We start from the raw sequence: 56,725 nt of genomic DNA, 5'->3' as shown, positions 1-56,725 counted from the left end.
GAGCGAGCCGGGCCGTGCGACGGTCGTCGTCCGCCTCGAGGGCGAGGACTCCTCGCGCCCTGGCCTCGCGGTCCACGGCCACCTCGACGTGGTGCCGGCGAACGCCGCGGACTGGCAGGTCGACCCCTTCGCCGCGGAGGAGCGCGACGGCTGCATCTGGGGCCGCGGAGCGGTCGACATGAAGGACATGGACGCGATGATCCTCGCGAACATCCGTCACTTCGCTCGCACCGGCACGAAGCCCGCCCGCGACACGACGTTCGCCTTCTTCGCCGACGAGGAGGCCGGTGGCACCTACGGCAGCCACTGGCTCGTGGACCACCACCCGCACTGGTTCGAGGGCGTGACCGAGGCGATCAGCGAGGTCGGCGGCTACAGCGTCACCGTGCCGACGCCGGGGGGCCAGCAGCGCGCATACCTCCTCCAGACCGCGGAGAAGGGCATCGCCTGGCTGCGGCTGCGCGCACACGGACGTGCCGGGCACGGGTCGGTCCCCAACGACGAGAACGCCATCGTCCGCCTCGCCGCCGCCATCGGCCGGATCGCCGCCCACGAGTGGCCGCGTGAGTACATCGCCTCGGTCCGTGAGCTGCTCGACACGCTCGGCAGCCTGACCGGGCTCTCGTCGACCGACGACGACCTCGGGCCGCTGCTCGCCACCCTCGGCGGGGCCCAGGGCTTCGTGCGGGGCACGCTGCGCGACACCGCCAACGTCACGATGCTCGAGTCCGGCTACAAGCACAACGTCATCCCGCAGACGGCGACGGCGGCCGTCGACTGCCGCTTCCTGCCCGGCCACGAGGACGCCCTCATGGCCACGATCCGCGAGCTGGCCGGCGAGCACGTCGAGGTCGAGGTCGTGCACCGTGACGTCGCCATCGAGGCACCGTTCTCCGGTGACCTCGTCGAGTCGATGAAGCAGGCGCTGCTGCGTGAGGACCCCGAGGCCGTCGTCCTGCCCTACTGCCTCTCGGGCGGCACCGACAACAAGGCGCTGGGCCGGCTCGGGATCAGCGGCTACGGCTTCGCGCCGCTGCGGCTGCCGGCAGACCTCGACTTCGCGCCGATGTTCCACGGCATCGACGAGCGGGTGCCCACGGCGTCGCTTCGCTTCGGGGCGCGGGTGCTCGGCGACTTCCTGCGCTCCTGCTGAGGGTCGCGGCGGACGCGTCGGTCAGGCCGTGCGCTCGACGCGCATGATCCGGCGGCGCAGCCACATCCGACGCACGCCACCTTCGTAGATGACGGTGCGCGACAGCTCCCAACGGCCGTACTCGGCGTGCTCACGCACCGCCTGTCTGGCCTGGGCCTTCGACGTGTGGCGGTCGAACGTGAGGACCCGGTACTCGTACTCCGTCATCGCCGTCCATTCTGACACCAACCGTGACCCCTCCGAGACCGTATGCGCGGCGTGGCGGTCACGCGACCGCGGTACCGTCGCTGGGTCATCCGGCCGCGAACCGGACCTGCGTGGTCCGCGCGGCGAGCAGGGGAACCGCCTGGCACAGCCCGGCGTCAAGGGCCCAGGAGGTCAACACACATGAAATGGAACACCCGCCGCATCGCGGCAGCAGCCATCGTCCTACCGGCCGTCCTCGGAGTGGCGGCCTGTGGCAAGAGCGAGACCCCGGCCCCCGCGACGGGGCAGACTCAGGCCAGCTCGGCCGCCGCGACGAGCGATGCGCCGGCCGCCGGTCAGCCGTACAAGGACAAGGCATCGTTCGTCGCCGCCATGAAGGCCGCGGGCAAGAACGCCACGACCGCCCACGTCACGATGGCGATGGACGCCGCCGGCCAGAAGATCGCCATCACCGGTGACACGAAGGTCGACGCGAGCAACCCGGCGATGAAGATGACGATGGACATGGGCCCCTCGATGAAGCTCGACATGGTCCTCGTCGACAAGAAGGTCTACATGAAGGGCTTCCCGGGCCTCGCCGCGGGCAAGTGGGCCGTCATCGACAGCAGCTCGACGCTCGGCAAGCAGCTCTCGCAGTCGCTCGACCAGGCCGACCCGACCAAGATGTACGACCAGTTCGGCGCGGCCGTGCAGGACGTCAAGTACGTCGGTGAGGACACCGTCGACGGCGAGAAGACGTGGAAGTACGACCTGACGCTCGACACCACGGCGATGCAGGCCCAGCTGCCCGCCGCCGAGAAGACGAAGATGCCGGCCACCATCACGTACACCGCGTGGCTCGACGAGAAGAACCAGCTGCGCAAGGTCACCTTCGACCTCTCCGGCGTCAAGGCCGAGATGACGATGAGCAAGTACGGCGAGCCGGTCGACATCACCGCCCCGCCGGCCTCTGACACCGTCAAGGCGCCCATGTGAGGCAGGCATGACAGGCCACGTCGGCGACGGGTGAACGGCCCGCCAACCACGCGTGAACGGTCCCGCAGCGAGCCCGGCTCGCTGCGGGATCGCTGTGTTTCCGGGCGTTTCCGGGCCCGGAATCGGTGCCTTCGGTCGTGCGGGTCGACTACGGTCGAGGCATGACCGTCGACCCCCGCTCCGCCCTCGAGCAGCTGATCGTCGCCCTCGAACGCCACCTCGAGGCCGCGAACGCGAGCCGAGACCCCGACCACCCCATGGTGATGGCAGCGGCGCAGGACCTCGCCGAGGCCTTCGACGACTACGACGAGGCGCTCTACGAGGCCACCGAGGTCGCGACGCCCCTCGCGATCTACGGCGACGACTTCGACGGGCACGAGGACGAGGACGGGACCGAGGGCCGCGTCTACGCCGGGCTCGACTCGGACGACTACGACGAGGACGACGACGACGACGACGACGACGACGACGACGATGACGACGACGACGACGACGACTACGAGGACGACGACGACGAGGGCCACGTCGACGGCGGCGTGACCGAGAGCTCCGACACGCGAGCCTGACCCGTCGCGACGCTGCGGCGAGAGCGGTCACCCCGCCTGATCGCGAGCAGGGTCCCGGCGTCAGGCCGAGACGTCCTCCAGGGCGGCGACGATCTCCGACGGCAGGGCAAGCTCGAGACTTCCGAGCGCGGAGCGCAGCTGAGCTGCCGTGCGGGCGCCGACGATGGGCGCCGCCACGCCGGGCCGGTCGCGCAGCCACGCCAGGGCAACCTCCCCGGGCTTGGCCCCGAGGCCTCGGGCGGCCATCGCCACCGCGTCGGCGACGCGCGTGGTCTGCTCGTCGATGAAGCGCTCGGCGAATCCCGGGAAGTCGCTCGACGCCGCGCGCGATCCCGACGGTATGCCGTTGCGGTACTTCCCGGTCAGCACGCCGCGTCCCAGCGGTGACCACGGGAGCAGCCCGAAGCCGAGCGACGTCGCGGCCGGCACGACCTCGTGCTCGGGCGTACGGCATACCAAGGAGTACTCGATCTCGTTGGCCACCAGAGGGATTCGGGCCGACTCGAGCAGGCTGAAAGCGCGCGCGGACTGCCAGCCGGAGTAGTTGGAGACGCCGACGTAGCGGGCCCGGCCCGACGCTGCCGCCCACTCGAGCGCGGAGAGCGTCTCGGCCAGCGGCACGTCGTCGGACCACGTGTGCGCGAGCCAGAGGTCGACGTGGTCGGTGCCGAGGCGGCGCAGCGACGTGTCGAGCTGGGCCATGAGCCCGCGCCGCGACACGTCGACCCGTCGCTCGCCACCCGCCCGGGAGATGCCCGCCTTGGTGCAGATGACGAGGTCGTCGCGAGGGACCGTGCCGTCCAGCAGGCCCCCGAGGATGGTCTCGGCGTCTCCGCCGCCATAGCCGTAGGCCGTGTCGACGAGGTTGCCGCCCGCCTCGACGAACGCACGCAGGTGGTCACCGGCCTCGTGGCGGTCGACGGCGTTGCCCCAGAGCATCGTCCCGAGGGCGAGAGGGGTGACCGTGAGACCGGACGAGCCGAGACGCCTGCGCATGCCTCGAACGGTAGTGGGCGACGCCGCACCCCGAGCGGCCGCCACGTCGGCGACCGCGCCGATAGCCTGCGATCCATGAGGATCGGTGTGAATCTCGGCTACTGGGGACGCGGCACGACGGGGCAGGACCAGGTGGCGGTGGCGCAGGCCGCCGACCGGCTCGGCTACGACAGCGTGTGGGTGGCCGAGGCGTACGGCTCGGACAGCCCGACCATGCTCGCGTGGATCGGGGCGCTGACCGAGCACGTCGACCTCGGCTCGGCCGTCATGCAGATCCCCGGACGGACCCCGGCGATGACGGCCATGACGGCGGCGACGATCGACACGATGTCCGGCGGCCGGTTCCGGCTGGGGCTCGGGGTGTCCGGTCCGCAGGTGAGCGAGGGCTGGCACGGCGTCCCGTTCCGCAGCCCGCTCGGCCGCACGCGCGACTACGTCGAGATCGTGCGCGCCGCGCTCCGCCGCGACACGGTGACCCACGCCGGCCCGCACTACCCGCTCCCGCTCCCGGGCGGACCGGGCAAGCCGCTCAAGCTCTCCACGCGGCCCGTGCGCCCCGACCTCCCGGTCTACCTCGCGGCGGTCGGCCCCAAGAACCTCGAGCTGACCGGCGAGATCGCCGACGGCTGGCTCGCGATCTTCTTCAGCCCCGAGCACGCCGCCGACCTGCTCGCCACCCTCGAGACGGGCCGGCGCCGGGGTGGACGAGGGCCTGTGGACGCACCGATGACGGGCTTCGACGTCGTGGCGACGACGCCTGTCGTCCTCGTCGACGACGTCGCGGAGGCGGCGGACCACGTGCGCGACTACTGCGCGCTCTACATCGGCGGCATGGGCTCGCGCGAGCAGAACTTCTACAACCAGCTCGCGTGCCGGATGGGCTTCGAGGAGGACGCGGCGCGCATCCAGGACCTCTACCTCGCCGGCCGCCACCGCGAGGCCGCCGCCGCCGTGCCGCTCGAGTTCATCGACGAGACGGCGCTGCTCGGGTCGCCGCAGCGAATCGCCCGACGACTCGGTCGCTACGAGGAGGCGGGAGTCACGACCCTCGCCGTCGCCGTCGGCGGGGGCATGACCCGCGACCAGGCCCTCGCGACGCTGCAGGTGGTCGCCGGGATCGCCGCCCTCGAGCCCGCCAGGGCGTCGGACGAGCCGGCCCCGGACGTTCCCTAGGGATTCGTCTCCGCGCCGCCCTCCTCGAGGCCTCCCAGCCGGCGTTGTCGATAGGGTGCGACATTGTGCCCAGCGGCCGTCGCACCCTTTCGGGTGGCGACCCGTCCCGTCCCTCCTGCGCAGAAGGCCCACCCTGACCCATGGCTGACCTCAGCTACCTCGACGCCATCATCCTCGGCGTCGTCGAAGGCCTCACCGAGTACCTTCCGATCTCCTCGACCGCCCACCTGACCATCACCGAGAAGCTCCTGGGGCTCGAGGTGAACGACCCCGCCGTGACGGCCTACACCGCCGTCATCCAGCTCGGCGCGATCGCGGCGACCCTCCTCTACTTCTTCCGCGACATCGTCCGCTTCGCGGTCGCCTGGTTCCGGGGCCTCACGTCCACGGGTGCGCGCAAGGATCCCGACTACGGCCTCGCGTGGGCCGTCGTCATCGGCTCGATCCCGGTCGGCATCGTCGGGTTCCTTGCGCGCGACCTCATCTCGGGCGCCCTGCGCAGCCTCTGGGTCGTGGCCGTCGCGCTGCTCCTGTGGAGCATCGCCATGGTCGTCGCGGAGCGGATCTACGCCGGCCACGAGGCCCGCGGCGAGATCCGGGGTGAGCACTCGGTGCGTCCCGTCGACGGCGTCGTCATCGGACTCGTCCAGTGCTTGTCGCTCATCCCCGGTGTCTCCCGCTCGGGCGCGACGATCTCCGCGGGTATCGCCCGCGGCATCGACCGCGTCACGGCCACCCGACTCAGCTTCTTCCTCGCGATCCCGGCACTGACGGCCGCGGGCCTCTTCCAGGCCGTGGAGGAGAAGGACGGCCTCTCGGCGCTGGGGGTCGGCCCCGTGGTCGTCGGGGTCGTCGTCGCCTTCGTCGTGGCCTACGCGACGATCGCCTGGCTGCTGCGCTTCGTCGCGAGCAACACCCTGCTGCCCTTCGTCTGGTACCGCATCGCGCTCGCCGTGGTGCTCGCCGGCGTCCTCGCGGGCGGTGTCATCACCGCGACCTGACGTCCCGCGCAGACCACGAACGGCCGACTTCCCCGCGGGGGAGCCGGCCGTTCGCCGTCGCTAGAGCCAGCCCGAGCGCTTGAACGCGCGGTAGAGGCCGATGCACGCGGCCGCCATGACCCCGAGCACGAGGAAGTAGCCGTACTGGAACTCCCCGTGGCCGAGATGGACGCTCGCGGTCAGCTCGGGCATGTGCTCGAAGTTCATGCCGTAGATGCCGGCGATCATCGTGGGCACGGCTGCGATCGCGACCCAGGCAGAGATCCGCCGCATGTCCTCGTTCTGCTTGACCGAGACGCTCGCGAGATGGGCCGACAGCACGTCGGTCAGGAGGCGGTCGTAGGACTCGACGTGGTCGTTGACGAGGCGCAGGTGGTCGGCGACGTCACGGAAGAAGGGCAGCATCTCCTCCGTGAGGCCACGGCCCCGCGCGCGTTCCATGAACTGCGTCAGGGTGTCGGCCAGCGGCTGGCTGGCCCGGCGGAACTCGAGGACCTCGCGCTTGAGGCGGTAGATCGTGTTGGCGTCACCGCCGAGGTGGGAGGCGAACACCTGCTCCTCGATCTGCTCGAGGTCCCGGCGCACCTCCCGGTCGACGACGAGGTAGTTGTCGACGACGGAGTCCATGACGGCGTGGAGCACGGTCATGGCGCCGTGGCCGAGGCGCTCGGGCTCGGTCTCGAGGCGCTGGCGCACGCCGGCCAGCGGGTTGCCCTCACCATGCCGGACGGTCACGACGAAGCGGTCGCCGATGAAGAGCATGACCTCACCGGTCTCGATGTCGCTCGTCGCCTCGATGTAGCGCAGCGTCTTGAGGACGACGAACACCGACGACTCGTACTTCTCGATCTTGGCCCGCTGGTGTCCGTTGACCGCGTCCTCGACGGCGAGCGGGTGCAGGTGCAGCTCCTCGTTGACGAGGTCGAACTCCTGGTCGGTCGGGTCCTTGAGACCGATCCAGAGGAAGCCGTCCTGAGTGAGGCGCAGCACGTCGAGCTCATCGCTGAGGTCGCCGCAACCCTGCCGCCGGCCGTTGCGGTAGATGGCCTTGTCCACGATCACATCTCCTACTTCACCACGTCCGCTCGCCGACGTCTCGCAGGCTGGCGTATGCCGCCGGGCGAGGGTGCAGGGGCGGGCTAGGGTGGCGGTCGTGCCCACCGTCATCTTCGTGCGCCACGGGCGCTCCACCTCCAACACCGCCGGTACGCTCGCCGGCTGGATGCCCGGGGTCTTCCTCGACGAGACCGGGGAGGCACAAGCCGCCTCCGTCGGCCAGCGGCTCGCCGCAGCAGTGCTGCCCGTCGTCGAGGTCGTCAGCTCACCGCTCGACCGGTGCGTGCAGACCGCCGACCTGCTGGCCGCCCCGCTCCCGGACCACGTGGCCCGCAGCATCCACGAGGGACTGGGGGAGTGCCGCTACGGGGCGTGGACCGGGCGACCCATCGCGGAGCTCGCCAAGGAGGAGCTCTGGAAGGTCGTGCAGGACCGACCGAGCGAGGCGCGCTTCCCCGACTCGGCGGCATACCCCGCCGAGTCCATGGTGGAGATGCAGGACCGGGCGCTGCGCGCGGTCCGGGAGATCGACGCACGCATCCTCGAGACGCACGGCAAGGACGCGGTCTGGGTCGCGGTGTCGCACGGTGACGTCATCAAGTCGATCCTGTCGCACGCCACCGGCGCCCACCTCGACGACTTCCAGCGGATCAACGTCGACCCGGCCTCGGTGAGCGTCGTGCGCTACACGAGCCGCAAGCCGTTCGTGCTGCGGCTCAACGACGTCGGGGGCGACCTGACGGGGCTGCGACCGCCCGAGAAGCCTGCCGCCGAGGAGGGCGACGCCGTCGTGGGCGGGGGCGCCGGGACACCCGGAAGTGTCGGATAGGGTCGAGCGCATGACGGTCCAGGACTTCGATCCCGCTGACCGGTTCGTCGCCGGGACGGTCGGCCCGGCCGGCCAGCGGGCCTTCTACCTCCAGGCGAGCACCGGACCCCTCGTCGTCACCGTGGGCGTCGAGAAGCAGCAGGTCTCGATCCTCGCCGACCGCGTCAACGACGTGCTCGACCAGCTCGCGCCCGCCGCTGCCGTCGAGCCGGGCGAGCCCGGTGGGGCGCCCGAGGACACCGACCCGCTGCAGACGCCGTTCGACGAGGACTGGCACGTGCAGACCCTCTCCCTCGCCTGGGACGAGGAGGCGCAGAAGGTCGTCATCGAGTGCCACGACCACGACCCCGACGAGGTCGACGAGGACGCCGACGACGAGGTGGGTCCGCTCGGGCGCAACTCGATCCGGGTCGCCCTGACGCCGGCCGAGGCCCGCGCCTTCGCACGGCGCAGCAACGCGCTCGTCGCTGCCGGCCGCCCGCCGTGCCCCTTCTGCGGCAGCCCACTCGATCCCACGGGCCACATCTGCCCGCGGGCCAATGGCTACAAGCGCTGACGGCACCCCGCCGTCGGTCGACCTGACCGGCGAGCTCGAGGTCCTCGGGCGCATCACCGAGTCCTCGAACCTCGCTGTCGTCGCCCGCATCGCGAGCGTCCCCGGCGGTCACGTCATCTACAAGCCGGTCCGGGGCGAGCGACCGCTGTGGGACTTCCCCGATGGCACGCTGGCCGGCCGGGAGGTGGCGGCGCAGGTGGTCTCGGAGCTCGGCGGCTGGCACGTCGTGCCCTCGACCGTGCTGCGCGACGGCCCGCTCGGTCCCGGTTCGGTGCAGCTGTGGATCGGTGACCCGTTCGACCCCGTCGACGACGACGTCGTCGTCGACCTCGTGCCCGAGGGGCGCACGCCCGACGGCTGGCACGCGGTCTTCGACGGCGAGACACCCGGCGGCTCGGCCGTGACCGTCGTGCACTCGGGCGCCGACGACGTGCGGTCCCTCGCCGTGCTCGACGCCGCCCTCAACAACTCCGACCGCAAGGGCTCGCACTGCCTCCGGGACCGGGAGGGACGCCTCTGGGCCATCGACCACGGCGTGACGTTCTCGCCGACCCCGAAGCTGCGCACGGTGCTGTGGGGGTGGGCCGGGGAGCCGATCGTCGAGGACGACCTCTTGCGCCTGAAGCGCCTGCGGGACGCGCTCGCCGATGACGAGCCGCGGCAGCGGCTCCTCGCGCTGCTCCCGGAGGACGACGTGGACGCCCTGGCCCAGCGCGTCCGGCGGCTCCTCGACCGCGGCGTGCACCCCTTTCCCAGCCCAGACTGGCCCTCGGTCCCGTGGCCGCCGCTGTGAGGTGCGCGCGTCGCCGTGCGCGTGGTCGACCGCGCCGCGTCCGACCGGTCCCGACGGGTCACGCGCGCCGGGATAGAGTCTGCGCGTGAGAAGTTGGCCGATGCCGTTCGTCCCCAAGGTTCCCGGCAGTGCACCCGAGGTGCGAGTCCGCGACACGGCATCCGGAGAGCTCGTGCCCGCCGCCCGCGGTGACCTCGTCACCCTCTACGTCTGCGGCATCACGCCCTACGACGCCACCCACATGGGTCACGCGGCGACCTACGTCACCTTCGACCTGCTCGGTCGGGTCCTGCGCGACAGCGGGCACGCGGTGCGCTACGTCCAGAACATCACCGACATCGACGACCCGCTGCTCGAGCGGGCCGAGCGCGACGGCGTCGACTGGCGAGACCTCGCGACCCGCGAGATCGCGCTCTTCCGCGAGGACATGACCGCCCTGGCCGTCATCCCGCCCGACGAGTACCTCGGCGCCGTCGAGAGCATCCCCACCTTCGTCGGTCCCATCGAGAAGCTCGTCGCCGACGGCTGGGCGTATGCCGTGCCGGCGCCGGACGCCTCACGCGAGGGTGCGCAGGACCACTACTTCGACGTGGCCCGCGACCCTCGCTTCGGCTCGGTCAGCCACCTCGACGAGGCCGGCATGATGGAGGTCTTCGCCGAGCGCGGCGGCGACCCCGACCGTGAAGGCAAACGCAACCGCCTCGATGCCCTGCTGTGGCGCGCGCACCGCGAGGGCGAGCCCGAGTGGGACGGCGGCAGCCTCGGCTCCGGTCGTCCCGGGTGGCACATCGAGTGCGCCTGCATCGCGCTCGACCACCTCGGCATCCCCGTCGACGTCCAGGGTGGCGGCACGGACCTCGTCTTCCCGCACCACGAGATGAGCTCGGCGCACGGTCGTGCGCTCAGCGGCTCCGAGTCGTTCGCCGGGTCCTTCGTGCACCAGGGGATGGTGGGCCTCGACGGCGAGAAGATGAGCAAGAGCAAGGGCAACCTCGTCCTCGTCTCACAGCTGCGTCGCGACGGGGTCGACCCGATGGCGATCCGGCTGGCGCTGCTCGCCCGCCACCACGCGCACGACTGGATGTGGACCGACGGCCAGCTCATCGAGGCGCAGCAGCGGCTCGCCACGTGGCGCGAGGCGCTGTCGGGCAACGGCGGACCCGTCGCCGACCAGACGGTCGACGACATCCGGGCGGCCCTCGCCGACGACCTCGACAGCCCAAGGGCCCTCGAGGCCGTCGACCGCTGGGCCAGCCAGTCGCTGACCCGCGGGGGCGACGACCCGGGTGCTCCCGGTGTGCTCGGACGCGCGCTGGATGCGCTTCTCGGCGTGCGTCTCTGACCATCGTCTCCGATGGTCGAGCCGCAAGGTCAAGAGCGTGCCCCCGTGTGGGTGGCTCATCCCGTAGTCGACCAGCCGCGAACCCTCAACGAACTCCATCAGGGGTTCATAGCCGAGAGTGCGCGTCTACCATCGCGCCCACCGACGAACGTCGGTCACATGCACCTTCAAATGGTGGATGCCGTCCAGCGCCGGGATCTTCATGAGCCTCATGATGATGCCTGCTGGAATCCGGGCTAGACCAACTATTTCTCCTCGAACGGCATCCTGTCATCGGCACGAACGCGCGGATCGCGGCATTGGTACGGCGCGTCGTCCTGCAAGGGCCCCGGTCGCAAAGCGACCGGGGCCCCAGTGGGTCCACTTCAGGTCAGGCGAGGACCTTGTAGGTGACGACCAGACGGACGTAGCTGATGTCGTAGTCGTTGTCGTAGTAGCGGTTGGGGACGTACACCGTGGTCTCCACCACACGGGACGAGTTCACGACTCCTGCGGGCGCGACCGACCCCAGGGTGCGCCACGCGATCGTGGGGCTGGTGTAGATCTCGGGCGTGAACGCGTAGCTGCTCGTCCCCCACTTCGTGAACCCCGACGCGAGCTTCGAGGTGTCCATCGAGAAGCCGTAGCTCTGCAGCTTCAGCGAGCTGTAGCTGACGGCCGCCGGCAGCGTGAACCGGTAAACCCCGCCAGCAATCTCCAACCCGTAGTAGGAGTCGCACGTGTTGGCCAGCCACAGCCCGTACGGGTAGAAGTAGGAGGAGCCCAGGCTCGTCCAAGCACAGGAGTCGTCACTTCCCCCGGCGGAGTAGAACTGGCTGCCTCGCTTGTCCAACGTCGCGGTCTTGGTCACGAGCCGCTTGCTGCTGACCACGACGGAGTACTTCGCCGTGCTGCGGCGGTTACCGGCAGCGTCCTGCGCAGTCAGCGTCCAGTAGAAGGTGCCGGCACCGACCAGGGAACCTGCCGTGTTCCGGCCGTTCCAGGTGATGCTGGCCCGGCCGGCGGCGCGGTTGCCCGTCATCGACCGGACGACGCTGCCTCCGCCGGTGCGCACGGTCAGGGTGACCGTTGCGGATTCACTGAGGGTGAGGGCGGGAGAGAACGTGTCCCTGTAGGTGTCGGGGTAGGGGTAGAAACCAGTCCCGTTCCCCGTGATGGAACTCATCGTCGGGGCGACCTGGTCGACGCGGACACTGATGGCGGCAGCGCCCCGCAAGGTTCCCGCGTTCGTCGCCCGGCTCGTGACAAGCTCGACACGGTAGGTGCCGCTCGTGACGCGGGCAGCGCTGTTCGTCAGTCCGTTCCAGACGAAGGAGCGTGTGCCCGCGCTTAGCGTGCCCAGACTGGAAGGTCCGCGCACGACCGTGCCGGCGGAGTTGCGAACCTGCCACTTCACCGCTTCGGTGTCGGGAAGGTAGTAGGTCAGCTTCGTCGTGTCGGACCTGCCGTCACCGTTCGGGCTGAACACACTGGGACTGAGGGCTGTGAACTTCGGGTGCAGCGACTGGTTTCGGAAGGACACCGCAGCCGACGCCGGCCCGGCGCATACCGTCGCAGTCGAGCAGCTGACCGCGGTGACGGTGTGAGTGCCGTCCGCCAAGGCGCTGACCTCGAACGTGAACGCGAACGGTGCGCTGGTGTCAACGCCGCGACGCACCCCGTCGATGAAGAAGCCGACGGCGCCGCCGGGAGCGGTCGCGGTGAACGCGGCCGAACCCGACACCAGCTGCGAGGGCAGAGGTGAGGTGATGACGGGGGCAGCGTTCGTGACGGTCACCCCGACCTGGGCACCATCGGAGGCGCACAGGGTGGTGAGGCTGCAGTCCACGGCCCGAAGGGTGTGGCTGCCGTTGCCCAGACCCCACGTCGACCACGTGGTCCTGGCTGTTCCGGTTGCGCTGTCGGTGGTGACGGCCGACCCGAGCGGCGTGCCATCGACGTAGAAGCGAACCTTCGGCGCGGTCGAGGCGGCCGTCACTGTCACCGAGCCGTTCACCGATGACCCGTCAGTCGGGCTGGTGATGGCCGGGACAGAGTTGGGCGTGAAGCCATCGAGAGCGGCCTTGAAGTCCACCTGTCCCGTGCCGAGGCCCAGGCCGACGTATCCGTGCGCCGTGCCGACGATGGCTGCTCGCACGTCAGCGGCCTTCGCGGTGCGGCTGCGCGAGAACAGCAGGGCGGCTTCGGCAGCGACCAGCGGCGTCGAGAACGAGGTGCCGTCGCTCGTGTCGTAGTCCGGCTGGAAGAACGTGCTTCCAGCGACTGGGGACGTGCTCCGGATTCCCGTGCCGGGCGCAGCCACGCTCACCCACGACCCATACTGCGAGAACGGCGCCCGGTTGCCACCCGCATCGGTAGCGCCGACTGCGACCACGTTCGGATAGGCGGCCGGATACTGCGGCGTGGTGGTGCCGTCATTCCCGGCAGCGGCGACCACGAGGGCGCCCTTGCTGACGGCGTATGCGACGGCGTCGGATTCCACCTGGTCCGGAGTGTCACCGGACAGACTCAGGTTGATGACGTTCGCGCCGTGGTCAGCGGCCCAGATGATGCCAGCAGCCTCAGCGTCGCCCCACACCTGCCCATACGGGTCGGCAACCTTCACGGCCAGGACGCTGGCACCCATGGAGGCGCCGGCGACACCAACGCCGTTGTCCCCGGTGGCGGCGGCGATCCCGGCGACGAAGGTGCCGTGGCCGATCTCGTCGGAAACGTCACTGGTCTGGTCGACCGCGTTGTACGAGCTGGCAACCCGCCCCGTCAAGTCCGGGTGGGAAACGTCCACGCCGCTGTCAACCACGGCGATACGCACGTCGGCGCTTCCGCGCTGTACGTCCCACCCGCCCGGAGCGGCGACGGCGTCGAGATAGGGCGCAGTCACTGCGTACTGCTCGTCGTTCGGCACGAACGACAGGGTTCGGCGCTGCACGACGTCCACTCGGGCGACGTCGCGACGCTGCCGCAGCTGACTGACGAGCCCGTCCGCGCGGTCCTTGGCAACCTCGAGCGAGACGGTCCCGAGCTGGGTCAGGGCGCGGCGCTGAACACCTCCCAAGGCCTTGGCCGACTGCGTCACGTCGCGCAGCGAGCTCAGTGACCTCGACCCGGACCGCATCTTCACCGACACCACCACCCGGCCGGGGTCCGCCTGAACGGCCAGCGCGCCGAGACGGGACCTTCCCGCGGACCCGGCCACCGTCTTCTGCCCCGAAGAGGCGACAGCATGCTTCTGCTCCAGCTGCTCCTTCTTGCTGCTGAGCGAGCCACCTTCATCCGCGGCGAACGCGGACGCCGGAGCGGCCAGCGCAAAAGCGACAACGGCAGCTACAACACATCGGCGCCTAGCGCCCATAGACAACCCCCTGCATGAACCGCGGGACCAACAAGATCAGACCGCGGGGATGTTCCCGCGCCAATCGCAGCGGGCGAGGGGCAACGTATCGACAAAGCCGGACACTCACGGGCGAAACGTTCAAATGTGGTGTGACGGCGCAAACCGGGACCGGCGAGAGCGTTCGCCCATCACCAGAGCCGGATGCGCACAACCATCGGCAGTCCGCCCAGCAAGCCTCACAGGCGATCCCGTAGAACTCCCCGGACTCCCTAGAGCTCCCAGGACTGAAGGGCGAGGCCTGCAGGCCAGAGGTCCCTCGGACGCGAGCACCGGGCAGTCGAGGGGCCGGGCGGCATACGCGCTCCGGCTGGCGACGGCTGCGCGGGGGGGAAGGGTCAGCGCCCGGTCTGGTCGTCGTCGCGCCCGCGGAGGTAGCGCTCGAACTCGCGCGCGATCGCGTCGCCGCTCGCCTCGGGCAGCTCGGCGGTGTCCTGCGCCTCCTCGAGGGACTGGACGTACTCGGCGACCTCCTCGTCGGACTGCGCGAGCTCGTCGACGCCGCGCTCCCACGCCCGGGCGTTCTCCTCGAGCTCGCCGTGCGGCACGGTGATGCCGAGGAGCGACTCGATGCGGCGCAGCAGGCTGAGGCTCGCCTTGGGTGACGGGGCGCCACCGGCGTAGTGCGGCACCGCGGCCCACGCGGAAACCGTCGGGATGCCCGCGTCGGAGGCCGCGTGGGTCAGCACGCCGACGATGCCGGTGGGGCCCTCGTAGCGCGAGGCCTCGACGTCGAAGCGGTGAATCGCCGCCTCGTCCTCGGCCGTGGCCGTGACCGGGATCGGTCGCGTGTGCGGCACGTCGGCGAGCAGGGCTCCGACGGTGACGATCGTCGTGACGCCGAGCTGGTCGGCGAGCTCGAGCAGCTCGATCGAGAAGGCCCGCCAGCGCATGGACGGCTCGATGCCCTGCACGAGCACGACGTCCCGGTCGAAGCCGGTCTCGGTCGCGACGAGGATGCGCGTCGTGGGCCAGGCCAGCATGCGCCGACCCTCCTCGAGCGACACGCGGGGGCGGTTGACCTGGAAGTCGTAGTAGTCCTCGGGGTCGAAGGCCGCGACGACCTCCGCGTCCCAGACCTCCGCGAGGTGGCGGACCGCGCTCGTGGCGGCCTCGCCGGCGTCGTTCCAGCCCTCGAAGGCCGCGATGAGCACCGGATCGGTCAGCTCCGGCACATCCTCGAACTCCAGCACCATGTCTCCTTCACCGTGGGCGCGCTCGCGTCCACACCTCCAGCCTAGGACCTGGCGCCACCGATGCGCCGGAGTCCCGCCGGCGGGCGCGCCCCACGCGTGAGGCCGGACGGGGTATGCCGTGCGCTGGCGTCGCGTGACCGCAGTGCGGGCGGCGACGCGCCGGACACGGCAGGTCCGTAGAATCGGGCCGGTCCCGTCACTCGGCACGAAACCCGTGCCGCCGAGAGGAGCCACGTTGTCCCAGTCGCAGCAGCGACCCGACGCCACCGAGAGCCTGACCGCCACCCTCGGTCAGCGCATCATGATCCTCGACGGCGCCATGGGCACGGCCATCCAGCGCGACCGGCCCGACGAGGCCGGCTATCGCGGGGAGCGCTTCGCGGACTGGCCGAGCGACGTCCAGGGCAACAACGACCTCCTGACGCTGACTGCGCCAGAGATCATCGCCGGGATCCACCGCGAGTACCTCGAGGCCGGCGCCGACATCATCGAGACGAACACCTTCAACGCCAACGCGATCTCGCTGTCCGACTACGGCATGGAGGAGCTCGCCTACGAGCTGAACTTCGAGGCCGCCGCGCTGGCCCGCCGCGAAGCCGACGCGATGACGGAGCGCGAGCCCGACCGGCCGCGCTACGTCGCAGGGGCGCTCGGGCCGACGACGCGTACGGCCTCGATCTCACCCGACGTCAACGACCCCGGTGCGCGCAACGTCTCCTACGACCAGCTCGTCGCGGCCTACCTCGAGGCGGCCCGCGGGCTCGTCGACGGCGGCAGCGACCTCATCTTCATCGAGACGATCTTCGACACGCTCAACGCCAAGGCTGCGATCTTCGCCGTCGAGACGCTCTTCGAGGAGCAGGGTCGCCGCTGGCCGGTCGTCGTCTCCGGCACCATCACCGACGCGTCCGGGCGCACCCTGTCCGGCCAGGTGACCGAGGCCTTTTGGGACTCGATCCGGCACGTGTCACCGCTCGCCGTCGGGCTCAACTGCGCCCTCGGTGCCAAGGAGATGCGCCCCTACATCGCCGAGATGGCCCGTCTGGCTGACTCGTTCGTCTCGTGCTACCCCAACGCCGGTCTGCCCAACGCCTTCGGCGAGTACGACGAGGCGCCCGACGAGACCGCGGGCATCGTCGGCGAGTTCGCCGAGGCGGGTCTCGTCAACCTCGTCGGCGGCTGCTGCGGGACGACCCCCGACCACATCGCCGCCATCGCGCGGGCCGTCGACGGCAAGCCCGTCCGCGAGCTCGCGACGAACGCTCCCGCGATGCGGCTGTCCGGGCTCGAGCCGTTCACCATCACCGACGACAGCCTCTTCGTCAACGTCGGAGAGCGCACCAACATCACCGGCTCGGCTCGCTTCCGCACGCTCATCAAGGACGGCGACTACGACACCGCCCTGTCCGTGGCCGCGCAGCAGGTCGAGAACGGCGCCCAGGTCATCGACGTCAACATGGACGAGGGGATGATCGACGGTGTCGCGGCCATGGACCGCTTCCTCAAGCTCGTCGCGAGCGAGCCCGACATCAGCCGCGTGCCCGTCATGGTCGACTCCTCGAAGTGGGAGGTCATCGAGGCCGGGCTCAAGTGCGTGCAGGGCAAGGCGATCGTCAACTCGATCTCCCTCAAGGAAGGCGAGGAACCGTTCCTCCGGCAGGCCCGGCTCGTGCGCAAGTACGGCGCCGCCGCGGTCGTCATGGCCTTCGACGAGGACGGCCAGGCCGACTCGCTCGAGCGCCGCCAGCAGATCTGTTCGCGCGCCTACCGCCTGCTCACCGAGGAGGTCGGCTTCCCGGCCGAGGACATCATCTTCGACCCCAACGTCTTCGCCGTCGCCACCGGCATCGAGGAGCACGCCTCGTACGGCCTCGACTTCATCGAGGCGACGCGCTGGATCAAGGAGAACCTTCCCGGGGCCAAGGTGTCCGGTGGCATCTCCAACGTGTCGTTCAGCTTCCGCGGCAACAACCCCGTGCGCGAGGCGATCCACGCCGTCTTCCTCTACCACGCGATCGCCGCAGGCCTCGACATGGGCATCGTCAACGCGGGCGCCCTGGCGGTCTACGACGAGGTCGACGCGGAGCTGCGTGACCGTATCGAGGACGTCGTGCTCAACCGGCGCCCCGACGCCGCGGAGCGGTTGCTCGAGATCGCGGAGGAGTACAACAAGGTCGGTCAGGCGGTGGAGGTCAGCGAGGAGGAGTGGCGCGCCCTGCCGCTGGGCGAGCGCATCACGCACGCGCTCGTCAAGGGCATCGACGCGCACGTCGAGGCTGACACCGAGCTGCTCCGCGCCGAGATCGCCGAGCGCGGCGGCCGACCCATCGAGGTGATCGAGGGTCCGCTCATGGACGGCATGAACGTCGTCGGAGACCTCTTCGGCGCCGGCAAGATGTTCCTCCCGCAGGTCGTCAAGAGCGCGCGCGTCATGAAGAAGGCCGTCGCCTACCTCATCCCGTTCATCGAGCAGGAGAAGATCGACGACCCCTCCCTGGCAACGCAGAAGGACACCAACGGCACGATCGTCATGGCCACGGTCAAGGGCGACGTCCACGACATCGGCAAGAACATCGTCGGGGTCGTGCTCCAGTGCAACAACTACGAGGTCATCGACCTGGGCGTCATGGTCCCGGCGCAGAAGATCCTCGACGCGGCGCGCGAGCACGACGCCGACATCATCGGGCTCTCGGGGCTCATCACGCCCTCGCTCGACGAGATGGTCGGCTTCGCCGCCGAGATGCAGCGCCAGGGCCTGACCATTCCGCTCCTCATCGGTGGCGCGACGACCTCGCGCGCCCACACGGCGGTCAAGGTCGACCAGAAGTACGACGGTCCGGTCGTCTGGGTCAAGGACGCCTCGCGCTCGGTGCCGACCGCCGCGGCCCTGCTCAGCGACGAGCTGCGGCCCACCCTCATGGCCAAGGTCAAGGAGGACTACGACTCGCTGCGGGCCCGTCACGCGGGCAAGGCGGACCGGCCGCTGCTCGCGCTCGAGGACGCCCGGTCGCGACGCACGCCGGTCGACTGGTCCGGCTACCGTCCGCCGCACCCGCACCTGCTGCTCCAGCAGGACCACGACGTCTCCTCGATCACCCGCTCGCACCGGATCTCGCAGCACGTCAAGGTGTTCCGCAGCTATCCCCTCGGTGAGCTGCGTCGCTACATCGACTGGCAGCCGTTCTTCAACGCGTGGGAGATGAAGGGCAGCTTCCCCGACATCCTCAACAACCCGGCCAGCGGCCAGGCCGCGCGCAAGCTCTACGACGACGCGCAGGCCATGCTCGACCAGCTCATCGAGGAGCGGTGGCTGACCGCCAACGGCGTCATCGGCTTCTTCCCGGCCAACTCCGTGGGCGACGACGTCGAGGTCTACCTCGACGACGCCCGCACCGAGCCCCTCGCCGTGCTGCACCACCTGCGCCAGCAGGGCGACCACCGCGCCGGTGTGCCCAATCGCTCGCTCGCCGACTACGTCGCCCCGAAGGGGACGCAGGACTGGGTCGGTGGCTTCGCGGTCACGGCCGGTCTCGGCGGCGCCGAGCGGGTCGCGGCGTTCCGGGCCGACCTCGACGACTACAACGCGATCCTGCTCGAGTCGCTCGCCGACCGCCTCGCCGAGGCGTTCGCCGAGCGCATGCACGAGCGGGTCCGCAAGGAGTTCTGGGGCTACGCGCCCGACGAGCACCTCGACAACGTCGCGCTCATCAAGGAGCAGTACGCCGGCATCCGCCCGGCGCCCGGTTATCCCGCCTGCCCCGAGCACACCGAGAAGGAGACGCTCTGGCGCCTGCTCGACGTGGAGGCCAACACGGGCATGACCCTGACGGAGAGCATGGCCATGGCGCCCGGCGCCTCGGTCTCTGGCTGGTACTTCTCGCACCCGCAGTCGCAGTACTTCGTCGTGGGCCGGCTCGGCCGCGACCAGGTGCAGGACTACGCCGACCGCAAGGGCTGGACGCTGGCCGAGGCCGAGCGCTGGCTGTCCGCGAACCTCGCCTACGACCCGGAGGACTGACCCGGTGACCCTCTCGCACACCGCCGACCCCGACCGCACGGTGCCGGCCCTGCCGGCGGCCGTCCTGTGGGACATGGACGGCACCCTCGTCGACACCGAGCCCTACTGGATCCAGGCGGAGCACGAGCTCGTCGCGGCCCACGGGGGTGTCTGGAACGACGAGTTCGCCCACCAGCTCGTCGGCAACGCACTCGAGGTCTCGGCACAGCTGATCATCGACCAGTCGGGGATCCCGCTGACGGTGCCCGAGATCATCGATGCCCTGCTCGAGCGGGTCATCGCCCAGGTCGAGCGGCGCGTCCCATGGCGTCCCGGAGCGCGTGAGCTGCTGCTCGAGCTCGGCGACCTCGGGGTGCCGTCCCTGCTCGTGACGATGTCGTGGCGCTCGCTCGCCGACACGGTCGTGAGGCGCCTGCCGGAGGGCGCCTTCGACCACCTCGTGACCGGGGACGAGGTCAGCCACGGCAAGCCGCACCCGGAGCCCTACCTCGCGGCGGCCCGCCTCGTCGGGGCCGACCCGGCGGACTGCATCGCCATCGAGGACTCGCCTGCCGGGGTGCGGTCCGCGACCGCCGCCGGGGTGCCGACGATCGCCATCCCGCACGTGGTGCCCGTGCCCGCGATCGACGGTGCCGTCCATCTCGACACGCTCGCCGGGGTCGGTGCGGCCGACCTCACGACGATCGTGTCGCGCCTGCGCTCTCCTCACTGAGGCGCGCCAGCGTCCGCAGCTGACGCCGCATCATCACGAGGTCGCCCCAGGCGAGAGCGGTCGACCGCGCCCGCGCGAGGGCCGACTCGGCCCGGGGGAGTGCGATGTCGCCGCGCAAGGTCGTCCTGGCCTCCGGCCCGCCTGGGAGCGGGACCGTCTGGTAGACGAGCGGCAGCCGCCCGAACAGGCGTATGCCGGTCGGCGCGGTGATCTCGAGGGCGAGCAGGTCGTCGGGCACCCAGTCGACGAGGGTGAAGATCGTCGCGAAGCGCTGCCCGACGGCGAGGCTCTCCAGTCCGGGCGTCAGGGCGCGTGGGCTCCGGCGACCGAGGTTGTCGACGAGGTCGTAGCTGTAGGGCGCGACGCGCAGCTGGCAGAGCCAACGGAAGACGACCGCGGGCTCGGCACGGACCGTCACCGCACGGCTGACGACGGGACCGGCATGGCCCACCAGGTGGCCCGGGCGGGCTGATGCGCCGAACTCGCCCCAGCGCCAAGGGAGCCCGTCGCGCTCCGCGGGTCCGCGGGCGGAGCCGGTGCTCACCGGCGGCCCTTGCGCTTCGGGACACCTCCACGCGGCGCGCCCTTGCGCCCGGTCTGCTGGGCGCGCCGGGAAGTGCCGTGGGCGCGGGATGTGGCCGAGCTCTTGGCGGTCTTCGAGGTCTTGGCGGGCTTGGCGTGTCCGCGCTGCTCGGTCGGCCCGTCCGAGCCGGACGGCGAGGCCGCGTCGGACGGCCCGCCACGGGTGCTGCGCTCCGTGCGGCCGCGGACGATGCCGATGAAGTCCTCGATGCGCGGGTCGTCGTCGTCGACCCTCCAGGCAAGGCCGACCCGTGAGGGTGCGACCCCGGTCACGGGGCGGTGGACGACGTCCTTGCGGTGGTGCAGGCGGGCGACCGACATCGGCACGACGACGATCCCGGAGCCGGTGGCCACCACGGACACCGCCTGCTTCGTCGTCATGGGCGGCATGGCTGTCGCCCGGTCTCGGGTCTCTGGCGTCGCGACGGCCGTCCACTCAGGGACGAGTGCGGGGTCCTGCATGAGGACCTCCTCGCCGAGGTCGGCGACGTCGACCTCGTCGAACGCGGCGATGACGTGCTCCTTGGCCACGACGACGACCGGGACCTCCTCGTAGAGGGGGATGACGTGCAGACCGTCGCGGTCGACCGGCAGCCTCAGGAGCACCATGGACGATGTCCCGTCGCGCAGGTGGGCCAGGGCATCGGCGTCCTCGACGGGTGCCGCCTCGAGGGGAGAGTCCGGCAGGCGCTGGCCCCACACGCGCAGCCACTTGTCCGGCGTCACGCCGGGCACGAACTCGACGCGGAACGGATCCGTCATGGTGTGCCTTCGCGGTCGGGGCAGGTCGCTCCCGAGGCTAGTCCACGTGGACATGTCGCCCGAGTGCGGAGGGGACACCGCCGGACGCCGTGCGACACCCGTGGCGGGCCACGGGCCGGGGACAGGCCGGGCGAGAGCGGGCAGGCGTGGTCGGGCGACGCCCTAGGCTGGACCCATGCCCACGCCGAAGCCGCAGACCATGAAACCCCAGACGGCCGCGAAGAAGCTCGGCGTCCTGCTGTCCGAGACCCCCGCCGACTTCCAGGAGGGCGTCGTCAGCCGCACCGACCTCAACGCGTTGCAGGCCGAGCCGCCGGAGTGGCTCGCGACGCTGCGCCGCAACGGACCCCACACCCGCCAGGAGACGGCCCGGCGACTCGGCATCTCCAACTCGGGCCTGACCCGCGGCGGGGTCGGAGAGCACCTGACGACCGACGAGATCAAGGCCGTCATCGACGAGATGCCCGCCTGGCTCGTGGCCGAGCGCGAGATCTTCGCGCAGGTCCGCGCCGAGGACGCGCGCCTCAAGGCACGCGACACCGGACGGCCCTGATCCCATGAGCGAGACGGTCCGGACGTTCCGCACCACCCTCGAGGCCACGGGTGGCAACAACGTGGGCATCGTGGTCCCTGACGAAGTCATGGCGGCCTTCGCCCGCGGCAAGCGGGTGCCCGTATCCGTGACCGTGGACGGTGGCTACACGTACCGGACCTCGATCGCCTCCATGGGCGGTCACTTCCTCGTGTCCTTCAACGCCGAGACGCGGGCCGCGACCGGGCGTGGCGCCGGTGACGAGGTGGAGGTCCGGCTCGAGGTCGACGACGCACCGCGCGAGGTCGAGGTGCCCCAGGCGCTCCGGGCGGTCCTCGACGCCGACCCCGCTCTCACGGCCGCCTGGACGGCTCTGTCCGCCAGCAAGCAGAAGGCGCATGCCCTCGCCGTGTCCTCGGCCAGGACCGACGAGACCCGCGAGCGGCGACTGTCGCAGGTGGTCGAGACCCTCCGGGACGGTGGCCGGCCCTAGGTCAGCTCGTCGCGGCGACGCGTCAAGGAGGCCGACTCGGCCGTGTTGCCCGCCAGCTCGATCGCCCGGGTGTACGCCGCCCGCGCCTCATCGCCGCGACCCATCCGGCGCAGCAGGTCGGCCCGGACCGCGTGGTAGGCGTGATAGCCGGACAACGGTTCCCCGAGAGGCTCGACGACGGCCAGCGCCACCTGCGGTCCGTCGAGCTCGGCGAGGGCGACCGCCCGGTTCAGCGCGACGACCGGCGAGGGTTCCAGGTCGTGGAGCTGGTCGTAGAGGGCGACGACCTGTGACCAGTCGGTGTCGCGCATGGTGCGAGCCGAGGTGTGCACGGCGTTGATGGCGGCCATGACCTGGTAGCGACCCGGAGCCGCCCCCGCATCGAGTCGCTCACGCACGAGACGGTGGCCCTCGGCGATCAGGGCCCGGTCCCAGACGCTGCGGTCCTGCTCGTCGAGGGGGACCAGCTCACCGCCCGGTGAGACCCGGGCAGTCCGGCGGGCGTCGGTGAGCAGCATCAGGGCGAGGAGGCCGGCCACCTCGCCGTCGTCGGGCAGGAGGTCGCGGAGCATCCGGGTGAGCCGGATCGCCTCGCCGGTGAGGTCCTGGCGGATCGGATCGGTGTCCGCACCGGAGGTGAGGTAGCCCTCGTTGAAGACGAGGAAGAGCACAGCGAGCACGCCGGAGACCCGAGTCGGCAGGTCCTCCGCGGTCGGCACCCGGTACGGGATGCGCGCGGCCGCGATCTTGGCCTTGGCCCGGGTGAGGCGCCGAGCCATCGCGGACTCCTGCACGAAGAAGGCCCTCGAGATCTCGGGCACGGTCAGGCCACCGACCATTCGCAGCGTCAGGGCGACCCGCGCCTCCATCGCGAGCGCGGGGTGACAGCACGTGAAGACGAGTCGGAGCCGGTCGTCGTCGAGGACGCCGAGCGGCTCGGCCTCGTGGTCGTCGTGCACCATGGCTGCCTCCTGGTGCTTGTGGTCACGCTTGCTCTCGCGCCGGATCCGGTCGATCGCCTTGCGGTTGGCGGTCGTCGTCAGCCACGCGCCCGGGTTCGGGGGTGTGCCCTCGGCCGGCCACCGCTCGACGGCGGTCGCGAACGCCTCGGCCGCGGCGTCCTCGGCGAGGCCGAGATCACCGAACCGCCGGGTCAGGGAGGCGACGACCCGGGCCCACTCGTCGTGGTGGGCCCGGGTGAGCTCGTCGCGGACGTCGGGTGGGCTCACAGGAACGGACGCACCTCGATCTTGCGGTTGCACGCCCGGGAGCCCTCGGCGGCGAGCCTGAGCACCACGTCGAGGTCCGGCGCCTCGAGGATCCAGAAGCCGGCGAGGTACTCCTTCGACTCGACGAAGGGCCCGTCGGTGAAGACTGCCTCGCTCCCTCGGTTGTCGACGACCGTCGCTGGGTCCGGGGAGCCGAGGCCCCCGGCGAAGACCCAGTACCCCTCGGACCGGAGCCGGTCGTTGAAGGCGTCGACGGCGGCCTCCTCGGTGGCGGTCTCGGGGCCGGTGCCGTCGTCGATCACGGATACGAGGTACTGCATGTCGGATCATCTCCTGTGCCTCGGGCCGCCCATCGCGGGCGGGCTCTCACCTCTGCTACGAACACCTCGGTCCGGATCGGACAGCGCGGGCGGGACTGATTCTGCTGGGTGGCAGGGACTCCGTGCCGAGCTCAGCGGTGCTGGGCCGTCCAGGCCCCGGCGTTCGCCGCCTCGGCGATGAGGTCGGCGACCTCGGCGTGGTTCTCACGGACGAGCCCGGTCGTCACGCGCACGTGGCCTTCGGGTCCGGCGACGTGCTCGACCGAGAACGGTGACCCCGGGGTCACCGCGGTGCCTTGGCTCGCGAGCCGGAGCACCGCTGCGGCCTCGTCGCGCACCGGCACCCAGATGTTGAGCCCGTCGGTGCCGGGCACCTCGATGCCGTGCTCCGCGAGGCGACCGACGACGAGCTCCCGACGACGGGCGTACTCGGCACCGGCCGATGCGATCCCGCGCGCGCAGACCTCGTCGCGGAGCAGGCCGGCGAGGACCCGCTGGAGCAGCCGGCTCGTCCAGCCCTGCCCGATGGCCCGCGCGTGCCGCACCGGGGCGAGCAGCGCGTCCGGGCCGCTCAGCGCGGCGATCCGCAGGTCTGGACCGTGCGACTTGCTGAAGCTGCGGATGTGCAGCACCTGGTCGGGGATCCACCGACCGAGGCTGGTCGCGGCCGACGTCGAGATCGGGCCGCTCGAGTCGTCCTCGATGACGATGCAGTCACGGCCCTCGAGCAGCGCAGCGAGTCGTCGCGCCCGGGTCGGCGACATGGACACGCCGGTCGGGTTCTGTCCTCGAGGCTGGATGACCACCGCTGCGGGTCGGCGCGGCAGCAGGGACTCGACGGCGTCAAGGTCGAGGCCCGTCTCGTCGAGCGGCACGCCGACGACCGCGACCCCCCGGTCCTCGAGCAGGTCGAGCAGGGGAGGGAACCCCGGGTTCTCGACGAGCACGAGGTCACCCGGGCGCAGCAGTGCCCGGGTGAGCAGGTCCAGCGCGTCCATCGCGCCGTCGACGACGAGGAGGTCGTCGGCGGCATACGGCCAGTCGCGCACGAGCTCCTGCCGTAACTCGTCGAGCACGGGGTCGTCGAGATAGCTGCTCGGCGTCGTCGGGTCGGTCAGTGCGGACAGCACCGGCACGAGCGGGGGCAGCAGGGCGCTGTCGGGGATGCCGGTTGACAGGTCGAGGCTCACCGGCGACTCGTGCCGCAGCGCCCGCGTGTAGCGCTCGCCGCCTCGGGCCGTGGGCGCCACGGTCGTGCCCCGGCGGCCGTCCGACCGGATGGTCCCCGACCGGGCGAGCAGCTGCCAGGCCGCGCTCACGGTCGTCGGCGACATCATCAGCTCCTCGGCGACCCGGCGGATCGGGGGAAGCTGGTCGCCCGGCACGAGGGTGGCGTCGCGGATCGCCCGGGACACGGCCTGCGCGAGGCCCTTGGCGGTCGGGGCGTCGAGGCGCTCCTCGATCGAGGAGATGACGGCACGCATGTTCGTAACATAGCAATCGATGCTTTGTATGGGGTCAGAGTGGCACGTAACGTGAGGTGCATGACGACCTCCACCGTGACGTCCATCGACCACTGGATCTCCGGCGCCCGCGTGCCCGGCACCTCCGGGCGCACCGCCCCGGTGCACGACCCGGCGACCGGCCGCCAGACCGGCGAGGTGCCGCTCGCCTCCACCTCCGAGGTGGACGACGCCGTCAAGACCGCGGTCGCCGCCGGACGCGACTGGCGCACCAGCTCTCTGTCGCGGAGGGCTGCCGTCCTCTTCGCCTTCCGCGAGCTGCTGCACACGCGCACCGACGAGCTGGCCGCGATCGTCACCGCAGAGCACGGCAAGGTACTCTCCGACGCGGTCGGCGAGATCGCCCGCGGCCTCGAGAACGTCGAGTTCGCCACCGGTGTACCGCAGCTGCTCAAGGGCGGCTTCTCGGAACAGGCCGCGAGCGGTGTCGACGTCTACAGCATCCGCCAGCCGCTCGGCGTCGTCGCCGGCGTCACGCCCTTCAACTTCCCCGTCATGGTGCCGCTCTGGATGTGCGCCAACGCCATCGCCTGCGGCAACAGCTTCGTGCTCAAGCCCAGCGAGAAGGACCCCTCGGCCGCGCTCTTCCTCGCCGAGCTCTGGAAGGAGGCCGGCCTTCCCGACGGCGTCTTCACCGTCGTCCACGGCGACAAGGAGGCCGTCGACGCGCTCCTCGACCACGACGACATCGCGGCGGTCAGCTTCGTCGGCTCGACCCCCATCGCGAAGTACATCTACGAGCGCGGCACCGCCAACGGCAAGCGGGTCCAGGCTCTCGGCGGCGCGAAGAACCACGCGCTCGTGCTGCCCGACGCCGACATCGACATGGCGGCCGACGCCATCGTCTCCGCCGCGTACGGCGCCGCGGGTGAGCGGTGCATGGCCCTGTCCGTCGCGGTCGCCGTCGGTGACGTCGGCGACGACCTCGTCTCCGCGATCTCCAGCCGCCTGCCGAAGCTCACCGTCGGGCCGGGCTCGGCGGAGGGCACCGACATGGGTCCGCTCATCACCCGCGAGCACCGGGACAAGGTGGCCGGCTACGTGGCGGCCGGAGCGGAGGCCGGGGCCACGGTCGTCGTCGACGGACGCGAGCAGGACGTCCCCGAGGACGGCTTCTTCCTCGGCATGACCCTGCTCGACGACGTGACGCCGGACATGACCGTCTACCGCGACGAGATCTTCGGGCCGGTCCTGTCGGTCGTGCGCGTCGCCACCTACGACGAGGGTCTGGCGCTCATCAACCGCAACCCGTACGCCAACGGCACCGCGATCTTCACCCGCGACGGTGGCGCCGCGCGCCGCTTCCAGAACGAGGTCGAGGTCGGCATGGTCGGGATCAACGTGCCGATCCCCGTCCCGGTCGCCTACTACTCCTTCGGCGGCTGGAAGGACTCGCTCTTCGGCGACACCCACATGTACGGACCCGAGGGCATCAACTTCTACACGCGCGGCAAGGTCGTGACGCAGCGGTGGCCCGACCCGGCCACCTCGACCGTCGACCTCGGCTTCCCGCGCACCCGCTGAGAGAGAAGGACCCACCCATGACCGACCTCGACCAGCGCAGCGTCATCGCCGACCTCCTCGATGGGATGACGGAGCAGCAGGTGCGCACCCTCGACCGCGACCACGTCTTCCACTCGTGGTCGGCCCAGGGACTCATCGACCCGCTGCCCATCGCCCGGGCCCAGGGCTCCTACTTCTGGGACTACGACGACAAGCGCTACCTCGACTTCAGCAGCCAGCTCGTCAACGTCAACATCGGCTACAACCACCCGAAGGTCGTCGCCGCGATCCAGGAGCAGGCGGCCCGTCTCGCGACGATCGCGCCGTCCTTCGCCAACGACGCCCGCAGCGAGGCCGCCCGGCTCATCACCGAGGTCGCGCCCGACGGGCTGTCCGCGGTCTTCTTCACCAACGGTGGGGCCGAGGCCAACGAGAACGCGATCCGGATGGCCCGGCTGCACACGGGCCGGCACAAGGTGCTCGCGACATACCGCAGCTACCACGGCGCCACGGGCGGCTCGATCACCCTGACCGGCGACCCGCGGCGCTGGCCCTCGGAGCCCGGCCTGTCGGGGATCGTCCACTGCTGGGGCCCCTACACCTATCGTTCGGCCTTCCACTCCGAGTCCGAGGAGCAGGAGCGCGACCGTGCGTTGTCGCACCTGCGCGACACGATCATGGTCGAGGGTGGGCACACGATCGCCGCGATCATCCTCGAGACCGTGGTGGGCACCAACGGCATCCTCGTCCCGCCGGACGGCTACCTCCAGGGCGTCCGTGACCTCTGCGACGAGCACGGGATCATCCTCATCGCCGACGAGGTCATGGCCGGCTTCGGGCGGTGCGGCGAGTGGTTCGCCGTCGACCACTGGGGCATCCGCCCCGACCTCATCACCTTCGCCAAGGGCGTCAACTCCGGCTACGTCCCGCTCGGGGGCGTCGTCATCTCGGACGAGATCCGGGCGACCTTCGACCAGCGCGCCTTCCCGGGCGGACTGACCTACTCGGGTCACCCGCTCGCCTGCGCCTCGGCCGTCGCCTCGATCAACGCGTTCCGCGAGGAGGGCATCATCGAGAACGCCCGGAGCCTCGGCACCGACGTCATCGGCCCGCGCCTGCGCGAGATCGCGGCGAAGCACCCCAGTGTCGGCGACGTCCGCGGCCTGGGCGTCTTCTGGGCCGTGGAGCTCGTGCGCGACCGCGAGACGCGTGAGCCGCTCGTGCCCTACAACGCCTCGGGTGAGGCGGCCGCGCCGATGGCGGCCTTCGCCGCGGCCTGCAAGGAGCGCGGGCTCTGGCCGTTCACCCACTTCAACCGCACCCACGTCGTGCCCCCGTGCACGACGACCCCGGCGGAGGCCGAAGAGGGGCTGGCAGTGCTCGACGAGGCGCTCGACGTCGCCGACGAGTTCACCGTCTGAAGGCTCTCGCCTCCAGCCGACGCCAAGGGCGCACGTATGCCGCCGGGCCCGCCCGGCGGCATACGTGCTCGGTCGTCGAGTGGGGTCAGGCGTCGAGCTCGACGAGCCCGGTGACGGACGGGTCGACGGCGCGCTGGGCGGCGTCGACGGGCAGCGGCGGGGGAGTGCCACCCCACGCCGGGCACAGCGCGCGGTGGTCGCACCAGTCGCACAGCCGGCTCGGGCTGGGACGCCAGTCACCCGTCGACGCGGCTCGCTCGATGGCCTGCCAGAGCGCCTTGACCTTGCGCTCGGTGCCGAGCAGGTCCTGCTCGTCGGGCTCGTAGGCGACGATCTCGCCGTTGCCGAGGTAGACGAGCTGGAGGCGCTTGGGGATGACGCCGCGCTGGCGCCAGAGCACGAGCGCGTAGAACTTCATCTGGAAGAGGGCCTTGGCCTCGAAGTGCTCGGAAGGCGAGCGGCCCGTCTTGTAGTCGACGACGCGCATCGCTCCGCCCGGGGCCACGTCGAGCCGGTCGACGTAGCCGCGCAGGACGAGCCCGTCGACCTCGGTCTCGACGTAGAGCTCGCGCTCGGCCGGCTCGAGCCGCGTCGGGTCCTCGAGACCGAACCACGTCTGGAGCAGCGTCGCTGCGCCGGCGAACCACTCGTCGGTGCGACCGCCGTGCTCGGCGAGCAGGTCGAGCATCGCCGGCTCCTCCTCGGCGAGGCGCTCCCACTCCTGGGGGACGAGCCCCACCGCGGCGTCGATGGTGCGCTCGGTCGCGGGGAGGTCGAAGAGCCGCTCGAGGACGGCGTGGACGAGCGTGCCCCGAGCCGTCGCCTGCGTGGGCGCCGACGGGAGCTTGTCGATGACCCGGAAGCGATAGAGCATCGGGCACGACATGAAGTCGGAGGCCCGACTGGGGGACAGCGCTGCAACCATGGGGCGACTGTATGCCGCGGGGCCGACACCGCACGGCCGGCACCCACAGCCCACGCACGGGACCGGCACAGGGAGGCGGGTCAGGCAGGGCATAGGGTCGAGCCCATGAGCACTCCCGCCCGCCCGGACACCTCCCACGGGTGGCGGATCGGCAGCCTAGCGGGGACCCCGGTCTACCTCGGTCGGTCCTGGCCGGTCATCGCCGTGCTCATCGTCGTCGTCTTCGGGCCCAACCTGTCGAGGTCCGACCGCGGTGCGTCCTACGGCTACCTGCTCGCCGCGGCCTACGCCGTGCTGCTGCTCGTCTCGGTGCTCGTGCACGAGGCTGCCCACGCCTTCGCGGCCCGGTGGCGAGGACACCCGGTCAGCCGGATCGTCGCCGACGTCTGGGGCGGTCACACCGTCTACGACGCGACCCGCACCTCGCCGAGCACGACGGCCATCGTCGCCGTCGTCGGGCCGCTGTCCAACCTCGCGCTCGCCGGGGTCGTCTGGGGCCTGCGGGCTCTGACGACGAACGAGACCGCCCTGACCCTCCTCGGCATCGTCGCCTTCGCCAACGTCCTCGTCGGCGTCTTCAACCTCCTCCCGGGCCTGCCCCTCGACGGCGGCCAGATCGTCAGCGCCCTCGTGTGGCGCGCCACGGGGAGCAAGGGGCGCGGCCTCGTCACGGCGGGGTGGCTCGGACGCGTCGTCGCGGTGCTGACCGTCGCGTGGTTCGCCCTGCGTCCCCTCGCCGAGGGCCGGGCGCCCGAGATCTTCGACCTCGTCTGGCCGTTCGCCATCGCCTTCTTCCTCTGGCAGGGCGCGACGGGGGCGATCCGGGCCGGTCACATCCACGAGGCGACCGCCGGGCGCGCGACCGACGTGCTCGAGCCGCTGTCCCTCGTCGCGGGCACGGCGACCGTGGCCGAGGTCGAGACCGCGGTGGCCTCCGGGGCGTGGGTGGCTGCAGCGGACCCGACGGGGTGGCCGCTCGGTGTCGTCGACGCCGACTCCGCGGCCGGCGTGCCTGTCGACAGCCGGGCGCGCACGGCGATCGCGTCGGTCACGCTGGCCCAGCCGGCGTCGTGGGTCGTCGCCCTGCCGCCGGAGGCCGTGCTCACCGACCTCATCCGGGTCATGAGCGATCGCGAGCTCTCGCTCGCCGTCGTCGTCGACGAGGCCACCCGCGACATCCGCGGGCTGGCGAGCGCGGAGCGCATCAACGCGGTCGTCGGCGCCGAGCTGGCCCGTCGCGGTCGTCGCTGACGCGCGTCCACGAAGTCGCCGCTGGATGCCGGTGCCGAGGGCGTATGCCGTCGGGCGCGGTTCCCGAGGCATGTCCCGTGACGCTCGTCTTCCCGGCGAGCGCCTCGATGCCGTCCGCCGTCCACACCCCCTCGTCGGCTCGGCCGGTCGTCCACAGGGGTGGCGCGCTCGGCAGCGAGCCCGGCACGGACGCGTCACCGTTGGCGCAGGGCCCGACGAGCGGGCCGGAGGGAGGCACCATGAGGACGAGCCGGAGCGAGACGACGACGGGCACTGGCGCGGTCGCGTCCCGGTCCGCGAGGAGCCCACGTCGACGTGCGCCCGAGGGGACCGCCGACGAGGCGACGCCGGACGCCGCGTCGGTGCCGGGGCGCAACGAGGTCGTCCTGAGCGGGCGGCTCGGCGCCGAGGCGGAGGAGCGCGAGCTGCCGAGCGGTGACCGCATCGCGACGCTGCGCGTCGTCGTGCCTCGCGAGCCGCCGCCCGGGCGCCGCCGCGCGACCGCCGACGAGCCCAGGCGGGCGACGGTCGACACCATCGACGTCGTGTGCTGGACGGCGGCAACCCGTCGGAGCGCGCTCCGTCTGCGCGGGGGCGACGTCGTCGAGGTCGAGGGCGCGCTCCGTCGGCGGTTCTTCGGCGGGGCGGCAGGTCGCCAGAGCCGCTACGAGGTCGAGGCGACGGCCCTCCGCAGGGTGTCCGGAGGAGGTCGCGCCGGCACCTAGACTGTGCTCCCATGACCGCTCCCACGACCGACGCCGAGCAGCCCGACGCCGAGCACGCCAGGCCCGACGCCGAGCCCGACGCCGAGCCCGACACGAGCGGGGGTCCGGAGCGGTCCGACGTCCCGGGCGCGCACGACCGCCGTGGCGTCTTCGAGGTGGGGGAGCGCATCCAGCTGACCGACCCGAAGGGTCGTCTGCACACGATCACGCTCGAGCCCGGGCGCGAGTTCCACACGCACCGCGGCTTCCTGCGCCACGACGACCTCATCGGCTCCCACGACGGCTCCGTCGTGACGAACACCGCCGGGGTCGAGTACCTCGCCCTGCGGCCGCTGCTCAGCGACTACGTCATGTCGATGCCCCGCGGCGCGGCGGTCGTCTACCCGAAGGACTCGGGCCAGATCGTGCAGATGGCCGACATCTTCCCGGGGGCGACGGTCGTCGAGGCCGGCGTCGGCAGCGGTGCGCTGTCGATGTCGCTGCTGCGCGCCATCGGTGAGCGCGGCCGCCTGCTGTCGTTCGAGCGTCGCGAGGACTTCGCGGAGATCGCCCGCGGCAACGGCCGCGCGTTCTTCGGCGGTGACCACCCGGCCTGGACCGTCACGGTCGGTGACCTCGTCGAGTCGCTCCCGTCCGTCGCCGAGGCCGGGACCGTCGACCGGGTCGTGCTCGACATGCTCGCGCCCTGGGAGTGCCTCGACGCCGTCTCCGACGCGCTCATCCCCGGCGGCGTGCTCATCTGCTACGTCGCCACGACGACCCAGCTGAGCCGCGTGGCCGAGGGCATCCGCGCCCACGGCGGCTTCACCGAGCCCTCCGCCTGGGAGTCGCTCGTGCGCGGTTGGCACCTCGAGGGGCTCGCCGTGCGTCCCCAGCACCGGATGCACGGGCACACCGGCTTCCTCATCACGACGCGTCGGCTCGCTCCCGGCGTCGTCCCGCCCGAGCGCAAGCGTCGTCCGGCCAAGGGCGCCTACGGCGACGCGGGTGACGCCGGCACGACGTCCGTCGACGGCCCAGACGCCCCGGCGGCCGCCCCCACGCCCGTCGCCGGCTCGACGGCCTCGACGGACATCCCTGCGGACGCGTGGACACCCGAGGCGCTCGGCGAACGCGTCAAGAGCGACAAGACGATCCGACGCGTCCGCCGATCACTGGCTGAAACGTCCGACGACATCGGCTGACACGGGGTTAGGGTCGAATCGTCACTATGTGCGAGTGACGGATTGAGGAGGCCGAGATGTCTGATGACGTCCGCAACCCAGACCCCGAAGGTGCCGCCGGCGCCGGAGTCCCCGGAGCGGGGGACCGCGAGCTCGCAGCCCTGCGCGCCGAGGTCGAGTCGCTGCGCCAGGTGGCGCGACACTCGCCCCAGCGCACCCGTGAGCTCGAGGCGCGGCTGGCCCACGTCCAGACGAGCCTGTCGACGCTGTCGTCCCAGAACGAGCGCCTCGTGCGCACGCTCAAGGACGCACGCGAGCAGATCGTCACGCTGAAGAAGGAGGTCGACCGTCTCGCGCAGCCGCCGAGCACCTACGGCCTCGTCGTCGACCCGCCCGAGGACGGCTCGATCGACATCATCACCGGTGGCCGGAAGATGCGCGTCGCCATCAGCCCGTCGGTCGACCAGCTGGAGCTCGGCCTCGGCCGTGAGGTCATGCTCAACGAGGCCCTCAACGTCGTCTCCGTCCACGGCTACGAGCGCGTGGGCGAGGTCGTCACGGTCAAGGAGCGTCTCGACGACGACCGCGTCGTCGTCGTGACGCACGGCGACGAGGAGCGCGTGTGCCGCATCGCGACGCCTCTGCTCGGCGAGCACTTCCGCGTCGGCGACTCCCTCACCCTCGACCCGAGGTCCAACTTCGTCCACGAGGTCGTGCCCAAGCTCGAGGTCGAGGAGCTCGTCCTCGAGGAGGTGCCCGACGTCGAGTACGAGGACATCGGTGGCCTCGCCGGCCAGATCGAGGCGATCCGGGACGCCGTCGAGCTGCCCTTCCTGCACCCCGAGCTCTACAAGGAGCACGCGCTCAAGCCGCCGAAGGGCGTGCTGCTCTACGGTCCTCCCGGCTGTGGCAAGACGCTCATCGCCAAGGCGGTCGCCGCGTCCCTCGCCCGCCAGGTCGCCGCTCGCACGGGCAAGCAGACCGAGAAGAGCTACTTCCTCAACATCAAGGGCCCCGAGCTGCTCAACAAGTACGTCGGCGAGACCGAGCGGCACATCCGGCTCATCTTCCAGCGGGCCCGTGAGAAGGCCTCCGACGGCACGCCCGTGGTCGTCTTCTTCGACGAGATGGACTCGCTCTTCCGCACCCGCGGATCGGGCGTCTCCAGCGACGTCGAGACGACGATCGTGCCGCAGCTGCTCGCCGAGATCGACGGCGTCGAGCGCCTCGACAACGTCATCGTCATCGGCGCCTCCAACCGCGAGGACATGATCGACCCCGCCATCCTGCGACCGGGCCGTCTCGACGCCAAGATCAAGATCGAGCGCCCCGACGCCGAGAGCGCGCGTGACATCTTCAGCAAGTACCTCACCGAGTCGCTGCCACTCCACGAGCACGACCTCGCCGTCAACGGCGGTGACCGCGACGCGACCGTCGAGGCGATGATCACGGCCGCCGTCGAGCGAATGTACTCCGAGATGGAGGAGAACCGCTTCCTCGAGGTGACCTACCAGGGCGGCGACAAGGAGATCCTCTACTTCAAGGACTTCAACTCGGGCGCGATGATCCAGAACATCGTCGACCGGGCCAAGAAGCTCGCGATCAAGGACTTCCTGACGACCGGCCAGAAGGGCATCCGCGTCGAGCACCTGCTCAACAGCTGCGTCGACGAGTTCAAGGAGAACGAGGACCTGCCCAACACGACCAACCCCGACGACTGGGCGCGGATCAGCGGCAAGAAGGGCGAGCGCATCGTCTACATCCGCACGCTGCTCAAGGGCAAGGACGGCACCGAGCCGGGCCGGTCCATCGCGACGGCCAACACCGGCCAGTACCTCTGACCCGAGGCGTGTGCCGTGTGGCCGGGACGCGTCCCGGCCACACGAGGCCTCTCGACGGGTCTGGGCCGGGTGGGGTCAGGCGCGGCGCGGTGACGAGCGGGCGCGGCGGACGGCATACGCCCCGAGGGCACGCCAGCCGAGCAGGAAGAGCGCCAGCACGACCGAGGCGACCACGACGAAGCTGACGGCCGTGCCCGACCCGACCGCGTGCCGCAGCAGCATGCCGACGAGGACGGTCGCGAACCACACGGTCACGCCGGGGGCGACGTCGAGCGGCCATGACCGGCGCACGACCCGCACGACGAGCCAGCCGAGGCCGGTCCCGACGAGGAAGGGCCAGGCCGTCGACAGGACGCCGAGCACCGGGCTCGACTCGTCGTGGCTCGCGCGACCGACCGCGGCGAAGACGAGGACGAGCACGACGTCGAGGAGCAGCGCGACCGCGGGGCGGCGCCACCAGACGGGTCGGTTCATGAGGGCGTGTCGAAGGGGAGCTTGGCCTGCGGCGGTGCGTGGGTGGGGTCGACGCCCTCGAAGAGCGAGCTGACCGAGCGGCCGTGGTGGATGCGGCTGATCGCCTCGGCGAAGAGGGCCGACACCGACCGCACCTTGAGCTCGGGCCAGCCGTCCGGCGCCGGGACGGTGTCGGTCGTGACGACCTCGGTGACGAAGGGGTGGTCACGCAGCCGCTCGACGGCCTTGCCGGCGAAGAGGCCGTGGGTGCAGACGATCGCGGCCTCGGTCGCGCCGGCGTCCTTGAGGCGGTCCATCAGCTCGAGCATCGAGCCGCCCGTCGCGATCTCGTCGTCGAGGATGATCGCCCGGCGACCCGAGACGTCGCCGACGATCGAGTCGATGACGACGCGGTCGTCGGCCACCCGCTGTTTCGAGCCGGCCGCGACGGGCAGCCCGAGCAGGCGGGCGAACTGGGTCGCGACCTTGGCGTTGCCGAGGTCGGGGCTGACGACGATCGAGTTGTCGAGGTCGTTGTCGCGGAAGTGGTCCGCGAGGACCCCGATCGCCGTCAGGTGGTCGACAGGCGTCGAGAAGAAGCCGTGCACCTGGGGAGCGTGGAGGGCCATGGTCAGGACCCGGTGGCAGCCGGCCGTCGAGATCATGTCGGCCACGAGCCGTCCGCCGAGGGAGATGCGCGAGGCGTCCTTCTTGTCGGAGCGGGCGTAGGCGTAGTGCGGCATGACCGCGGTGATCTGAGCCGCCGAGGCGCCACGCGCCGCGTCGATCATGAGGAGCAGCTCCATGAGGTGCTCCTGCGTCGGCGGCACGAGCGGCTGGACGATGTAGACGTCGCGCTGGCGGCAGTTGGCGAGCAGCTGTGCCTGCAGGCAGTCGTTGCTGAACCGTTTGATGTCGACGGGGGACCGGGTCACCCCGAGATGCGAGCAGATCCGGTCGGCCAGGGCGGGGTGCGCCGAGCCGCTGAACACGACGACATCGTTCACTTCGAGACCATCCCTCACGAGACTCGCGTGCGTTCGCAGACTATCCGACCGTTCCCGGTCGCGCGTGCCGGGCGACCCACTGGGCGAGCTCCGCGCGAGCGGCGCCGCCGACCCGGGTGGCCCCGGGAAAGCTCATGAAGCCGTGCGGGACCCGGGGGTAGTTGGTGTGCTGCACCTCGACGCCTGCTGCGCGGAGGGCCTCGGCGTAGGCCGTCCCCTCGTCGCGGAGCGGGTCGAGGTCGGCCGTCTGGACGAGCGTGGCGGGCAGTCCGGTGAGGTCATCGGCGTGCAGCGGTGAGACGAGGGGGTCGAGCGGGTCGAGGGCGTCGTCGGCGTCGCCGAGGTAGTGCGCGAGGAACGCGTCCATGTCGCTGCGGGTGAGGATCGGTGCGGCCGAGTGCTGGGCCACGGACGGCGAGCTCATCGTCGCGTCGACAGCCGGGTAGACGAGGGCCTCGTAGGCGACGTCGGCACCACCCTCGGAACGGAGCACCTGGGCGGCCACGGCCGCGAGGTTGCCGCCGGCCGAGTCGCCCGCGAGACCGAGACCGGTGTGCCGGACGCCGTCACCGGCGGCGTCGGAGGCGGCCCAGCGGGTGGCGTCGATGCAGTCGTGGGCGGCCTGGGGTGCCCGGTGCTCCGGGGCGAGGCGGTAGTCCACGTTGAGCACGGCCACCCGGGTGCGGTCGGCGATCCAGGCGCAGATCGGGTCGTAACCCCTCGTGTTGCCGAGCACCCAGCCACCTCCGTGGAACCACAGCAGTGCGGGAAGGGCCTCACCCGCGGCGTCCTTCGGACGGTAGGTGCGGACGGCGACGGGGTGGCCGTCCCGGGCGGCGAAGGTCGTCTCCGCGATCTCGACCCCGGACGGTACCGGACCCGTGACCCACGTGAAGGGCAGCCGCGCAGGGGCGAACCACGCTCTGCTGCGGGCGATCTCGTCACCGGAGAGCATCCGGGAACCGTCGCGGGTGCGGCTCAGCACGCGGGCGAGCAGCTTGGTGCGCAGGGGCATGTCCCACGAGTCGGTGACCGTCACGGCGTCAGTCTCGCACCGCTTCCTGATGGTCGGCGCACCGGGCGCCTGCACGCCCGCGCGGCGACGCTGCGGCCATTCGGGCCGCGCCTCAGGCAGGATTGGCCCATGCCCGGCGACTCGGAGAGGACGCAGCCCCCCACGGACGGGGCCGTCTCCGGACCCGCCGAGGCATCGGACGACACCACGGGGGAGACCATGCGCCGGACGGCGGAGCACGTGCAGGACCAGACCGGGGAGCGTGAGGAGCGCGCCGACGCGACGGCGGGGGAGCCGGTCGCCGAGGCCGGAACCGAGGCCGGAACCGAGGCCGGAACCGAGGCCGGAACCGAGGCCGGAACCGAGGCCGGAACCGAGGCCGGAACCGAGGCCGGAACCGAGGCCGGAGCCACAGCCGGAGACGACGGGCTGCCCGGAGTCGAGGTCATCGAGCCGCCCATCCCCGAACGGGTGCGCCGTCCCGCCGACGGCGTCCGTCTGGCCGCTGCCGTCGTCCTGCTCGTGCTCGGTCTCGTCGCGGCCGACGTCGCCTCGGGCACGCGCGGTGCGGTCGAGCAGGACCTCACCGATGCGACGAGCGGGCTTCCCCGGCTGCTGCTCACGCTGCTCGGCTGGATGAGCGGCATCGGCGTCCTGCTCCTGCCGATCGGCGTGGGCGCGGATCTGCTCGTGCGCCGTCGCCCCATGCAGCTCATCCAGGCGCTCGGTGCCGCTGTCGTCGGCGGTGTCCTCGTCATCGTCCTCGCCGTGCTCGTCCACTCGGGCAACGGCGGTTTCGTCACCGACGTGCTGACCCGACCCACCCCGACGGGCCGCACCGGTCCGCTCGACATCGTCATCGTCTCGATGGTCGCGCTGCTCACCGTCGCCGACATCTCCGGCCGCAAGTGGATCTCGCCGATCGCGACGGTCGTCGTCATCGCGACGCTCGTCACGACCCTGCTCTCGGGGGCCATGACCCTCGCGGCCCTCGTCAGCTCGCTCCTGCTCGGCTGGATCGTCGGCCTCGCCTTCCGCCTCGCCTTCGGCGTGACCTCCACCCGTCCACCCGGGGTGGAGGTCGCCGCGGTGCTCGTCGCGGGCGGTGTGCCCCTGACCCGCCTCGAGCTCATCGACGCCAACGACGCCGGTGACCGCCGCTACATCGGGACCACCCACGACGGGACGCTCGACGTCCACGTCATCGACCGCGACACCTTCGGGCTCGCCTCGGGTCGACGCCTGCTGCGCGTGCTGCGGCTGCGGAGCGGCTTCACTCGACCGCCGGCGCTGACGCTGCGCTCCGAGATCGAGCACCGGACCCTGATGGGTCTGGCCCTGCACGACGCCGGCATCCGTGCCCCTCGGCCGGTCGCCGTGTCCGAGGTCGGTCCCTTCTCGGCCGTCATCGCCTACGACGAACCGCGGGGCACCCCGCTGACCGAGGTCGACGGGGACCTCGACGACGCCCGGCTCGCCGCGATCTGGCGGTTGGCCGCCACCTTGCACCGACGTCGCCTCGTGCACCGGCAGCTCGGACCGTCGACGATCCTCGTCGACGACCACGGGCGGGTCGCCCTGTCCCGGCTGGGCAGCGGGGACGTCGCGGCCGACGACATCAGCCTGCGCATCGACCTCGCCCAGCTGCTCACGACCGTGGCACTGGCCGTCGGCCCCGAGCGGACCGTGGACTCGGCCGTCGCAGCCCTCGGCGAGGACGCCGTCCTTCGGGCCGTTCCGGTGCTCCAGCCGGTCGCCCTGAGTCCCGACGCGCGGGTGGCGCTCAAGGAGTCCAAGTCGGTCATGGGGGAGCTGCGCGAGCGGCTGGTCGCGCTGCGCCCCAAGGCAGAGGCCGTCGAGCCCGTCCAGCTGCGTCGCATCTCGGCGCGCGGCGTCGTCACCCTGCTCGGTGGGGGCATCGCCGGCTACCTGCTCCTGACGCAGCTGGCCCAGGTCGACATCGGCCAGGTCGTCAGCACGGCCGACTGGCGCTGGGCCGCCCTGCTGCTGCTCTTCGCGGCCGCCACCTTCGCCGGTGCCTCCATCGCGCTCGCCGGCGCCGTCCAGATCCACCTCAGGTTCATCCGGACCTACATGACGCAGCTCGCCGTGGCGTTCAGCGGCCTCGTCGCCCCGGCGGCCGTCGGCAACATCGCGCTCAACACCCGCTACCTGCAGACCTCCGGCCTGTCCCCGACGATCGCCGGTGCCAGCGTCGGCGTCGCGCAGGTGGCCCAGTTCTGCTCGTACTTCGTCCTGCTCGTCATCTCCGGTGTCCTGGCCGGCACCGGCCCGGCGGTCTCGTTCAGCCCGTCCCCGGTGCTCGTCGCGGCGATCCTCGTCGTCGTCATCCTCGCCCTCGGGCTGCTCGCGCTGCCCAAGGTCCGGGCCCTGCTCACCGACCGCGTGCTCCCGCAGGTCAAGTCGGCCGTCCCGCAGGTCCTCGCCGTCCTCCAGCATCCAGCCAAGCTCACCCAGCTGCTCGCCGGGGCGCTCCTGCTCGACATGTCGTTCGTCGCCGCGCTCGTGTGCGCCACGAGGGCCTTCGGTGCCGATGCGCCCGTCGCATCGATCGCGGTCGTCTACTTCGCCGGCGCCATCGTCGGCTCGGCCGTCCCGACGCCCGGTGGCCTCGGCGGCATCGAGGCCGCGATGTCGTTCGGGCTCATCTCCATCGGCGTCGACAGCGGCACCGCCGTCTCGTCCGTCCTGCTCTACCGGCTCGCGACCTACTGGCTGCCGATCCCGTTCGGGTGGTTCTCGCTCAACCGGCTGCAGAAGGTCGGGGCCATCTAGCCGGGCCGGACGGCATACGCCCTCGGTCCGGACGAGACCGGACGCGGCGCGCGCGGTCGGGACGGTTATCGTCGGGCCATGACGGTGCGGCGGATCATGGGGCTCGAGACCGAGTACGGCATCTCCGTGCCCGGCGACCCGATGGCCAACCCGATGTTTCTGTCGGGCCAGGTCATCAGCGTCTACGCCGCCGCGCAGGGGATCCGGTCCAACCAGTCGAGCTGGGACTACGCCTTCGAGGACCCGCTGCGCGACGCGCGCGGCTGGCAGCTCGACCGGCAGACCGCCGACCCGAGCCAGCTGACCGACATCGAGGACCCGACGCTGGCCAACGTCGTGCTGACCAACGGCGCCCGCTACTACGTCGACCACGCCCACCCCGAGTACAGCTCTCCCGAGGTCACCCTGCCGCGCGACGCCGTGACCTGGGACCGGGCGGGTGACGCGATCGCGCTCGAGTCGGTGCGCCTGCTCGCCGGTCGTCCCGGGCAGCCGCCGGTCAACCTCTACAAGAACAACGCCGACGGCAAGGGCCAGTCCTACGGCACGCACGAGAACTACCTCATGCCACGGCGCACCGCGTTCCCCGACATCGTGCGGCACCTCATCCCGTTCTTCGTGACGCGTCAGGTCGTCTGCGGTGCCGGCCGGGTCGGGATCGGCGTCGACAGCAGGGGAGCGGGCTACCAGATCTCCCAGCGCGCCGACTTCTTCGAGACCGAGGTCGGCCTCGAGACGACCCTCAAGCGCCCGATCATCAACACCCGCGACGAGCCCCACGCCGTGGCCGACCGCTACCGGCGCCTCCACGTCATCATCGGCGACGCGAACCACCTCGACGTCGCGACCCTGCTCAAGACCGGCACGACGTCGCTCGTGCTCGGGATGATCGAGGACGGCCACCTCACCGAGGACTGGTCGGTCCGCCGACCGGTCGCCGCACTCCAGACCGTCTCGCACGACCCGACGCTCATCGCGACCGTCGAGCTCGTCGACGGACGCAGCGTCACGGCGCTCGACCTCCAGTGGATGTACCTCGAGGCCGCCCGCGTCTGGCTCGACCGGCGCGGCGACGACCCCGAGGCCGAGGCGACCTCCGAGGTCATGGCCCTGTGGGAGGAGGTCCTCACCGGTCTCGGGCGCGACGTCATGTCGTGTGCGCCCCTGCTCGACTGGGTCGCCAAGCTGCAGCTCCTCGAGGGCTACCGGGCCCGTGACGGCCTCGCCTGGGACGACCACCGACTTGCGGCCATCGACATCCAGTGGGCTGACGTGCGCCCCGAGAAGGGGCTCGTGCACCGGCTGCGTGACCGCGGGCTGCTCCGTGACCTCGTGACGCCCGAGGAGGTCAAGGCGGCCCAGACGACGCCACCGGAGGACACCCGCGCGTGGTTCCGTGGCGAGTGCGTCCGCCGCTTCACCGGCCAGGTCTTCTCGGCCAGCTGGGACTCGGTCGTCTTCGACGTGCCGGGTCGGGCCAGTCTGCAGCGGGTCCCCATCCTCGAGCCGGAGCGCGGCACCCGGGCGCAGGTCGGCACGCTGCTCGAGCAGAGCGCCGACGTGGGCGAGCTGCTCCGCGGCCTGGCCACGCCCGAGTAGGCAACGCCACGGCCTACTCGGCCCTGCGCACCCCAGCGTGCACGAGCGCCTCCACGGCGCGGTCCACGAGACCGGCAGCCTCGGATACGGTCCGTGCTCGCGCAGGGCCGCGGCGAGGAGCTCACCGCGCCCGGCCCTGCCGGCCGCGGCGTCCCACAGCGTGAGCCCGGGGGGCCCAGCCGGACCCGGTCGGTCCCGACGGTCGAGGACGTCGAGCGGCCGCAGTCGCGCCGGCTCCCGTGTGCGCGGGCGTCGCGGCCGAGCAGCACGACCGCCCGCAGTCTCAGCCCCTCAAGGGGCGGTGCCAGTCCGATCTCGTCCGGGCCCACCCCGTGTGTCCTGGAGACATCTCGCCGAGCGGTTGCCGACCGTGTCGGTCGGCGCCGTCCGCCGGTGGCCGTCGGTTCCCGGGCGCCGTCGTGAGCAGCGCCGGGGGAGAGGCGCGTCCACCGTCGGCGGTGGGTGCTCGGACCGCGGGGCGCACACGGGTTAGGGTCGGGGGACGAGGTCGTTCACGTCTGGGAGGTAGCCATGCCGGGTCAGGAGCACGTCAAGCCGCAGCGTCGTGACGAGGAGCCGCCGGAGACACCGGAGGCACCGCCGACCGCGCCCGCCGGCGCTGCCGTCAAGGAGGGCCTGTCCGACGACATCGACAGCGTTCTCGACGAGATCGACGGTGTCCTCGAGTCGAACGCCGAGGAGTTCGTCCGCGGTTTCGTGCAGAAGGGCGGCCAGTGACCCAGTGGTCCCCGGGGCGGCCTCGGCGGCTCGACGACGCCTTCCTCAGCGCGGGGTCCTCGTCGTTCAGCGAGTTCGTCTCCGCCTACCGTCCTGAGCTGCTGCCTTCGGGTCGGCGCCTGCCGTCCGGGGCGAGCATCGAGGCGCCGCACGGCACGACCATCGTCTCGCTGCTCTTCGACGGGGGAGTCGTCATGGCCGGCGACCGCCGCGCCACGATGGGCAACGTCATCGCCAACCGGGACATGGAGAAGGTCTTCGCCGCCGACGACTACAGCGTCGTCGGGATCGCCGGCACGGCCGGGATCGCGATCGAGCTCGTCCGGCTCTACCAGGTCGAGCTCGAGCACTACGAGAAGATCGAGGGCGCCATCATGTCGCTCGAGGGCAAGGCCAACCGACTCGCCTCGATGATCCGGGGCAACCTCTCCCTCGCCATGCAGGGCCTCACCGTGGTCCCGACCTATGCCGGCTTCGACCTCGAGTCGGCCACCGGGCGGATCTACTCCTACGACGTCACAGGCGGCTGCTACATCGAGGGTGGTCACCACTCGACCGGCTCGGGATCCGTCTTCGCCCGCGGCGCCCTCAAGAAGCTGTGGCGGCCGGGTCTCGAGGAGCAGCAGGCGGTGTCGGTCGCCATCGAGGCGCTCTACGACGCCGCCGACGACGACTCCGCCACCGGTGGCCCCGACCTCGGCCGCCAGATCTGGCCGACCGTCGCCGTGGTGGACCACTCCGGCGCCCGGTTCGTCGCGTCCGACGTCCTCGAGGGACACGTGCAGCGCGTCGTGGCCGCCCGTCGCGACAACCCGGGAGGCGCCCGATGAGCATGCCGTTCTACGTCCCGCCCGAGCAGGTCATGAAGGACCGGGCCGACTTCGCGCGCAAGGGGATCGCGCGTGGACGCTCGGTCATCGTCGTCGGCTACGACCGGGGCATCGCGTTCGTCGCCGAGAACCCCTCGCGAGCCCTGCACAAGGTGTCGGAGATCTACGACCGCATCGCCTTCGCCGCGGTCGGTCGCTACAACGAGTTCGAGAGCCTGCGGGTCGCCGGCATCCGCTATGCCGACCTGCGCGGCTACTCCTACGACCGCACCGACGTCACGGCTCGGGCCCTCGCCAACACGTACGCCCAGACGCTCGGGGCAGTGTTCACCCAGGAGTCCAAGCCGTTCGAGATCGAGATCGTCGTGGCCGAGGTCGGGGTCGACAGCGACACCGACCAGATCTTCCGGCTCACCTACGACGGGTCGGTCGCCGACGAGCAGGGCTTCGTGGCGATGGGCGGCGCCAGCGACGCCGCCGAGGAGCGTCTCGGCACGGGCTGGCGGCCGGGCATGACCCTGGCCGAGGTCCTGCGACTGGCCGTCGACGTGCTCGGTGCCGGCGAGAACGGCGAGCGCCGCGCCCTCGACGAGGGCCAGCTCGAGGTGGCGGTGCTCGACCGCGACCGTCCCCGGCGCTCGTTCCGGCGCATCGTCGGTCCGCTGCTGACGCGGTTGCTCGTCGAGGCGCCTGGGGCCGTTGAGGCCACCGCCGGTCCGGGGTCGACGGAGACCGTTGCGGGAGAGGGTGGTTCGGCGAGCTCGGCGAGCCCCGCGGACGGTCCCGGATCCCCGACACCGCCTTCCTGACGAGCCGGCAATCGCACCGAGGTGCACACGACGAAGGCCGCCCACCGAGATGGTGGGCGGCCTTCGTGTCGCGCGGTGTGCAGTGACCCCGGCTCTGGGGCCACCACGGTGCGTCAGCGGCGCTGCGCGCCGACCCGGTCGCTCGAGGCGCTGCGCTGGTAGTACGACGACTGGTCCGAGCCGTACGACGAGCTCTCGCCCGCTGCGTCGTCCTGCTCCTCGTCGCCCTGCTCGGCGTCGGCGTCGGCCGCGGGCTGAGCGTCCTCGTCGGCCTGCTCGGCCTTCTCGGCGTCGGACGAGACAGCCTCGGGGGAGGTCTGCTCGGCGCTCTCGTCGTCGGCATCCGAGGCCTGCTGGACGGCCGGGACGGGCTGCTGGACGTCGGCCACCTGCGGCGGCTGCGCCGGCTTGTCCGGGGCGCCGAGCGTGTCCATGAGGGCACCGCCGCCGAGGGTGGCGAGCATCTGACGGACGTTGCCGAGCTGCGCGGTGATGCTGTCGCGCTGGGCCGTCGCGGCGGCGAGCTCGCGGTCGGACTCCTCACGCAGGCGTGAGGCGTGGTCGCGCGCCTCGGACACGATCTGGTCGGACTGGGCCTGGGCGTTCTCGAGCAGGCGCTCGGCCCTGGCGCGCATCTCGTGCGCGTCGTGCTCGGCACGCTCGGTCAGCTGACGCAGGCGGGACTCGCTCTCGTTGAGCGCGGCCTCCTGCTGCTGGCGACGAGCCTCGAACTCGGCGTCGGCCGACTCACGGCGCGCAGCGAGCTTGACCTCGAGCTCGGCGGACGCGGTGGAGGCCTTGAGGCGGTGCGACTCGTACTCCGCCGCGGCCTCCTGCCGCTGGGCCGCGGTGACGCTCTGGGCCTCGGCAACGATGGCCTGAGCCTCGCGGTTGGCCTGCGCGATGATGCGGACGGCCTCCTCGTCGGCGCGGGCGCGAGCCTGCTCGGCGTAGGTCGCGGTCGTCGCCTTGAGCTCGGAGGCGGCCCGGTTGGCGCGCTCGCGGATCTCGTCGGCCTCGCCGTTGGCCCGGGTGCGCATCTCGCCGGCCTCCTGGTCGGCGAGCGCCAGGATCTGGGCGATGCGCTCACCGAGGTCGGCGAACGTCTGGGCCGGGGCGGGCGAGCTGTTCTTCTTGAGGTCGGCCATGACCCGCGACTGCTGACCCAGCTGTCCCCGGAGGTCGGTGAGGGCGGCGTTGAGCTTGGTCAGCTCGACGCTCCGCTCGGCGGCATCCTTCTTGGCCGCCTGCAGGGTGCGGTTCTGCGACTCGATGAAGGAGTCAACCTCTTCGGGCTCGTAGCCGCGGCGGGAGAACTTGAAGTGCGGTCTGTCGATCATTTCCGTCCAATGCAGGGGATCGTGGAGGGGTACGGCAAGAGGGGACAGCGGCCATTGTGACAGCCACACCAGACTGACTATCACAGACGTCGGCCTGTGGGACACCGCGCCGGAACGATCGTCGCGACACCGAGACACGGACCGGCCCCGCGCCCGTCGGAACCCCCTGGGAGGGTCGTGTCGGCGCCTCGGGCGGGTGGCTCGGCAGGTCTGCTCGCGCCCGGATGGGCGCGAGCAGCCGCGCCGACGGGTGGTCGTGCCCGACGGCCGCGGGACMCGCCGCCTAGAGTTGGTTCATGGAGCGGCGGATCTTCGGGATCGAGAACGAGTACGGCGTCACCTGCACCACGCAGGGCCAGCGTCGGCTGACTCCGGACGAGGTCGCCCGCTACCTCTTCCGCCGCGTCGTCGCCTGGGGCCGGTCGAGCAACGTCTTCCTCGGCAACGGCGCCCGGCTCTACCTCGACGTGGGGTCCCACCCGGAGTACGCCACCGCCGAGTGCGACTCGGTGCGCGAGCTCGTCATCCAGGACAAGGCGGGGGAGCGCATCCTCGAGGGCCTCGTCGAGGACGCCCAGGGCAGGCTGCGTGACGACGGCGTCGAGGGCGAGATCTTCGTCTTCAAGAACAACACCGACTCCGCCGGCAACTCCTACGGCTGCCACGAGAACTACTGCTACGGCCGGTCGGGCGACTTCCAGCGCGTCTCCGACATGTTCATCCCGTTCCTCATCAGCCGTCAGATCACGTGCGGCGCCGGCAAGGTCGTCGCCACCGCGCACGGGGCGAGCTTCGCCGTGAGCCAGCGCGCCGACCACATCTGGGAGGGCGTGTCGTCGGCCACGACCCGGAGCCGGCCCATCATCAACACCCGGGACGAGCCGCACGCCGATGCCGAGAAGTACCGCCGCCTGCACGTCATCGTCGGCGACTCCAACATGTCCGAGACGACCAACCTGCTCAAGGTGGGCAGTGCCGACCTCGTCCTGCGGATGATCGAGTCGGGCGTCGTCATGCGCGATCTCTCCATGGAGAACCCCATCCGCGCGATCCGGACGATGAGCCACGACTCGACGGGACGGGCCACCGTCCGGCTCGCCAACGGCCGCGAGCTGTCGGCCCTCGACATGCAGCGCGAGTACCTCGACAAGGCCATCGAGTTCGTCGACCGCGAAGGCATGGACAGCCCCGACACGAAGCAGGTCATCGACCTGTGGGGCCGGGCCCTCGACGCCATCGGGTCGGGTGACCTCGCCGCGATCGACACCGAGATCGACTGGGTCATCAAGTACCGCCTCATCGAGCGCTACCGCGCCAAGCACGGGCTCGCGCTCACCGACGCGCGGATCCAGCAGATCGACCTCGCCTACCACGACATCAACCGGCGACGCGGCCTCTTCTACCTGCTCCAGCGCCACGGGCGGACGGCCCGCGTCTCCTCCGACGTCGAGATCTTCGAGGCGAAGGTGCGCCCGCCGCAGACGACGCGGGCCAAGCTGCGCGGCGACTTCATCCGTGCCGCGCAGGCCCACGGCCGGGACTTCACGGTCGACTGGGTGCACCTCAAGCTCAACGACCAGGCGCAGCGCACCGTGCTGTGCAAGGACCCGTTCCGCTCGGTGGACGAGCGGGTCGAGCGCCTCATGGAGACCATCGACCGGTCGCCCACGATCCAGCGACCGCTCTGACCCACGGGTGCCGACCGGACCTGTGCGGACCTGTCAGTGCGCTGTGAAGCGCGCACAAGGGTGAGCGTTACAGTGGCTGGGATTTGCCCTGCGGGACCTCCACGCCCGCCCGCCCCGACCGAAAGTCTTCCCCTGTGCGCCCCAACCGTCCGGCCGCTAGCACGGCCGTTGCCCTGATCGCTGCCCTCGGCCTGACCACCCTCGCCGCCTGCGGGTCCAGCTCGTCCGGCTCCTCCGGCTCCGCCACGACGACCGTCGCGGCCTCGGCTGCCCTCAAGGGCGTCACCGCCACCGGCGCCGTCGACCTCAAGACGGCCCCGAAGGTCGCCCTCGGTGCGACGCCGATCAGCTCGAAGGCCGTCGAGCACAAGGTGCTGACCCCGGGCACCGGCAAGGCCGCGACCAAGGCCGACACCGTGCGCCTGCGCGCCCAGATCTACAACGGCACGAGCGGCAAGCTCATCGACGACGGCTACGCCGCCGGCCGGTCCGCGGAGGCCTACCGCCTCGGCCGCACGGACATCGTCGCCGGCTTCACCGAGGGCCTCGTCGGTGCCACCAAGGGCGGCCGCATCGCCTTCACGATCCCCCCCGAGAAGGGCTTCGGCACCGCCGGCAACGACCAGCTCGGCGTCAAGGGCACCGACACCATCGTCGTCGTCGCCGACATCCAGGACGTCCACACGCCCCTGACGCAGGTCGACGGCACCCAGACGGCCGCACCCGCGGGCCTGCCCACCGTCGAGTTCAAGAACGGCCCGACCAAGGAGCCCACCGTCACGGTGCCCAAGACGACGGCCCCGACGACGACGCAGCAGGCCACGCTCATCCAGGGCACCGGCGCGACGGTCCAGAAGGGCCAGACCATCAGCGCCCAGTACCACGGCGTCCTCTGGAAGGACGGCAGCGTCTTCGACTCCTCGTGGCAGCGTGGCGCGGCCGCGGACTTCCCGATCGGCGTCGGCGGCGTCATCCCCGGTTGGGACAAGACGCTCGTGGGCAAGAAGGTGGGTAGCCGCGTGCTGCTCGTCATCCCGCCGGCGGACGGCTACGGCAAGGCCGGCAGCGCGCCCAAGATCTCCGGCACCGACACGCTCGTCTTCGTCGTCGACATCCTCGACGCGTACTGACCGCGGTACCGACCGCACCACCGACCGAGTTCACCGACGAAAGGGAACACGCAGCATGGCACTCGACCCGAACCGCACGAAGCCCGAGATCGACTTCCCGGAGGGTGACGCGCCCGCCGACCTCGTCGTCGAGGACCTCATCGAGGGTGACGGCCGCGAGGCGAAGGCCGGTGACACGGTCAGCGCGCACTACGTCGGCGTCGCGCACTCGACGGGCGAGGAGTTCGACTCGTCCTGGAACCGCGGCAGCGCCCTCGACTTCCGTCTCGGCGTCGGCATGGTCATCCCCGGCTGGGACAAGGGCATCGAGGGCATGAAGGTCGGCGGTCGGCGCAAGCTGACGATCCCGGCCCACCTCGCCTACGGCGAGCGTGGCGCGGGCGCTGCCATCAAGCCCGGTGAGACGCTGATCTTCGTCGTCGACCTCGACGACGTCAGATAGCACTGGCTCGCTTCGCTCGCCGGGCTCGGCGCGCCTGACGTCACGCCTTCCCTCCTCGACTCGCTCGCTGCGCTCGCACCGCTCGTCAGTCCAGGCGGGACGCGCGCCGAACCAGCCCGGCGGCATACCGCCCCGCGACGGCCGCGCCGAGAAATCCGGCGCGGTCGTCGTCGTATCCGCGCCCCATCGTGCGCAGCGGCACCGGTGTGTCGCGCAGCGCCGCGTCGAGCCCGTCGGTCGCCACCTCGTGGAGCGTCAGCCGTCCCCGGCTCGAGGCGCACAGGGCCCGGGCCTGCTCGAGCACCCGCACGCCCACCTCGCCGGGTAGCAGGGGCACGGGCACGTCGCCGGGCACGAGCGACACGCGGCCGTATGCCGTCAGGCTGTGGTGCGAGACCCCGCGGTGCCGCTCGCGCGGGTCGGCCTCCGAGATCCGCAGGGAGCAGACAGGGCGGCCGCCGAGGGTCCCCGCGGCGTTGACGGCCTCGCCTGCCGACGTGCCGGAGAAGCCCCACCGCGTGCCCGTGCCGAGGTTGCCCGGCCCCTGCGACACGACGACGACGTCGGCGCCGACGACATGGTGCGCGGCCAGCAGGCCGGTGTGGACGTTCACCGCCTCGAGGTCGCCTCCGAAGGCCTGCCCGACCGTGATCGCCGCCTCGAGCCAGCCGGCCTCGCGCAGGCCGGCCACGGTTCGGGAGAAGTCGATGGGCAACGCGCCACCGTCGGTCATGACGTAGGCGACCCGCAGGGACTGCTGGGAGTCACGCACGCCCGCGAGCACCGCCGGCAGGGCCGAGTGGAGGTCGGCCACGACGATCGGAAGACCGTCGACGTCGTCGGCGTCGGCCAGCACGGCGTGGTGCTCGCTGTCCTGCTCGTCGACGCCGAGGACCATCGTCTGGGAGGGCGTGTAGCGCGCCTTGACGACGTGGCCCGGCACGGCCGTGACGTCGGCGACGGGACGGGGGAGCGCGTCGGGGGCGGCGACGACGATGGCCAGTCCGCCGGTGCCCAGCCCTCGCTCGAGGGCGGTCGTGTTGAGCAGCACGGCGGTCCCGGGGGTGAGGTCGCCGACGACGTCGACGTAGCCGAGCGCCCGGACGACGTCACCGGGCGGAAGCCGGACGGCATACTCGACCGCGCCCGCCCAGCGGGACCGCACCTCGACCACGACACCCCGGCGCCACTGGATCATGGGGTGACCCTATTCGATCGCATGTTCGGGTAGCGTCGGACTGCCCCCCACGCGCCGCGCCCCTTCAGGAAGGTCTCGATGAGCCCTGCGTCTGCCTCGGCCGACAAGACCGAACGGCTGCTCAACCTCATCCTCGCGCTGAAGTCCGCGCGGCGACCGGTGTCGAAGCAGAAGATCCGCGAGTCGCTGCCGGCCTACGCCGCCGCGACCTCCGACGAGGCCTTCGACCGGATGTTCGAGCGGGACAAGGACGAGCTGCGCGAGATGGGCATCCCCATCACGACGACGGTCCTCGACGTCCTCTTCGACGACGAGGTCGGCTACCGCATCGACGCGAGCGAGACCACGCTGCCGGCGATCAGCTTCGAGGCCGACGAGGTCGCCGCCCTGGCGCTGGCCGCCCGCGCGTGGTCGACGGCGAGCATCTCGGGTGCCGCGTCCGCGGGCCTGCGCAAGCTGCGCCTCTCGGGCGTCGAGATCGACGAGTCCGTGGCCGCGGGTGCCGAGCCGCGCATCCGCACCAAGGAGCCGGCCTTCGAGGCCGTCCACGCCGCCGTGTCGGCCCTGCAGCCGATCACCTTCGACTACCGCAAGAACGACGGAGAGCTGACGACCCGTCACGTTCAGCCGTGGGCGCTGAAGAACTGGCACGGACGCTGGTACCTCACCGGCTTCGACGTCGACCGTGGCGACGAGCGCGCCTTCCGTCTGAGCCGCTTCGAGGGCACCGTCCGTCGCAAGGGACGTCCGGGTTCGTATGCCGTCCCGTCCGACCACGTGCCCGAGGTGGCCCTCGAGGCGCAGCTGCCCGAGCCCGAGGGCACCGCTGTCGTGCGGGTGCGGCACGGGAGGGGCCACACCCTGCGCCGGTACGCCCAGCGCACGACCGAGGTCGACGAGCGGTGGGCCGAGATCGAGGTGCCCTACCGCCGCGGCACGACCGAGCGCGACGTCGTCGCCCTCGGCACGCACGCCGTCGCCGTCTCGCCGCCCGAGCTCGTCGACGGGGTGAGGTCCGCGCTCCGGGCCGTGCTGGACGCACAGACGGTGCCGGCGGGGCAGGGTGGCCGGCCCGACGACGTTCCGGTCCGGACGGGGGAGCACGCATGAGCGCCACACGACGCACGGCGGCACGCCGCGTGCCCGAGACCGCCACGCAGCGCCTCGGTCGGCTGCTCGACATGGTCCCGTGGCTCCTCCAGCACCGGGGCGTGTCGATCGCCGAGGCGGCGCAGGAGTTCGGGGTCGACGAGCACCAGGTCGTCGAGGACCTCGAGCTGCTCTTCGTCTGCGGGACCCCCGGCTACGGCCATGCCGAGCTCATCGACGCGCAGTGGGACAGCGGCCACATCTACCTCGACAACGCCGACGACATCGCGGCCCCGATGCGCCTGACGCGTGACGAGGCCGTCACCCTGACCGCCGGACTGCAGGCCCTGGGGTCGACGCTCGTCGGCTCCGACGTCGCCGAGCGCACCCTCGGGAAGATCCGCGCCGCGGCCGCGACGACCGTCGGCGAGCCCACGGGCCGCATCGACCTCGACCTCGACGACGGGAGCCAGCACACGGCCATGGCGACCCTCAAGGGCGCCTTCGCCCGCGGTCGTCGGGTCCACCTGCGCTACTACGTCGCGACGCGTGACGAGTCGACCGAGCGTGACGTCGACATCATGCGGATCCTCAACCTCGACGCGCAGTGGTACGTCGAGGGCTACTGCCACCGCGCCGAGGACGTCCGGCTCTTCCGGCTCGACCGCATCGAGGACGCGTCGGTGCTCGACCTCGACGGCACGCCGCCCGCCGACGCCCGTCCGCGCGACCTCGACGACGTCTTCGTCCCCGGCGAGAACGACGTCACCGTCGTCATCGAGGCCAGCCGGTGGGCGGCGTGGATCGCCGACTACTACCCCAACGAGGGCGTGGAGCGCGGGCCGGACGGGTCGCTGCGGGTCACGCTCAAGGTGGCCGACCCCGCGCTCGTGCGTCGGCTCGTGCTGCGTCTCGGGGGAGAGGCGCGCGTGCTCGAGCCGCCCGAGCTCGTCGATGCCGTCGCCGTCGAGGCCCGGTCCGCGCTGGCGGCCTACGGCCCGAACGGCTGAGCACCCGACGCGCCGACGGTGTCCAGGCCGGGGAACCTGTGTCCATCAGGTGACCACGGGTGCCCACATAGCGGTCAGTTGGCCGTTCTCACGGGCGCCGCACGGTCCAGGTTCACCGGGCGCACGTATGCTGGACACCTGCAGCACCGAGGCTGCACCATGACGGTTCGGATCCGGACCGGCTTTCGACGAGGAGACGTAACCATGCCCAACCTGGGTGCCCCCGAACTCATCATCATCGCGGTCGTGCTCATCGCCCTGTTCGGCTGGAAGAAGCTCCCCGACATGGCCCGCAGCCTCGGCCGTTCCGCCCGGGTCTTCAAGTCCGAGGTGGACGAGCTGAAGAAGGACGGCAAGCCCGTCCCGAGCGACGCGTCGCAGACGACCGTGCCGGGTGACGTCGTGGACGCCGATGCCGAGCGCCGCGCCACCGAGGCCCGTCTCGCCGACGCCGAGCGCCGGGCCGCCGAGGCCCGCGCCGAGGCCGACCGCCTCCGTGCCGCGAGCCCGACGACGACGCCGACGTCGGGCGCCGACGACATCCGTCGCGACACGACGTTCTGAGTGGGTCGGATCCCGACCCCATCACACGGAGCTCCCTGAATGCCGTCACTGCGACGCCAGCGCGACCCCGAGGGGCGGATGTCGCTCGGCGATCACCTCCGTGAGCTGCGCAACCGCATCACCATCAGCGCCATCGCCATCATCATCGGCGGGGTCCTCGGCTGGATCTACTACGACCAGGTCATCAACGCCCTGACCAAGCCCCTGCGTGAGCTGCAGGTCGGTCGCGAGGGCGTTGTCAACATCAACTTCGCCGGCATGACGGACGCCTTCGCGCTCCAGCTGACGACGTCACTCTTCGTCGGGCTCATCCTCGCGTCGCCGGTGTGGCTCTTCCAGATCTGGGGCTTCATCGTCCCCGGCCTGACGAAGAAGGAGAAGCTCATCGCGCGGCTCTTCGTCGTCGCCGCGGTGCCGCTCTTCCTCGCGGGGTGCTTCTTCGCCTTCATCATGGTGCCCAAGGCCGTCGCGGTCCTGCTCGGCTTCACGCCCGAGGGCGCCTACAACCTCCAGGACGGGTCGCAGTACCTCAACTTCGTCCTGAAGTTCATCGTCGCCTTCGGCTGTGCCTTCCTGCTCCCGGTCTTCCTCGTGGCGCTCAACGTCGTGGGCGTCCTACCGGCGCAGGCGATGCTCAAGGGCTGGCGGCCGGCCGTCATGATCATCCTCGTCTTCGCGGCGATCATGACGCCCACGCCCGACGCCTACACCATGCTCTTCCTCGCCAGTCCCATGGTGCTGCTCTACTTCGCCTCGGTCGGGATCGCCTTCCTGCTCGACCGGCGCAAGCAGGAGCACAAGCCCGACTGGTTGGACGTCCCCGACGACCAGGCCTCTGCCCTGTAGCGTTCGGGTGTGTCCCAGCGTGTCGCCCTGATCGTCAACCCCACCTCGGGAAAGGGCGTCGGCCGACAGCTGGGCGAGGAGACGCGCAGGCTGCTCCACGAGGCCGGTCATGACGTCGTCGACGTGTCGGGCAGCGACTACCAGCAGGCCCGCACGCGGGCCCGCGAGGCCGTCGTCGACGGCGTCGACGCGGTGGTCGTCGTCGGGGGCGACGGCATGGTCCATCTCGGCGTCAACCTCTGTGCCGGCACGACGTCGCGTCTCGCCGTCGTGCCGGCCGGCACGGGCAACGACTTCGCCCGCAACCTCGGCCTGCCCGTGCGTGACGCCCGGTCGGCGGTCGCGCTGCTCACCGAGGGGCGCACGCGCGACATCGACCTCGGTCGGGTCACCCACGGCGTGGCCGGCGAGACGTGGTTCGGTGGCGTCCTCGGCGCCGGGTTCGACGCCGTCGTCAACGCCCGCGCCCAGCGCATGACGTGGCCGCGGGGGCAGATGCGCTACAACCTCGCGGTCCTGCGTGAGCTCCCGGTCTTCCGCCCGATCCCGTATGCCGTCGAGCTCGACGGTCACCGCCTCGAGACGCGGGCGATGCTCGTGGCCGTCGCCAACACGACGTCCTTCGGTGGGGGCATGCGCGTGTGTCCTGATGCCGACGTCACCGACGGCCTCTTCGACGTCATGATCGTCCACGCGCTGTCGATCCCGTCGTTCCTCCGGGTCTTCCCCAAGGTCTACTCCGGAACCCACACCACCCACCCGGCCGTCGAGATCCATCGCGCCCGGCGAGTTCGCTTGGAGGCGAGCGGTATCCACTCACAGGCCGATGGCGAGACGTTCGCCGACCTACCGATCGACGCCGAGGTCGTGCCCGGTGCCCTGCACGTCGTGACCCCGATGGAGGTGCCCGCGTGATCGCCACGTGGCCGAGGTTCGCCGAGTTCGCCGCCCGTCTCGACTTCCCCCTCGACGACTTCCAGACCGAGGCCTGTCGGGCGGTCGAGGAGGGCCGTGGCGTCCTCGTGGCGGCACCCACCGGTGCCGGCAAGACGATCGTCGGCGAGTTCGCCGTGCACCTGGCCCTCGCGACCGGACGCAAGGCGTTCTACACGACGCCGATCAAGGCGCTGTCCAACCAGAAGTACGCCGACCTCGTGCGCGTCCACGGCGCCGATCGCGTCGGCCTGCTGACCGGTGACGCCTCGATCAACGGCGAGGCCCCCATCGTCGTCATGACGACCGAGGTCCTGCGCAACATGATGTATGCCGGGTCGACGACCCTGCGCGGGCTGGGCTGGGTCGTCATGGACGAGGTCCACTACCTCGCCGATCGTTTCCGCGGGGCGGTGTGGGAGGAGGTCATCATCCACCTGCCCCCGGACGTCAGCGTCGTGTCGCTGTCCGCGACGGTGAGCAACGCCGAGGAGTTCGGGGCCTGGCTCGGGGAGGTCCGAGGCGACACCGAGGTCATCGTCTCGGAGCACCGTCCGGTGCCGCTGTGGCAGCACATGATGGTCGGCCAGACCCTCTTCGACCTCTTCGTCGAGGAGCGCGACGGCCGCGAGGACGACGAGCACTTCGTGGCCGCACCGGGGCGCTACTCGGTGAGCGTCAACCCCGACCTAGTGCACGCCATCCGAGGCACCGAGGGTCGTGGGGCGTGGGACTCCCACTGGGTCAGCTCGCGCGGCGGTCGCGACAAGGGTCGTCCGCGCGGCAAGGGTGCGCGCGGTGGGTCCGGGGGCGGCGGCCGCGGCGGACGGGACGACTGGGCCGGGCGGGGTCGGCGCGGCACTGACGCACCCGCAGGCCGTGGGCCCGGAGGCGGCGATGGTGGCCGCGGCTTCGCCCGCGGTGGTCGACCCGGTGGCGGGGCCACCCGCGCCGAGGTCATCGAGCGCCTCGAGCGCGAGGGCCTGCTGCCTGCCATCACCTTCATCTTCAGCCGCGCGGGCTGCGACGGCGCCGTCGGGCAGCTGCTCTCGAGTGGCATGCGCCTGATCCCCGAGTCCGAGGGTGAGGCCAACCGCCGGCTCGTCGAGGAGCGCATCCAGGGCCTGGCCGAGGAGGACCTGTCGGTGCTCGGCTACTGGGACTTCGTCGACGGTCTCTCCCGTGGGTTCGCCGCCCACCACGCCGGCATGCTGCCGACGTTCCGCGAGATCGTGGAGGAGCTCTTCACCGCCGGCCGGGTCAGGGCCGTCTTCGCGACGGAGACCCTGGCCCTGGGCATCAACATGCCGGCGCGGACCGTCGTGCTCGAGAAGCTCGTGAAGTTCAACGGCGAGAACCACGTCGACATCTCGGCCGCCGAGTACACCCAGCTCACCGGGCGCGCCGGTCGCCGCGGCATCGACATCGAGGGTCATGCCGTCGTCCTCTGGAACCGTGGCCTCGACCCCGCGGCGGTCGCGGGCCTCGCGTCGACGCGCACGTACCCGCTGCGCTCGAGCTTCCGGCCGACCTACAACATGGCCGTCAACCTCGTGCGTCAGTTCGGCCGCGAGAGCGCCCGCGAGATCCTCGAGACGTCCTTCGCGCAGTTCCAGGCCGACCGTGCCGTCGTCGGCTTCGTCCGCACGGTGCGCCGGAACGAGGAGGCCCTCGCCGGCTACGCCGAGCAGATGACGTGCCACCTCGGCGACTTCTCCGAGTACGCCGCGATCCGCAACGAGATCCGCGACGTCGAGAAGGAGGGGGTCAAGGCCCGGTCCGCGTCGATGCGCACGGCCGCCGCGATCTCCTTGGAGTCGCTGAAGATCGGCGACATCGTGCGCATCCCCGCCGGACGCCACAGCGGTCTGGCCGTCGTCGTCATGCCCAACCGCGGTGGCAAGGGGGAGTCGGCCTCGCCGGCCGTCGTCACCGAGGACCACCAGCTGCGCCGGCTGACCCTGCACGACGTCCCGACGCCCCTGGAGCCGCTCGGCTCGATGCGCGTGCCCAAGCAGTTCAACGCCCGCAACCCCAAGGCCCGTCGTGACCTGGCGGCGACCCTGCGCGCGACGATGCCGCACGACCCGCCGCCGCGTCGCCGTCAGGCCGACGTCGACCCGTCGGACGACCGCGTCGACGAGCTGCGTCGGCAGATGAAGGCGCACCCGTGCCATCGCTGCCCGGACCGCGAGAACCACGCCCGTTGGGCTGAGCGCTGGTGGCGCCTCCGGCGTGAGACCGACGGCATCCAGCGCAAGATCGACGGCCGCACCAACTCCGTCGCCAAGACGTTCGACCGCATCTGCGAGCTGCTCGTCGAGATGGGCTACCTCGGCGTCGGCGGTCAGACGGTCACCGCTGACGGCGACCGCCTGCGCCAGCTCTACACCGAGAAGGACCTGCTCGCCGCCGAGTCGCTGCGCGAAGGGGTCTGGCGCCGTCTCGACCCACCGTCGCTGGCCGCCATCGTCTCGACGCTCGTGCACGAGCCGCGACGGGAGGAGACCGGGCTCACCCCCCGCTGGCCCAACGACGACGTGCGCGAGGCGTACGACCGGATGATCAGGATCTGGTCCGACCTCGAGGACGCCGAGGGCGCCCTGGCGCTGCCGCGCACGGGTATGCCGGACGGTGGCCTCGCGTGGGCCATGCACCGGTGGGCGAGCGGGCAGCGTCTCGAGGACGTGCTGCGGGGCACCGACCTCGCCGCCGGTGACTTCGTCCGCCGGTGCAAGCAGGTCATCGACCTGCTGGGCCAGCTGACCGACGCGGCGGACCCGGACCTGGCGGCGACGGCACGTCGCGCGAGTGACGGCGTGCTGCGCGGCGTCGTCGCCGCTGACCGTCTGGACTGACCGGCCGGTGCGTCGACCGGGCCTGCGGCCCAGCCTGACGATTGTCGTCGCGAGCACCGGGTCGGCTATGGTTGGGGCACCGGTCGACGTTTTTGGTGCTCGTGTCTTCACACGCTCGCAAGGAACGCCATTGCGAGCGCAACTGT

At 71.4% G+C, this 56,725-nt stretch carries 49 protein-coding genes (1 of these 49 only partly in view); 33 read left to right on the top strand and 16 right to left on the bottom strand.

Annotated features, from left to right (window positions below; all coding sequences use genetic code 11):
- A protein-coding gene (locus tag AC1DW8_RS01050; protein WP_478091226.1) for a M20/M25/M40 family metallo-hydrolase crosses the window boundary here: on the top strand, positions 1–1,153 show its 3' portion. 206 nt of this gene lie to the left of the window's left edge; the window shows 1,153 of its 1,359 coding nt (coding positions 207–1,359); its start codon lies beyond the left edge, outside the window; its stop codon occupies positions 1,151–1,153.
- A gap of 21 nt (positions 1,154–1,174) precedes the next feature.
- On the opposite strand, the gene AC1DW8_RS01045 is transcribed toward AC1DW8_RS01050, so the two are convergent.
- Positions 1,175–1,360 (bottom strand): DUF5703 family protein, encoded by a 186-nt coding sequence (locus AC1DW8_RS01045; RefSeq protein WP_034770947.1) that lies wholly within the window; start codon positions 1,358–1,360, stop codon positions 1,175–1,177.
- Positions 1,361–1,540: 180 nt separating this feature from the next.
- On the opposite strand from AC1DW8_RS01045, the gene AC1DW8_RS01040 reads away from it, so the two are divergent.
- Together AC1DW8_RS01040 and AC1DW8_RS01035 are read left to right on the top strand one after the other, a co-directional pair.
- A complete protein-coding gene (locus AC1DW8_RS01040; protein WP_056776938.1) occupies positions 1,541–2,335 on the top strand; it encodes an SCO4651 family lipoprotein in 795 nt (264 codons plus the stop codon).
- A gap of 161 nt (positions 2,336–2,496) precedes the next feature.
- Positions 2,497–2,901 (top strand): hypothetical protein, encoded by a 405-nt coding sequence (locus AC1DW8_RS01035; protein WP_478091223.1) that lies wholly within the window; start codon positions 2,497–2,499, stop codon positions 2,899–2,901.
- 60 nt (positions 2,902–2,961) lie between these two features.
- Here AC1DW8_RS01035 and AC1DW8_RS01030 read toward each other — a convergent pair whose 3' ends face one another.
- Positions 2,962–3,897, bottom strand: a complete 936-nt coding sequence (locus tag AC1DW8_RS01030; RefSeq protein ID WP_478091221.1) for an aldo/keto reductase — start codon at positions 3,895–3,897, stop codon at positions 2,962–2,964.
- 75 nt (positions 3,898–3,972) lie between these two features.
- Here AC1DW8_RS01030 and AC1DW8_RS01025 point away from each other — a divergent pair, with 75 nt between their 5' ends.
- Together AC1DW8_RS01025 and AC1DW8_RS01020 are read left to right on the top strand one after the other, a co-directional pair.
- Positions 3,973–5,070, top strand: coding sequence for an LLM class F420-dependent oxidoreductase (locus AC1DW8_RS01025; RefSeq protein ID WP_478091219.1), 1,098 nt, complete (start codon positions 3,973–3,975; stop codon positions 5,068–5,070).
- Positions 5,071–5,210: 140 nt separating this feature from the next.
- Positions 5,211–6,071 carry an undecaprenyl-diphosphate phosphatase gene (locus AC1DW8_RS01020; RefSeq protein ID WP_056776949.1) on the top strand — a complete coding sequence of 287 codons (861 nt, stop codon included), beginning with the start codon at positions 5,211–5,213 and terminating at the stop codon, positions 6,069–6,071.
- A gap of 60 nt (positions 6,072–6,131) precedes the next feature.
- Here the strand turns inward: AC1DW8_RS01020 and corA are convergent, their stop codons facing one another.
- Complete coding sequence (gene corA / locus AC1DW8_RS01015; protein WP_056776952.1) at positions 6,132–7,133, bottom strand: magnesium/cobalt transporter CorA; 1,002 nt, start codon at positions 7,131–7,133, stop codon at positions 6,132–6,134.
- A 91-nt stretch (positions 7,134–7,224) separates the two neighbouring features.
- On the opposite strand from corA, the gene AC1DW8_RS01010 reads away from it, so the two are divergent.
- The 4 genes from AC1DW8_RS01010 (at position 7,225) to mshC (ending at position 10,647) form a co-directional block, all read left to right on the top strand.
- Positions 7,225–7,956: an MSMEG_4193 family putative phosphomutase gene (locus tag AC1DW8_RS01010; protein WP_056827048.1), complete on the top strand. Its 732-nt coding sequence runs from the start codon at positions 7,225–7,227 to the stop codon at positions 7,954–7,956.
- A gap of 10 nt (positions 7,957–7,966) precedes the next feature.
- Positions 7,967–8,512 (top strand): DUF3090 domain-containing protein, encoded by a 546-nt coding sequence (locus AC1DW8_RS01005; RefSeq protein WP_056776955.1) that lies wholly within the window; start codon positions 7,967–7,969, stop codon positions 8,510–8,512.
- Positions 8,496–9,305, top strand: coding sequence for an SCO1664 family protein (locus tag AC1DW8_RS01000; RefSeq protein ID WP_478091215.1), 810 nt, complete (start codon positions 8,496–8,498; stop codon positions 9,303–9,305). Before AC1DW8_RS01005 ends, AC1DW8_RS01000 begins: the two co-directional genes overlap by 17 nt.
- An 85-nt stretch (positions 9,306–9,390) precedes the next feature.
- The gene (mshC, locus tag AC1DW8_RS00995; protein WP_478091214.1) at positions 9,391–10,647 is read left to right on the top strand and encodes a cysteine--1-D-myo-inosityl 2-amino-2-deoxy-alpha-D-glucopyranoside ligase; all 1,257 of its coding nucleotides are present in this window, start codon (positions 9,391–9,393) and stop codon (positions 10,645–10,647) included.
- A gap of 370 nt (positions 10,648–11,017) precedes the next feature.
- Here the strand turns inward: mshC and AC1DW8_RS00990 are convergent, their stop codons facing one another.
- On the bottom strand, positions 11,018–13,999 hold the full coding sequence (locus tag AC1DW8_RS00990) for a S8 family serine peptidase (RefSeq protein ID WP_082619846.1): 2,982 nt from the start codon (positions 13,997–13,999) through the stop codon (positions 11,018–11,020).
- 377 nt (positions 14,000–14,376) lie between these two features.
- Positions 14,377–15,231, bottom strand: a complete 855-nt coding sequence (locus AC1DW8_RS00985; RefSeq protein ID WP_056777770.1) for a PAC2 family protein — start codon at positions 15,229–15,231, stop codon at positions 14,377–14,379.
- 238 nt (positions 15,232–15,469) lie between these two features.
- Between AC1DW8_RS00985 and metH the strand changes: the two genes are divergently transcribed.
- Both metH and AC1DW8_RS00975 read left to right on the top strand, forming a co-directional pair.
- Positions 15,470–19,252, top strand: a complete 3,783-nt coding sequence (gene metH / locus AC1DW8_RS00980; protein WP_478091211.1) for a methionine synthase — start codon at positions 15,470–15,472, stop codon at positions 19,250–19,252.
- 4 nt (positions 19,253–19,256) lie between these two features.
- Positions 19,257–19,964, top strand: coding sequence for an HAD family hydrolase (locus AC1DW8_RS00975; protein ID WP_478091208.1), 708 nt, complete (start codon positions 19,257–19,259; stop codon positions 19,962–19,964).
- On the opposite strand, the gene AC1DW8_RS00970 is transcribed toward AC1DW8_RS00975, so the two are convergent.
- Both AC1DW8_RS00970 and AC1DW8_RS00965 read right to left on the bottom strand, forming a co-directional pair.
- Positions 19,927–20,508, bottom strand: a complete 582-nt coding sequence (locus AC1DW8_RS00970) for an SRPBCC family protein (protein WP_478091204.1) — start codon at positions 20,506–20,508, stop codon at positions 19,927–19,929. The two genes, AC1DW8_RS00975 and AC1DW8_RS00970, sit on opposite strands and share 38 nt — an antisense overlap.
- Positions 20,505–21,308, bottom strand: a complete 804-nt coding sequence (locus AC1DW8_RS00965) for a LysR substrate-binding domain-containing protein (RefSeq protein WP_056776974.1) — start codon at positions 21,306–21,308, stop codon at positions 20,505–20,507. The genes AC1DW8_RS00970 and AC1DW8_RS00965 overlap by 4 nt, the downstream gene beginning before the upstream one ends.
- 175 nt (positions 21,309–21,483) lie before the next feature.
- On the opposite strand from AC1DW8_RS00965, the gene AC1DW8_RS00960 reads away from it, so the two are divergent.
- Both AC1DW8_RS00960 and AC1DW8_RS00955 read left to right on the top strand, forming a co-directional pair.
- The gene (locus tag AC1DW8_RS00960) at positions 21,484–21,861 is read left to right on the top strand and encodes a DUF5997 family protein (RefSeq protein WP_056776978.1); all 378 of its coding nucleotides are present in this window, start codon (positions 21,484–21,486) and stop codon (positions 21,859–21,861) included.
- Between the two features lie 4 nt (positions 21,862–21,865).
- The gene (locus tag AC1DW8_RS00955) at positions 21,866–22,333 is read left to right on the top strand and encodes a YdeI/OmpD-associated family protein (RefSeq protein ID WP_056776981.1); all 468 of its coding nucleotides are present in this window, start codon (positions 21,866–21,868) and stop codon (positions 22,331–22,333) included.
- On the opposite strand, the gene AC1DW8_RS00950 is transcribed toward AC1DW8_RS00955, so the two are convergent.
- From AC1DW8_RS00950 to AC1DW8_RS00940, 3 genes are all read right to left on the bottom strand, one after another.
- On the bottom strand, positions 22,330–23,562 hold the full coding sequence (locus AC1DW8_RS00950) for an RNA polymerase sigma factor (protein WP_478091200.1): 1,233 nt from the start codon (positions 23,560–23,562) through the stop codon (positions 22,330–22,332). The two genes, AC1DW8_RS00955 and AC1DW8_RS00950, sit on opposite strands and share 4 nt — an antisense overlap.
- Complete coding sequence (locus tag AC1DW8_RS00945; protein WP_020144205.1) at positions 23,559–23,882, bottom strand: YciI family protein; 324 nt, start codon at positions 23,880–23,882, stop codon at positions 23,559–23,561. The genes AC1DW8_RS00950 and AC1DW8_RS00945 overlap by 4 nt, the downstream gene beginning before the upstream one ends.
- A gap of 131 nt (positions 23,883–24,013) precedes the next feature.
- On the bottom strand, positions 24,014–25,366 hold the full coding sequence (locus AC1DW8_RS00940; RefSeq protein ID WP_478091197.1) for an aminotransferase-like domain-containing protein: 1,353 nt from the start codon (positions 25,364–25,366) through the stop codon (positions 24,014–24,016).
- A 60-nt stretch (positions 25,367–25,426) separates the two neighbouring features.
- Here AC1DW8_RS00940 and AC1DW8_RS00935 point away from each other — a divergent pair, with 60 nt between their 5' ends.
- A complete protein-coding gene (locus AC1DW8_RS00935) occupies positions 25,427–26,929 on the top strand; it encodes a CoA-acylating methylmalonate-semialdehyde dehydrogenase (RefSeq protein ID WP_478091194.1) in 1,503 nt (500 codons plus the stop codon).
- A 17-nt stretch (positions 26,930–26,946) separates the two neighbouring features.
- Entirely contained in the window at positions 26,947–28,329 is a 1,383-nt protein-coding gene (locus tag AC1DW8_RS00930; RefSeq protein ID WP_200959069.1) for an aspartate aminotransferase family protein, read from the top strand.
- An 85-nt stretch (positions 28,330–28,414) separates the two neighbouring features.
- Here AC1DW8_RS00930 and AC1DW8_RS00925 read toward each other — a convergent pair whose 3' ends face one another.
- Positions 28,415–29,254, bottom strand: a complete 840-nt coding sequence (locus AC1DW8_RS00925; protein ID WP_056776992.1) for a RecB family exonuclease — start codon at positions 29,252–29,254, stop codon at positions 28,415–28,417.
- 105 nt (positions 29,255–29,359) lie between these two features.
- Between AC1DW8_RS00925 and AC1DW8_RS00920 the strand changes: the two genes are divergently transcribed.
- From AC1DW8_RS00920 to arc, 4 genes are all read left to right on the top strand, one after another.
- On the top strand, positions 29,360–30,505 hold the full coding sequence (locus AC1DW8_RS00920) for a site-2 protease family protein (RefSeq protein ID WP_056776994.1): 1,146 nt from the start codon (positions 29,360–29,362) through the stop codon (positions 30,503–30,505).
- A 239-nt stretch (positions 30,506–30,744) separates the two neighbouring features.
- Positions 30,745–31,230 (top strand): single-stranded DNA-binding protein, encoded by a 486-nt coding sequence (locus AC1DW8_RS00915; RefSeq protein WP_082619898.1) that lies wholly within the window; start codon positions 30,745–30,747, stop codon positions 31,228–31,230.
- 11 nt (positions 31,231–31,241) lie between these two features.
- On the top strand, positions 31,242–32,414 hold the full coding sequence (locus AC1DW8_RS00910) for a tRNA (adenine-N1)-methyltransferase (RefSeq protein WP_478091186.1): 1,173 nt from the start codon (positions 31,242–31,244) through the stop codon (positions 32,412–32,414).
- Between the two features lie 56 nt (positions 32,415–32,470).
- The gene (arc, locus tag AC1DW8_RS00905; protein ID WP_056776996.1) at positions 32,471–34,234 is read left to right on the top strand and encodes a proteasome ATPase; all 1,764 of its coding nucleotides are present in this window, start codon (positions 32,471–32,473) and stop codon (positions 34,232–34,234) included.
- A gap of 75 nt (positions 34,235–34,309) precedes the next feature.
- Here the strand turns inward: arc and AC1DW8_RS00900 are convergent, their stop codons facing one another.
- From AC1DW8_RS00900 to AC1DW8_RS00890, 3 genes are read right to left on the bottom strand one after another with little or no spacing between them, the layout of a single operon-like run.
- Positions 34,310–34,708, bottom strand: a complete 399-nt coding sequence (locus tag AC1DW8_RS00900) for a DUF3054 domain-containing protein (protein WP_056776999.1) — start codon at positions 34,706–34,708, stop codon at positions 34,310–34,312.
- Positions 34,705–35,694, bottom strand: coding sequence for a ribose-phosphate diphosphokinase (locus AC1DW8_RS00895; protein WP_056777002.1), 990 nt, complete (start codon positions 35,692–35,694; stop codon positions 34,705–34,707). The genes AC1DW8_RS00900 and AC1DW8_RS00895 overlap by 4 nt, the downstream gene beginning before the upstream one ends.
- 40 nt (positions 35,695–35,734) lie before the next feature.
- On the bottom strand, positions 35,735–36,733 hold the full coding sequence (locus AC1DW8_RS00890; RefSeq protein ID WP_056777003.1) for an alpha/beta hydrolase: 999 nt from the start codon (positions 36,731–36,733) through the stop codon (positions 35,735–35,737).
- Positions 36,734–36,838: 105 nt separating this feature from the next.
- Between AC1DW8_RS00890 and AC1DW8_RS00885 the strand changes: the two genes are divergently transcribed.
- From AC1DW8_RS00885 to prcA, 5 genes are all read left to right on the top strand, one after another.
- Positions 36,839–39,505: a lysylphosphatidylglycerol synthase domain-containing protein gene (locus AC1DW8_RS00885; protein ID WP_478091182.1), complete on the top strand. Its 2,667-nt coding sequence runs from the start codon at positions 36,839–36,841 to the stop codon at positions 39,503–39,505.
- A gap of 78 nt (positions 39,506–39,583) precedes the next feature.
- Positions 39,584–41,104 (top strand): depupylase/deamidase Dop, encoded by a 1,521-nt coding sequence (dop, locus tag AC1DW8_RS00880; protein ID WP_056777008.1) that lies wholly within the window; start codon positions 39,584–39,586, stop codon positions 41,102–41,104.
- A 531-nt stretch (positions 41,105–41,635) separates the two neighbouring features.
- Positions 41,636–41,842 carry a ubiquitin-like protein Pup gene (locus AC1DW8_RS00875; RefSeq protein ID WP_056756869.1) on the top strand — a complete coding sequence of 69 codons (207 nt, stop codon included), beginning with the start codon at positions 41,636–41,638 and terminating at the stop codon, positions 41,840–41,842.
- A complete protein-coding gene (prcB, locus tag AC1DW8_RS00870) occupies positions 41,839–42,672 on the top strand; it encodes a proteasome subunit beta (protein WP_056777011.1) in 834 nt (277 codons plus the stop codon). The genes AC1DW8_RS00875 and prcB overlap by 4 nt, the downstream gene beginning before the upstream one ends.
- Positions 42,669–43,481: a proteasome subunit alpha gene (gene prcA / locus AC1DW8_RS00865; protein ID WP_056777014.1), complete on the top strand. Its 813-nt coding sequence runs from the start codon at positions 42,669–42,671 to the stop codon at positions 43,479–43,481. Before prcB ends, prcA begins: the two co-directional genes overlap by 4 nt.
- A 113-nt stretch (positions 43,482–43,594) precedes the next feature.
- Here prcA and AC1DW8_RS00860 read toward each other — a convergent pair whose 3' ends face one another.
- Complete coding sequence (locus AC1DW8_RS00860; RefSeq protein ID WP_056777017.1) at positions 43,595–44,821, bottom strand: coiled-coil domain-containing protein; 1,227 nt, start codon at positions 44,819–44,821, stop codon at positions 43,595–43,597.
- A gap of 296 nt (positions 44,822–45,117) precedes the next feature.
- Between AC1DW8_RS00860 and pafA the strand changes: the two genes are divergently transcribed.
- The 3 genes from pafA (at position 45,118) to AC1DW8_RS00845 (ending at position 48,081) form a co-directional block, all read left to right on the top strand.
- Positions 45,118–46,509, top strand: a complete 1,392-nt coding sequence (gene pafA, locus AC1DW8_RS00855; protein ID WP_478091174.1) for a Pup--protein ligase — start codon at positions 45,118–45,120, stop codon at positions 46,507–46,509.
- A gap of 134 nt (positions 46,510–46,643) precedes the next feature.
- The gene (locus AC1DW8_RS00850; RefSeq protein ID WP_478091171.1) at positions 46,644–47,639 is read left to right on the top strand and encodes an FKBP-type peptidyl-prolyl cis-trans isomerase; all 996 of its coding nucleotides are present in this window, start codon (positions 46,644–46,646) and stop codon (positions 47,637–47,639) included.
- Positions 47,640–47,694: 55 nt separating this feature from the next.
- Positions 47,695–48,081: an FKBP-type peptidyl-prolyl cis-trans isomerase gene (locus AC1DW8_RS00845; RefSeq protein ID WP_020144225.1), complete on the top strand. Its 387-nt coding sequence runs from the start codon at positions 47,695–47,697 to the stop codon at positions 48,079–48,081.
- 85 nt (positions 48,082–48,166) lie between these two features.
- Here the strand turns inward: AC1DW8_RS00845 and AC1DW8_RS00840 are convergent, their stop codons facing one another.
- Positions 48,167–49,279, bottom strand: coding sequence for a DUF3866 family protein (locus AC1DW8_RS00840; RefSeq protein ID WP_478091167.1), 1,113 nt, complete (start codon positions 49,277–49,279; stop codon positions 48,167–48,169).
- A 78-nt stretch (positions 49,280–49,357) separates the two neighbouring features.
- Between AC1DW8_RS00840 and AC1DW8_RS00835 the strand changes: the two genes are divergently transcribed.
- From AC1DW8_RS00835 to AC1DW8_RS00810, 6 genes are all read left to right on the top strand, one after another.
- On the top strand, positions 49,358–50,389 hold the full coding sequence (locus tag AC1DW8_RS00835) for a helix-turn-helix transcriptional regulator (protein WP_056777028.1): 1,032 nt from the start codon (positions 49,358–49,360) through the stop codon (positions 50,387–50,389).
- Complete coding sequence (locus AC1DW8_RS00830) at positions 50,386–51,378, top strand: helix-turn-helix transcriptional regulator (RefSeq protein ID WP_056777031.1); 993 nt, start codon at positions 50,386–50,388, stop codon at positions 51,376–51,378. Before AC1DW8_RS00835 ends, AC1DW8_RS00830 begins: the two co-directional genes overlap by 4 nt.
- 204 nt (positions 51,379–51,582) lie before the next feature.
- On the top strand, positions 51,583–51,942 hold the full coding sequence (gene tatA / locus AC1DW8_RS00825) for a Sec-independent protein translocase subunit TatA (protein ID WP_478091163.1): 360 nt from the start codon (positions 51,583–51,585) through the stop codon (positions 51,940–51,942).
- Between the two features lie 39 nt (positions 51,943–51,981).
- Complete coding sequence (gene tatC / locus AC1DW8_RS00820; protein WP_235508651.1) at positions 51,982–52,788, top strand: twin-arginine translocase subunit TatC; 807 nt, start codon at positions 51,982–51,984, stop codon at positions 52,786–52,788.
- Positions 52,789–52,797: 9 nt separating this feature from the next.
- Positions 52,798–53,703 carry a diacylglycerol kinase gene (locus AC1DW8_RS00815; protein ID WP_478091161.1) on the top strand — a complete coding sequence of 302 codons (906 nt, stop codon included), beginning with the start codon at positions 52,798–52,800 and terminating at the stop codon, positions 53,701–53,703.
- Positions 53,700–56,579, top strand: coding sequence for a DEAD/DEAH box helicase (locus AC1DW8_RS00810; protein WP_056777043.1), 2,880 nt, complete (start codon positions 53,700–53,702; stop codon positions 56,577–56,579). The genes AC1DW8_RS00815 and AC1DW8_RS00810 overlap by 4 nt, the downstream gene beginning before the upstream one ends.
- Positions 56,580–56,725: the final 146 nt, after the last annotated feature.

The sequence above is a fragment of the Terrabacter sp. P2_E3 genome, assembly GCF_056403915.1.
The sequence above is the reverse complement of the archived record's forward strand: the minus strand, read 5'-3'. Positions and strand labels throughout refer to the sequence as shown.

Bases quoted from the DNA above. Each gene is read 5' to 3' on its own strand.
- AC1DW8_RS00835 (WP_056777028.1), top strand. From the start codon at position 49,358: ATGAGCCCTGCGTCTGCCTCGGCCGACAAGACCGAACGGCTGCTCAAC.
- AC1DW8_RS00885 (WP_478091182.1), top strand. From the start codon at position 36,839: ATGCCCGGCGACTCGGAGAGGACGCAGCCCCCCACGGACGGGGCCGTC.
- AC1DW8_RS00955 (WP_056776981.1), top strand. From the start codon at position 21,866: ATGAGCGAGACGGTCCGGACGTTCCGCACCACCCTCGAGGCCACGGGT.
- AC1DW8_RS00910 (WP_478091186.1), top strand. From the start codon at position 31,242: ATGACCGCTCCCACGACCGACGCCGAGCAGCCCGACGCCGAGCACGCC.
- AC1DW8_RS01035 (WP_478091223.1), top strand. From the start codon at position 2,497: ATGACCGTCGACCCCCGCTCCGCCCTCGAGCAGCTGATCGTCGCCCTC.
- AC1DW8_RS00965 (WP_056776974.1), bottom strand. From the start codon at position 21,308: ATGACGGATCCGTTCCGCGTCGAGTTCGTGCCCGGCGTGACGCCGGAC.
- AC1DW8_RS00930 (WP_200959069.1), top strand. From the start codon at position 26,947: ATGACCGACCTCGACCAGCGCAGCGTCATCGCCGACCTCCTCGATGGG.
- AC1DW8_RS01030 (WP_478091221.1), bottom strand. From the start codon at position 3,897: ATGCGCAGGCGTCTCGGCTCGTCCGGTCTCACGGTCACCCCTCTCGCC.
- AC1DW8_RS00940 (WP_478091197.1), bottom strand. From the start codon at position 25,366: ATGCGTGCCGTCATCTCCTCGATCGAGGAGCGCCTCGACGCCCCGACC.
- AC1DW8_RS01025 (WP_478091219.1), top strand. From the start codon at position 3,973: ATGAGGATCGGTGTGAATCTCGGCTACTGGGGACGCGGCACGACGGGG.
- pafA (WP_478091174.1), top strand. From the start codon at position 45,118: ATGGAGCGGCGGATCTTCGGGATCGAGAACGAGTACGGCGTCACCTGC.
- AC1DW8_RS00915 (WP_082619898.1), top strand. From the start codon at position 30,745: ATGAGGACGAGCCGGAGCGAGACGACGACGGGCACTGGCGCGGTCGCG.
- AC1DW8_RS00990 (WP_082619846.1), bottom strand. From the start codon at position 13,999: ATGGGCGCTAGGCGCCGATGTGTTGTAGCTGCCGTTGTCGCTTTTGCG.
- dop (WP_056777008.1), top strand. From the start codon at position 39,584: ATGACGGTGCGGCGGATCATGGGGCTCGAGACCGAGTACGGCATCTCC.
- AC1DW8_RS01020 (WP_056776949.1), top strand. From the start codon at position 5,211: ATGGCTGACCTCAGCTACCTCGACGCCATCATCCTCGGCGTCGTCGAA.
- arc (WP_056776996.1), top strand. From the start codon at position 32,471: ATGTCTGATGACGTCCGCAACCCAGACCCCGAAGGTGCCGCCGGCGCC.
- AC1DW8_RS00900 (WP_056776999.1), bottom strand. From the start codon at position 34,708: ATGAACCGACCCGTCTGGTGGCGCCGCCCCGCGGTCGCGCTGCTCCTC.
- AC1DW8_RS01045 (WP_034770947.1), bottom strand. From the start codon at position 1,360: ATGACGGAGTACGAGTACCGGGTCCTCACGTTCGACCGCCACACGTCG.
- AC1DW8_RS00925 (WP_056776992.1), bottom strand. From the start codon at position 29,254: ATGGTTGCAGCGCTGTCCCCCAGTCGGGCCTCCGACTTCATGTCGTGC.
- AC1DW8_RS00935 (WP_478091194.1), top strand. From the start codon at position 25,427: ATGACGACCTCCACCGTGACGTCCATCGACCACTGGATCTCCGGCGCC.
- prcA (WP_056777014.1), top strand. From the start codon at position 42,669: ATGAGCATGCCGTTCTACGTCCCGCCCGAGCAGGTCATGAAGGACCGG.
- AC1DW8_RS01000 (WP_478091215.1), top strand. From the start codon at position 8,496: ATGGCTACAAGCGCTGACGGCACCCCGCCGTCGGTCGACCTGACCGGC.
- AC1DW8_RS00875 (WP_056756869.1), top strand. From the start codon at position 41,636: ATGCCGGGTCAGGAGCACGTCAAGCCGCAGCGTCGTGACGAGGAGCCG.
- tatC (WP_235508651.1), top strand. From the start codon at position 51,982: ATGCCGTCACTGCGACGCCAGCGCGACCCCGAGGGGCGGATGTCGCTC.
- AC1DW8_RS00830 (WP_056777031.1), top strand. From the start codon at position 50,386: ATGAGCGCCACACGACGCACGGCGGCACGCCGCGTGCCCGAGACCGCC.
- AC1DW8_RS01040 (WP_056776938.1), top strand. From the start codon at position 1,541: ATGAAATGGAACACCCGCCGCATCGCGGCAGCAGCCATCGTCCTACCG.
- tatA (WP_478091163.1), top strand. From the start codon at position 51,583: ATGCCCAACCTGGGTGCCCCCGAACTCATCATCATCGCGGTCGTGCTC.
- AC1DW8_RS01005 (WP_056776955.1), top strand. From the start codon at position 7,967: ATGACGGTCCAGGACTTCGATCCCGCTGACCGGTTCGTCGCCGGGACG.
- AC1DW8_RS00945 (WP_020144205.1), bottom strand. From the start codon at position 23,882: ATGCAGTACCTCGTATCCGTGATCGACGACGGCACCGGCCCCGAGACC.
- AC1DW8_RS00840 (WP_478091167.1), bottom strand. From the start codon at position 49,279: ATGATCCAGTGGCGCCGGGGTGTCGTGGTCGAGGTGCGGTCCCGCTGG.
- AC1DW8_RS00845 (WP_020144225.1), top strand. From the start codon at position 47,695: ATGGCACTCGACCCGAACCGCACGAAGCCCGAGATCGACTTCCCGGAG.
- AC1DW8_RS00960 (WP_056776978.1), top strand. From the start codon at position 21,484: ATGCCCACGCCGAAGCCGCAGACCATGAAACCCCAGACGGCCGCGAAG.
- AC1DW8_RS00860 (WP_056777017.1), bottom strand. From the start codon at position 44,821: ATGATCGACAGACCGCACTTCAAGTTCTCCCGCCGCGGCTACGAGCCC.
- AC1DW8_RS00920 (WP_056776994.1), top strand. From the start codon at position 29,360: ATGAGCACTCCCGCCCGCCCGGACACCTCCCACGGGTGGCGGATCGGC.